At 33.5% G+C, this 57,671-nt stretch carries 51 protein-coding genes and 1 pseudogene (2 of these 52 cut by a window edge); 40 read left to right on the plus strand and 12 right to left on the minus strand.

Annotation, left to right across the window (positions count from 1 at the left end):
- Both AACZ49_RS06405 and tatA read right to left on the minus strand, forming a co-directional pair.
- Positions 1–1,398: the 5' portion of an OmpA family protein gene (locus AACZ49_RS06405; protein ID WP_339652763.1), read on the minus strand. 1,059 nt of this gene lie to the left of the window's left edge; only the first 1,398 of its 2,457 coding nucleotides appear in the window; the start codon lies at positions 1,396–1,398; its stop codon lies off the left edge, out of view.
- Between the two features lie 352 nt (positions 1,399–1,750).
- Positions 1,751–1,936, minus strand: coding sequence for a twin-arginine translocase TatA/TatE family subunit (gene tatA / locus AACZ49_RS06410; protein ID WP_091625105.1), 186 nt, complete (start codon positions 1,934–1,936; stop codon positions 1,751–1,753).
- Between the two features lie 663 nt (positions 1,937–2,599).
- Between tatA and AACZ49_RS06415 the strand changes: the two genes are divergently transcribed.
- The 26 genes from AACZ49_RS06415 (at position 2,600) to purD (ending at position 32,022) form a co-directional block, all read left to right on the plus strand.
- On the plus strand, positions 2,600–3,469 hold the full coding sequence (locus AACZ49_RS06415) for a M23 family metallopeptidase (protein ID WP_091625108.1): 870 nt from the start codon (positions 2,600–2,602) through the stop codon (positions 3,467–3,469).
- A gap of 7 nt (positions 3,470–3,476) precedes the next feature.
- Positions 3,477–4,982 (plus strand): GH3 auxin-responsive promoter family protein, encoded by a 1,506-nt coding sequence (locus AACZ49_RS06420; RefSeq protein WP_339652766.1) that lies wholly within the window; start codon positions 3,477–3,479, stop codon positions 4,980–4,982.
- A gap of 46 nt (positions 4,983–5,028) precedes the next feature.
- Entirely contained in the window at positions 5,029–6,711 is a 1,683-nt protein-coding gene (locus AACZ49_RS06425) for a hypothetical protein (protein WP_339652767.1), read from the plus strand.
- 1 nt (position 6,712) lies between these two features.
- Positions 6,713–7,708: a hypothetical protein gene (locus tag AACZ49_RS06430; RefSeq protein WP_339652769.1), complete on the plus strand. Its 996-nt coding sequence runs from the start codon at positions 6,713–6,715 to the stop codon at positions 7,706–7,708.
- 88 nt (positions 7,709–7,796) lie between these two features.
- Entirely contained in the window at positions 7,797–8,342 is a 546-nt protein-coding gene (gene rfbC, locus AACZ49_RS06435; protein ID WP_339652771.1) for a dTDP-4-dehydrorhamnose 3,5-epimerase, read from the plus strand.
- On the plus strand, positions 8,339–9,100 hold the full coding sequence (gene rfbD, locus AACZ49_RS06440; RefSeq protein ID WP_339652772.1) for a dTDP-4-dehydrorhamnose reductase: 762 nt from the start codon (positions 8,339–8,341) through the stop codon (positions 9,098–9,100). Before rfbC ends, rfbD begins: the two co-directional genes overlap by 4 nt.
- 28 nt (positions 9,101–9,128) lie before the next feature.
- On the plus strand, positions 9,129–10,172 hold the full coding sequence (gene rfbB, locus AACZ49_RS06445) for a dTDP-glucose 4,6-dehydratase (RefSeq protein WP_339652774.1): 1,044 nt from the start codon (positions 9,129–9,131) through the stop codon (positions 10,170–10,172).
- A 23-nt stretch (positions 10,173–10,195) separates the two neighbouring features.
- A complete protein-coding gene (gene rfbA, locus AACZ49_RS06450) occupies positions 10,196–11,074 on the plus strand; it encodes a glucose-1-phosphate thymidylyltransferase RfbA (protein WP_339652776.1) in 879 nt (292 codons plus the stop codon).
- Between the two features lie 38 nt (positions 11,075–11,112).
- Positions 11,113–12,519, plus strand: a complete 1,407-nt coding sequence (locus AACZ49_RS06455) for an NDP-hexose 2,3-dehydratase family protein (protein WP_339652778.1) — start codon at positions 11,113–11,115, stop codon at positions 12,517–12,519.
- Positions 12,519–13,487: a Gfo/Idh/MocA family oxidoreductase gene (locus tag AACZ49_RS06460; protein ID WP_339652780.1), complete on the plus strand. Its 969-nt coding sequence runs from the start codon at positions 12,519–12,521 to the stop codon at positions 13,485–13,487. The genes AACZ49_RS06455 and AACZ49_RS06460 overlap by 1 nt, the downstream gene beginning before the upstream one ends.
- The gene (locus AACZ49_RS06465) at positions 13,468–14,379 is read left to right on the plus strand and encodes a formyltransferase family protein (RefSeq protein ID WP_339652781.1); all 912 of its coding nucleotides are present in this window, start codon (positions 13,468–13,470) and stop codon (positions 14,377–14,379) included. The genes AACZ49_RS06460 and AACZ49_RS06465 overlap by 20 nt, the downstream gene beginning before the upstream one ends.
- Positions 14,376–15,515 (plus strand): dTDP-4-amino-4,6-dideoxygalactose transaminase, encoded by a 1,140-nt coding sequence (gene rffA, locus AACZ49_RS06470; RefSeq protein WP_339652782.1) that lies wholly within the window; start codon positions 14,376–14,378, stop codon positions 15,513–15,515. Before AACZ49_RS06465 ends, rffA begins: the two co-directional genes overlap by 4 nt.
- A gap of 13 nt (positions 15,516–15,528) precedes the next feature.
- A complete protein-coding gene (locus AACZ49_RS06475; protein ID WP_339652784.1) occupies positions 15,529–16,698 on the plus strand; it encodes a TDP-N-acetylfucosamine:lipid II N-acetylfucosaminyltransferase in 1,170 nt (389 codons plus the stop codon).
- A 3-nt stretch (positions 16,699–16,701) separates the two neighbouring features.
- The gene (locus tag AACZ49_RS06480; protein WP_339652786.1) at positions 16,702–18,003 is read left to right on the plus strand and encodes an MOP flippase family protein; all 1,302 of its coding nucleotides are present in this window, start codon (positions 16,702–16,704) and stop codon (positions 18,001–18,003) included.
- 116 nt (positions 18,004–18,119) lie between these two features.
- Positions 18,120–19,421, plus strand: a complete 1,302-nt coding sequence (locus tag AACZ49_RS06485; RefSeq protein WP_339652787.1) for an acyltransferase — start codon at positions 18,120–18,122, stop codon at positions 19,419–19,421.
- 12 nt (positions 19,422–19,433) lie between these two features.
- Complete coding sequence (locus AACZ49_RS06490; RefSeq protein WP_339652788.1) at positions 19,434–20,576, plus strand: SGNH hydrolase domain-containing protein; 1,143 nt, start codon at positions 19,434–19,436, stop codon at positions 20,574–20,576.
- 65 nt (positions 20,577–20,641) lie between these two features.
- Complete coding sequence (locus AACZ49_RS06495; protein ID WP_339652789.1) at positions 20,642–21,727, plus strand: glycosyltransferase; 1,086 nt, start codon at positions 20,642–20,644, stop codon at positions 21,725–21,727.
- A gap of 11 nt (positions 21,728–21,738) precedes the next feature.
- The gene (locus AACZ49_RS06500; protein ID WP_339652791.1) at positions 21,739–23,013 is read left to right on the plus strand and encodes an O-antigen ligase family protein; all 1,275 of its coding nucleotides are present in this window, start codon (positions 21,739–21,741) and stop codon (positions 23,011–23,013) included.
- Positions 23,014–23,027: 14 nt separating this feature from the next.
- On the plus strand, positions 23,028–24,239 hold the full coding sequence (locus tag AACZ49_RS06505) for an O-antigen ligase family protein (RefSeq protein ID WP_339652792.1): 1,212 nt from the start codon (positions 23,028–23,030) through the stop codon (positions 24,237–24,239).
- Complete coding sequence (locus AACZ49_RS06510; RefSeq protein ID WP_339652793.1) at positions 24,236–25,282, plus strand: glycosyltransferase family 1 protein; 1,047 nt, start codon at positions 24,236–24,238, stop codon at positions 25,280–25,282. The genes AACZ49_RS06505 and AACZ49_RS06510 overlap by 4 nt, the downstream gene beginning before the upstream one ends.
- Positions 25,279–26,427: a glycosyltransferase gene (locus AACZ49_RS06515; protein ID WP_339652794.1), complete on the plus strand. Its 1,149-nt coding sequence runs from the start codon at positions 25,279–25,281 to the stop codon at positions 26,425–26,427. The genes AACZ49_RS06510 and AACZ49_RS06515 overlap by 4 nt, the downstream gene beginning before the upstream one ends.
- Positions 26,428–26,432: 5 nt before the next feature.
- Positions 26,433–27,467, plus strand: coding sequence for a GDP-mannose 4,6-dehydratase (gene gmd / locus AACZ49_RS06520; RefSeq protein ID WP_339652795.1), 1,035 nt, complete (start codon positions 26,433–26,435; stop codon positions 27,465–27,467).
- Positions 27,451–28,347 (plus strand): GDP-mannose 4,6-dehydratase, encoded by an 897-nt coding sequence (locus AACZ49_RS06525; RefSeq protein ID WP_339652797.1) that lies wholly within the window; start codon positions 27,451–27,453, stop codon positions 28,345–28,347. The genes gmd and AACZ49_RS06525 overlap by 17 nt, the downstream gene beginning before the upstream one ends.
- Positions 28,348–28,371: 24 nt before the next feature.
- Positions 28,372–29,724, plus strand: a complete 1,353-nt coding sequence (locus AACZ49_RS06530) for an exopolysaccharide biosynthesis polyprenyl glycosylphosphotransferase (protein ID WP_339652798.1) — start codon at positions 28,372–28,374, stop codon at positions 29,722–29,724.
- 6 nt (positions 29,725–29,730) lie between these two features.
- Positions 29,731–30,708, plus strand: a complete 978-nt coding sequence (locus tag AACZ49_RS06535) for a UDP-glucuronic acid decarboxylase family protein (protein WP_339652799.1) — start codon at positions 29,731–29,733, stop codon at positions 30,706–30,708.
- Positions 30,709–30,750: 42 nt separating this feature from the next.
- Complete coding sequence (purD, locus tag AACZ49_RS06540) at positions 30,751–32,022, plus strand: phosphoribosylamine--glycine ligase (RefSeq protein WP_339652800.1); 1,272 nt, start codon at positions 30,751–30,753, stop codon at positions 32,020–32,022.
- 59 nt (positions 32,023–32,081) lie between these two features.
- Here purD and AACZ49_RS06545 read toward each other — a convergent pair whose 3' ends face one another.
- A complete protein-coding gene (locus tag AACZ49_RS06545) occupies positions 32,082–32,246 on the minus strand; it encodes a uracil phosphoribosyltransferase (protein WP_335643254.1) in 165 nt (54 codons plus the stop codon).
- A gap of 100 nt (positions 32,247–32,346) precedes the next feature.
- Between AACZ49_RS06545 and AACZ49_RS06550 the strand changes: the two genes are divergently transcribed.
- Genes AACZ49_RS06550 through AACZ49_RS06560 form a run of 3 tightly spaced genes read left to right on the plus strand, consistent with a single transcriptional unit; the run spans position 32,347 to position 34,955 of the window.
- Positions 32,347–33,276 (plus strand): DUF6427 family protein, encoded by a 930-nt coding sequence (locus AACZ49_RS06550; protein WP_339652803.1) that lies wholly within the window; start codon positions 32,347–32,349, stop codon positions 33,274–33,276.
- Between the two features lie 37 nt (positions 33,277–33,313).
- Complete coding sequence (locus AACZ49_RS06555; protein ID WP_339652804.1) at positions 33,314–33,913, plus strand: DUF4254 domain-containing protein; 600 nt, start codon at positions 33,314–33,316, stop codon at positions 33,911–33,913.
- Positions 33,903–34,955, plus strand: coding sequence for a glycosyltransferase family 9 protein (locus tag AACZ49_RS06560; RefSeq protein WP_339652806.1), 1,053 nt, complete (start codon positions 33,903–33,905; stop codon positions 34,953–34,955). Before AACZ49_RS06555 ends, AACZ49_RS06560 begins: the two co-directional genes overlap by 11 nt.
- An 11-nt stretch (positions 34,956–34,966) precedes the next feature.
- Here the strand turns inward: AACZ49_RS06560 and AACZ49_RS06565 are convergent, their stop codons facing one another.
- The 8 genes and pseudogenes from AACZ49_RS06565 to AACZ49_RS06600 form a co-directional block, all read right to left on the minus strand.
- On the minus strand, positions 34,967–35,584 hold the full coding sequence (locus AACZ49_RS06565; RefSeq protein ID WP_339652807.1) for a TetR/AcrR family transcriptional regulator: 618 nt from the start codon (positions 35,582–35,584) through the stop codon (positions 34,967–34,969).
- A 323-nt stretch (positions 35,585–35,907) separates the two neighbouring features.
- Positions 35,908–36,963 carry an arsenosugar biosynthesis radical SAM (seleno)protein ArsS gene (arsS, locus tag AACZ49_RS06570; RefSeq protein ID WP_339652808.1) on the minus strand — a complete coding sequence of 352 codons (1,056 nt, stop codon included), beginning with the start codon at positions 36,961–36,963 and terminating at the stop codon, positions 35,908–35,910.
- Positions 36,964–37,178: 215 nt separating this feature from the next.
- A complete protein-coding gene (locus AACZ49_RS06575) occupies positions 37,179–37,514 on the minus strand; it encodes an arsenosugar biosynthesis-associated peroxidase-like protein (RefSeq protein WP_081819435.1) in 336 nt (111 codons plus the stop codon).
- Between the two features lie 237 nt (positions 37,515–37,751).
- Positions 37,752–38,384, minus strand: a pseudogene (locus tag AACZ49_RS06580) (metallophosphoesterase family protein); the annotation flags it as partial.
- Positions 38,369–39,709: a sodium:solute symporter gene (locus tag AACZ49_RS06585; protein WP_339652809.1), complete on the minus strand. Its 1,341-nt coding sequence runs from the start codon at positions 39,707–39,709 to the stop codon at positions 38,369–38,371. The gene AACZ49_RS06585 and the pseudogene AACZ49_RS06580, both read right to left, overlap by 16 nt.
- Before the next feature lie 70 nt (positions 39,710–39,779).
- On the minus strand, positions 39,780–41,204 hold the full coding sequence (locus tag AACZ49_RS06590; protein WP_339652810.1) for a SusD/RagB family nutrient-binding outer membrane lipoprotein: 1,425 nt from the start codon (positions 41,202–41,204) through the stop codon (positions 39,780–39,782).
- A 10-nt stretch (positions 41,205–41,214) separates the two neighbouring features.
- Positions 41,215–44,418: a SusC/RagA family TonB-linked outer membrane protein gene (locus AACZ49_RS06595; RefSeq protein ID WP_339652812.1), complete on the minus strand. Its 3,204-nt coding sequence runs from the start codon at positions 44,416–44,418 to the stop codon at positions 41,215–41,217.
- A 53-nt stretch (positions 44,419–44,471) separates the two neighbouring features.
- Positions 44,472–45,161, minus strand: coding sequence for a DUF2064 domain-containing protein (locus AACZ49_RS06600; protein ID WP_339652813.1), 690 nt, complete (start codon positions 45,159–45,161; stop codon positions 44,472–44,474).
- A 375-nt stretch (positions 45,162–45,536) separates the two neighbouring features.
- On the opposite strand from AACZ49_RS06600, the gene AACZ49_RS06605 reads away from it, so the two are divergent.
- Complete coding sequence (locus AACZ49_RS06605; RefSeq protein WP_339652814.1) at positions 45,537–47,051, plus strand: Do family serine endopeptidase; 1,515 nt, start codon at positions 45,537–45,539, stop codon at positions 47,049–47,051.
- A gap of 78 nt (positions 47,052–47,129) precedes the next feature.
- On the plus strand, positions 47,130–47,897 hold the full coding sequence (locus tag AACZ49_RS06610) for a patatin-like phospholipase family protein (RefSeq protein WP_339652815.1): 768 nt from the start codon (positions 47,130–47,132) through the stop codon (positions 47,895–47,897).
- A 72-nt stretch (positions 47,898–47,969) separates the two neighbouring features.
- Here AACZ49_RS06610 and AACZ49_RS06615 read toward each other — a convergent pair whose 3' ends face one another.
- Positions 47,970–49,019, minus strand: a complete 1,050-nt coding sequence (locus AACZ49_RS06615; protein WP_339652817.1) for a ferredoxin--NADP reductase — start codon at positions 49,017–49,019, stop codon at positions 47,970–47,972.
- Between the two features lie 137 nt (positions 49,020–49,156).
- On the opposite strand from AACZ49_RS06615, the gene AACZ49_RS06620 reads away from it, so the two are divergent.
- The 9 genes from AACZ49_RS06620 to atpH form a co-directional block, all read left to right on the plus strand.
- A complete protein-coding gene (locus tag AACZ49_RS06620) occupies positions 49,157–50,626 on the plus strand; it encodes a DUF5687 family protein (protein ID WP_339652819.1) in 1,470 nt (489 codons plus the stop codon).
- 48 nt (positions 50,627–50,674) lie between these two features.
- On the plus strand, positions 50,675–51,370 hold the full coding sequence (locus tag AACZ49_RS06625; RefSeq protein WP_339652821.1) for an ABC transporter ATP-binding protein: 696 nt from the start codon (positions 50,675–50,677) through the stop codon (positions 51,368–51,370).
- Positions 51,371–51,692: 322 nt separating this feature from the next.
- Positions 51,693–54,251, plus strand: coding sequence for a hypothetical protein (locus AACZ49_RS06630; protein ID WP_339652823.1), 2,559 nt, complete (start codon positions 51,693–51,695; stop codon positions 54,249–54,251).
- Positions 54,251–54,676 (plus strand): polymer-forming cytoskeletal protein, encoded by a 426-nt coding sequence (locus AACZ49_RS06635; protein ID WP_339652825.1) that lies wholly within the window; start codon positions 54,251–54,253, stop codon positions 54,674–54,676. Before AACZ49_RS06630 ends, AACZ49_RS06635 begins: the two co-directional genes overlap by 1 nt.
- Complete coding sequence (locus AACZ49_RS06640; RefSeq protein ID WP_339652826.1) at positions 54,654–54,881, plus strand: AtpZ/AtpI family protein; 228 nt, start codon at positions 54,654–54,656, stop codon at positions 54,879–54,881. Before AACZ49_RS06635 ends, AACZ49_RS06640 begins: the two co-directional genes overlap by 23 nt.
- A gap of 484 nt (positions 54,882–55,365) precedes the next feature.
- Positions 55,366–56,541: a F0F1 ATP synthase subunit A gene (gene atpB / locus AACZ49_RS06645; RefSeq protein ID WP_339652828.1), complete on the plus strand. Its 1,176-nt coding sequence runs from the start codon at positions 55,366–55,368 to the stop codon at positions 56,539–56,541.
- 39 nt (positions 56,542–56,580) lie between these two features.
- A complete protein-coding gene (atpE, locus tag AACZ49_RS06650; RefSeq protein ID WP_013993139.1) occupies positions 56,581–56,769 on the plus strand; it encodes an ATP synthase F0 subunit C in 189 nt (62 codons plus the stop codon).
- Positions 56,770–56,857: 88 nt separating this feature from the next.
- On the plus strand, positions 56,858–57,358 hold the full coding sequence (locus tag AACZ49_RS06655) for a F0F1 ATP synthase subunit B (RefSeq protein ID WP_339652829.1): 501 nt from the start codon (positions 56,858–56,860) through the stop codon (positions 57,356–57,358).
- Between the two features lie 8 nt (positions 57,359–57,366).
- On the plus strand, positions 57,367–57,671 hold the 5' portion of the coding sequence (atpH, locus tag AACZ49_RS06660) for an ATP synthase F1 subunit delta (protein WP_339652831.1). It continues 235 nt past the right edge of the window; only the first 305 of its 540 coding nucleotides appear in the window; it begins with the start codon at positions 57,367–57,369; its stop codon lies off the right edge, out of view.

Below are 57,671 nucleotides of genomic sequence, written 5' to 3' on the forward strand. Positions count from 1 at the left end.
TTGCTTGCCGTCTTTGCTTAAAGCAGGGTGACCCGTTGAATATTCATCACTATTAAAAGATACTTCATCTGCCTTTGTCCATTCTCCATTTATTTTTTTAGAACGGTATATTTTAAGGTGGTTTATACCATTCTTATCTCTTTTTAACTTTTTTCCATAATTATTTCTCGTAAAATACATGGTTTCATTATCAGGCGAGAAGGCTACCGATGCTTCATGGTATTTAGTGTTAATTTCTTTCGAGAACTTTATAGCGTTTTTTAAATCTTGAGATTCTTCATTTATCTTGGCTACATACAAATCCAAGTAAGGTTGATTATTCCATTTATACCGCCTAGTATTAAATACAGAAGAATCTTTTGCTGAAGCGTAAACAATTTCGTCGCCATTGTAGAACATTGGTGAGAATTCAGAATATTTTGAATTAACATTAATATTTTTAACATCAAACCTGTCATCCATTCGTAAAAGACCATCTAATACAATTTCATTTAATTCACTATTTTGTTCTATCTTTTCTCCTGCTAACTTTCTATTATATAATTTCATAAGGCGTTTAGACCTTTTGTAATTTCCGGTTCCTTTAAGTGAATGTGCATACTTAAAAATATAATCTGAGCTCATTTCTGATTCATATTTTTCATACAAGATATTATACCATTTATAGGCTTTTTCCATATCAGTATTAAAATAGTGCGCATCCCCCGCCTTTTTTAAAACGTCAAAGGTGTAGGCGTCATCATTCTTGTTTAAGGCAAGTTCATAAAGTTTTGCAGCCTCTGCGTACCACATTTTATTAAAGTACTCATCTGCCCTCTGTACAAGTTTATTTTTTGATTCTTTTTCAACTGATGTAAGGGCAACATGTTTATTTGAAGTCAATGTGCTTTGTTCAGAATTTTCTAAATGTTCATAGGTAACATCTTCTAAAGAAATTAATTCGGAATCAGGTTCATTATTGGCTATTTTAAGCATCCAGAATTCTTTATCATAACGATTGTTGAATTTTGTACTACACTCTTCTAAAGCTGTCTCCCACGATTTATAGTGATTTAAATAAAGATAGAATAAATCGTTTTCGGGGTTTTGAAAATAACCTGAATCAAAGCCCTTTTTATTTAACTTTTTAACTTGAGATTTTAGATTTTTACTCTTACTAAAAATACCTGAGATTACATAATAACCATTCTGAACATCTTTAATATTTTCAAATGTTTTATGTGGAATAGCGTAGGATTCAGCAGTTCTCTCAAATGCTTCTGAGTCCGTTACCTCAATTTCAAGCACAGGTGTAGATTCGGAGATGAAAGATTGTTCAGAGGTTAAATTAGCTTGAAAATCTTGAGCATGAATAAAAGCGACAAAGATTAAAAAATACAGGTTTATAAAACTTCTCATATGCATAATTCTAATTTGAGCCGAAGGGATTGCAACGGTGTAAATCTGTAGTATTGAGGTTTTATAATGGTTTGGTTATACTACAACACTTACAAAATTAGTTTTAATGGTATGGTTCGTATAGTATTTGTTGTGAAAGAAGTGTTTTTTGTCGTGTAGTCTATGTTATCAGTAGCTTCGATAAACATTGGAATACATTTTAGCCGAAGTATTTAAGCATTTCAAGGGCAAAAAAGTACTGAGCTTAAAGCTAATTTAGCTAGGCTTAAGATAATGACCAGTTATTACTGGACACAAAAAAGCCCTGTACAACAGGGCCTGATAATGCTTTCTAAAAAAGAATTAAAATAAATTAATCTTTTTTCTTTTCTTCTAATTGATCGTCCTCTTTGGAGGCATCTTTGAATTCTTTTATTCCACTACCTAAACCTCTCATTAGTTCAGGAATCTTTTTTCCTCCGAATAATAGTAGAACAACCACTACCACTAGAATTATTTGCGGTGCACCTATAGCCAAAAAAGTAGATAAGATTGTCATAAGACTTTATTTTTAAATGGATTTCAAAGATACTAAAAACTTCTTAGTTTGCTGTTAATATTCACTTCAAGTGTTTATTTATTTAAAATAAAGTAAAATCTATAAACCAATTTGATAAACCCTCCCTAATAAACTTATTGGTTTATTTAATATATAACTTATAATTAAGATCTGTCTGGTAAAACATATTGATTCATTTCATTTTGGTAATCAATTCAATTAACGTAATCGAATTCTTTGTTTATTCTTATGAAGAATAACTCTTTGGTTAAAGATTATAATATGTTATTAGGCAAACAAACTATAGTATTGATACTTTATTAATAGTTATGGCTCAATACGTAATTCAAAACTATATATATTGAAAATTGACCATAATTGAATTTGTGAACAAGTCTGATATAGGGTTTAGAGTACGAAGTAAATGTTGTAGAAGGATATATAAAAACAAGGCACTAAAAAAAAAAGATAGTTAATCACCTATTATAAAAAAAAATGAAATTTGGAGATTTAATTAATTTTATTCTTTTTGAAGCGCAATTTAGGAGATTATGTAAACCAGATATCTATTAAAAACGTAAGTATTGTGCATTTAGACTTGTCTTGTAGAATTAATTATTTTAAAGATAGTCTTAATTAAATTCTAAGTTTATCTTTGTTAGGATGGCCAAGAAAGTTAAAAAAAGAAAAGAAATAAAACGAAAGTTGCTTCATAAGTACCGTTTGGTCATTTTGAATGAAAGTACTTTTGAGGAAAAAATATCTTTTAAACTTAGTAGGCTGAATGTTTTTGTTACAGGGTCTCTTTTTATGATTACCCTTATAGGACTAACTACTTTATTGATAGCCTTTACGCCTTTACGCGAGTATATACCTGGATATTCTTCGACACGGCTAAAAAAAGAAGCCACAGAACTTACGTATAGGACAGACTCCTTGGTCAGAACCTTAAATTATACCAATAAGTATTTAGATAATATTCGAATGGTGTTAAAGGGAGATATAGAAAATACAGTTGTTAATAGAGATTCTCTTTTTCAACAATTTAAATTAGATCCCGAATCTGTAGATTTAAATCCTATAAAGGAAGATTCATTGCTACGCGCTGAAGTGGCACTTGAGGATAAATACAATTTGTTTGAACGAACCATCGACAAAAAAAATCTGGTTTTATTTACCCCAGTATCAGGTTCAATATCGATGGGGTATAACCCGAATGAAAAGCATTATGCGGTAGATGTTACTGCTCCAACTGATAGTCCGGTAAAAGCTGTTGCCAATGGTACGGTCATTTTTTCCGAATGGACTGCCGATACGGGTTACGTGATTATTATCGAACATGAAGGCGGATTATTGAGTGTTTATAAACATAATGGCTCATTATCAAAGTTTCAAGGAAATATTGTAAGGGGCGGTGAGGTTATTGCATCTGTAGGCAATACAGGTGAATTTACTACGGGTCCACATTTGCATTTTGAACTGTGGGATAATGGAACACCTATAGACCCAGTTAATTATATTGATTTTAATTAAAAATTAGATGTCTTTAAAGACCATAGCCGCTAAAATATTTGCTCATCGAATTGCTAAAAGGACCAGCAACTGGGTAAACAAACCTATAGAAACGCAGCAAAAGGTTTTCGAAAGCCTAATACAAAGTGCTAGTCAAACCAAATTTGGAAAGGACCATAAGCTAAGCACCATTCGAACTCATGATGATTTTGTTCGAAATGTGCCTATCAGAGATTATGAGGAACTAAAAGAATATATAAACTTAGTCGTGTCTGGCGAGAGCGATGTTCTTTGGCCTGGAAAACCTATTTACTTTGCAAAGACTTCAGGCACTACATCAGGAGCAAAATATATTCCTATTACCGAGGTGTCTATTAAAGAGCAGGTAAAGGCATCTAGAAACGCAATTTTAAATTATATACATGAAACGGGTAAAGCTGATTTTGTATCTGGCAAAATGATTTTTTTACAAGGTAGCCCAGTTTTAGAAGAGAAAAACGGAGTTAAGTTGGGCAGACTTTCTGGTATTTCAGCACATTATGTCCCTAATTATCTACAGAAGAATAGAATGCCAAGCTGGGAGACGAATTGCATAGAAGATTGGGAAACCAAGGTCGCTGCTATTGTGGAAGAAACCAAAGGTGAGGATATGACCGTTATTGCGGGTATTCCTTCATGGGTGCAAATGTATTTTGAAAAACTTAAGAAAAATACCAATCAGAATATTGGTGATTTGTTCAAGAACTTTGAGCTGTTTATTTATGGAGGAGTCAATTTTGAACCTTATAGAAAGAAGTTTGAAAAGTTAATAGGTAGAAAGGTTGCTAGCATTGAACTTTTTCCTGCAAGTGAAGGGTTTTTTGCTTATCAAAATTCCCAAAAGGAAAATGGTATGCTTTTACTTTTAGATGCAGGTATATTTTATGAGTTCGTAAAATCAGATGAATTTTTCGAGGATAATCCACGACGACTTACATTAAAAGATGTGGAAATAGGTGTAGATTATGTAATGATCATAACTACAAATGCCGGTTTATGGGCATACAACTTAGGAGATACCATTCGGTTTGTTTCTGTTTATCCTTTTAAAATTGTGGTTTCAGGCAGAATAAAGCACTTTATTTCAGCTTTTGGGGAACACGTAATAGCTAAGGAAGTAGAAGAAGCCATGTTGGTAGCAACTAGCGCAACAGATGCCAGTGTAAGTGAATTTACAGTTGCACCACAGATTACACCGGAAAAAAATGAATTACCATATCATGAATGGTTCATTGAGTTTGAAAAGCCACCGAGCGATATGAATTTATTTGTTCAACAGTTAGATGCCGCTTTGCAAAAGCAGAATAGTTATTATTATGACCTTATAACTGGAAAGGTTCTGCAAACTTTAAAGATTACTCCGATTGAAAGTGGAGGTTTCTTTTCTTACATGAAATCAATAGGAAAACTAGGCGGACAAAATAAAGTTCAAAGATTATCAAACGACAGAAAGGTCGCCGATAGTTTGTCAAAATACAGCAAGACGAAAGTCTAGCATTTTATTAACAAATTTTATATTGTAATTTTGTTTGAAATCTTCCATGGGAAAAGCAATTACTACAACTAGAGCTCAAGAATCCACAAATGCTATTGAACGCATGTATATTACCATGCGTCATCTTTTTAATAGAGGATTTTATAAGCCTAATGGAGTTTCTGGTGAAGCATTAAAAAATGCACTATTACAATTAAGACCTGAAATATACGGCTCGGTTGGTGAAGAAAAGGCTGAATTAAATGGTCTTATTTATGTGTTAGAGCGTTTGCCAGAAGGTATTGAGCAATGTACGTTTATCAATTTAACATCTGATGAAGGTTACGGTATTTCCCACATCAACCCAATCATACCACCAAAGAGAAGGAGAAATTGTTATCGTATTGATGATGAGCAGATGAATATTGAGATTACACGAGGTCGTTCTGACATCTACGATATTTTAACGCACCTAACTTTTTTGTTTATTGAATCTGAAAAAATCTGTAATCGAATTTTAATACCTGAAACAGAAAAAACAATAAGAGATTGGGCAAAGCTTGAAAATGCTGTTAATAAAGAAGAATTAACTCAAGAAGAACGCGAAATAGCCTTAATCCATACAGCCAATATCTTAGGACGGTCTTTCGAGGAGATATTGGAGGTCTATAAAAAGTTCAGTACCAAAACGAATCCAGAACGATTTTTAAAAGTAATTTACTGGCTTGGAAAGCTAGCACTGGAAGAAGAAATATCTGGTGAAAAAAGAGCTATAACATTTAGCGCTTTATTGAGAGAGCGATTGGGGCATCATATTCATGGTGAAATTTGGGCAAATAATATTAAAAGTATTATAGTAAAAAATAATTTACAACATAGACCTATCCATATAATATCCGCAAATATGCATAGCGTTATGAACTCACTTTTTGCAAAGGCGGCTTTGACTAGCGAATTTTCAGATTCAGACTCATTAGATATATTCGAGGCATTAAGTAGCGATGGTAATGCTCAATTAAGGAAAAAAGTAACCGAGTTAGCAGAAATCAATGGGATGATTTCAATAGATGATACTTCGGGCACCAATATCGATGTTCAAATTTTTGATACGGCGAAGATAAAAGTTAACAATTGTTCATACGAATTTTCAACTAAAGAGATTGATAAAAAACCTGTTATATTTGTAATGGATTACGCCTTTGGTGAACAGGCCTATGAAACTATTGATGAGTTGTTAAAACCATATATCACCAAAAAGAACAATGGATCTTTAATTAATGTGGATTCAGTTTCAATAATGGGGAAAGCAGGTATACTTGAAGGCGGAAAAGGTGATTTGATGATTCCGTCGGCGCATATTTTTGAAGGAACTGCAGATAACTATCCATTTAAGAATGAGTTATGTGCCAAAGATTTTGAAGGGTATGGGCTTAAAGTTTTTGAAGGAACTATGGTAACAGTTTTGGGCACCTCGCTACAAAACAAGGATATTTTAAAGTTCTTTCATAAATCAACTTGGAATGTCATAGGACTGGAGATGGAAGGAGTGCACTATCAGAAAGCGATACAATCAGCATCTAAAATAAGAAAGAGTATCAGTGAAAATGTTAAGGTTAGATACGCATATTATGCATCAGATAATCCTTTGGAAACAGGCAGTACATTAGCCTCTGGAGGATTGGGTACAACAGGAGTTAAGCCCACGTATCTAATTACCGATAAAATTTTAAAACAAATATTTAATTCATAGAATGGCTGAAAATCAATCACCAAAAACTCAAAACAGTTCCGATGAAATAGATTTGGGACAATTGTTTCAATTGATAGGAAAGGGATTTAATGCCATATTTCGATTTTTTTTAAGAGTCTTCCTGTATTTAAAGAAGAATATTTTTATATTAATTGGTTTGGTAATATTAGGCTTGGTTATAGGTTATGGGCTTAATAAAATTATTTCTAAAAGACTAAAGATAGAGGTCATTGTTAAACCACAACTGGAAAGTAAAAATTATCTATATGATGTTATAGGTGAGATTCAATCTAATATTAATGCAAAAGATACGTTATTTTTTAAAACTATTGGTATACAAGAGATTGACTTTATAGGATTGGAAGTTACAATTAATCGAGTCATTGAAGAAGGTACTTCTGTAACAGATTTGCAATACTTAGAGCTTCTTCAAAGTTTCGAAAATACGGATGCTATTGACGATATTGTAAGAGCAGAACTACAAAATAAAAGCTCCTTTAATCAGAGGATCACTTTTTATTATAGAAAGGTGGAATTAGGTAAAATTTTTGCGAAAAAGGTTATGGAGTATATTAATACAAATCCATATTTTAATGGACTTATTGAAATTAGCAGGGCCAATGCGAATAGCCGTATTGAGGAAAATCAAATTTTATTGAAACAAGTCGATGAAATTATAAAAAACTATACCAGTAGTTTAGCCTCTAAAGGAAATAGTTTGGATGGCGATCGTATTGTCTTGGATAATCAGGAACAAGTGAATATTGCAGATTTGTTTGAATATAAAAATCAGTTGATTCGTGATACTGAGATAAAGAGATTAGAATTAGTAGAGCAAACAAGTCCAATTGGCATTATTAATTTTGGGAAACCTCAAGAGGTACAGAAGTCTTTTTTAAACAAGAACATTATTTTGATTCCAATAATGTTTATTTTGCTTTTCTTTATTGTATCAGCGATAATTTATCTAAATAAAAAGTCCAAAGAGTTACTTTAATAGAAGATTATAGCTAAATAGCTTCTTCCAAAATACTGTCTATAGTTCTTAAGACCTTAAATAACTACCTGAAGTAATCAGATAAACTATGAACATAATAGAGACTAAATTGAAAGATTGTTTTATATTGGAATTAAGGATGTTCGTAGATTATAGAGGTGTTTTTTTTGAGTCATTTCATAAGCAAAATTTGGAATCCATATTAGGGCGGACAATCAATTTTGTACAAGACAATCATTCTATTTCGAAAATGGGTGTTTTGCGCGGATTGCATTTTCAAAAAGGGGAAGCAGCTCAAGCCAAGTTGGTTCGGGTTATTAAAGGTAGGGTTTTAGATGTTGTAGTTGATATACGCCCAGAAAGCCCAACATTTGGCAAACATATTAAAGTTAATTTGACGGCAAAAAATAGGGATATGCTATATATTCCAAAAGGAATGGCTCATGGTTTTCTGGCATTGACAGAAGATGCAGAACTCTTATATAAGTGTGATAATTATTATAAGCCAGAAATGGAAGGTGGAATAATTTTTAATGATAGTGATATAGGTATTGACTGGAATTTTCCAATTGATCAAATGATTCTTTCTCAAAAAGATTTAAAATTACCAAAACTCAAAGACATAAAATTATGAAGCGTATCTTGGTAACAGGCGCTGATGGTCAGTTGGGTCTTTGTTTACAGAAAATCGCAAAAGAGTATACTGGTTTGGAATTTATATTTAAAGATTCCAAACAACTCGATATTACGGATAGAAGTAAAATTAATTTTATTTTTAATAATCAAGAGTTCGATTTTTGTATTAATTGCGCTGCATATACTGATGTTGAACAAACTGAACATACCCCCGAGATTGCATATGAAGTAAATGCAGAAGGGGTTAAAAATTTATCCAAAATCTGCAAGAGCAAAAAAGTAGTTTTAGTTCATATTTCAACTGATTATGTTTTTGATGGTTTAAAAGATTCACCTTACACAGTTTTTGATGTTCCGAATCCTATTAATGAATATGGAAAATCTAAATTGAAAGGAGAAAAGTATATTGAAGATTTACTTATGCAGTATTATATTATAAGGACTTCATGGTTGTATTCTGAGTTTGGAAAAAATTTTTATAATTCAATTCTTAAAAAAGCTAAGGAACAAAATATTCTATATGTTACTAATGAGCAAATAGGCTGCCCAACTAGCGCCTATAATCTTGCCAGATTTATTTTAAAAATCATTTGCGAGGAATTTGATTTTGGTTTGTATCATTTTACCGATAATGAGGAAATGACGTGGTTTGATTTTGCAACAAAAATAGTAGAAAGAGAAGGGTTGAGTGTCAAATTAGTGCCAAAAAATTATTCAAGCTTTGTTAATAGGCCTAAGTACTCAGTATTGAAATAATAAGACATTTATTTTAGATTTGAAAAAAATGAAAATACTAATAACAGGTGGAGCGGGCTTCATAGGTTCTCACGTAATAAGAAGGTTTGTGCAAAATTATCCAAACTATCATATCTATAATTTAGATGCACTAACTTATGCAGGTAATCTTGAAAATTTAAAGGACATTGAGAATTTTCCAAATTATCATTTCGTAAAGGGAAATATAGTTGATGAAGATTTTATTATTACTTTATTTGATGAGAATAATTTTGATGGTGTAATCCATTTAGCTGCTGAATCTCACGTAGATCGGTCTATAGAAGATCCGCTAGCTTTCGTACGAACAAATATTATTGGAACAGTCAACCTTTTAAATGCAGCTAAGAAAATTTGGAATGATGATTTTGTTGGAAAACGTTTTTATCATGTAAGCACCGATGAGGTCTATGGTTCTTTGGGCCAAGAAGGATTATTTACGGAAGAAACATCGTACAACCCTAATTCACCCTATTCTGCCTCGAAAGCAAGCTCAGACCACTTTGTAAGGGCATATGGCGAAACATATAAACTACCCTTTGTAATAACCAACTGTTCTAATAACTATGGGCCTTTTCATTTTCCCGAAAAGTTGATACCCTTATTTATAAATAACATCATCCATAATAAACCCCTACCGGTTTATGGAGATGGCAAATATACTAGGGATTGGCTTTTTGTTGAAGATCATGCTAGAGCTATAGACTTGGTTTTTCATAAAGGAGCTAATCACCAAACTTATAATGTAGGCGGATTTAATGAGTGGCAAAATATAGATTTGGTTAAATTACTCTGCAAGGTAATGGACAAAAAATTAGACAGGAAGGATGGCACATCAGAAAATCTAATTACCTATGTTAGGAATAGGCCAGGACATGATTTAAGGTATGCGATTGATGCCACAAAAATCAACAAAGAATTAGGCTGGGAACCTTCAGTTACATTCGAAGAGGGTCTTGAATTGACTGTAGATTGGTATCTTTCCAATTCAGATTGGTTAAATCATGTTACTTCAGGTGATTACAAAGAATATTATAAAAAAATGTATTCATAAATTATTACATAAAAGTAAATAATATGAAAGGAATAATTTTAGCAGGCGGTACTGGAACAAGATTACACCCCTTAACTTTGGCAGTGTCTAAGCAATTATTGCCCATCCACGATAAACCTTTAATTTATTATCCCTTGTCCATACTTATGTTATCTGGAATCAGGGAAATCTTAATAATATCAACACCACATGATTTACCAAATTTCAATAAACTTTTTGGTGACGGATCACAATTAGGAATTAGTATTTCCTATGCTGAACAACCATTTCCAGATGGGTTAGCACAAGCATTCATCATAGGAGAGGATTTCATTGGTAATGATGATGTTTGCTTGGTATTGGGGGATAATATATTCTACGGTGCAGGATTACAAAAATTGTTAGCAGAATCTGTTCAAGAGGTCAAACAGACTAAAAAAGCTATAGTTTTCGGATATTATGTAGAAGATCCAGAAAGATATGGTGTAGCTGAATTTGACAAAAATAAAAATGTTTTAAGCTTAGAAGAAAAGCCTAAAAACCCTAGGTCAAATTATGCTGTAATTGGTTTGTACTATTACCCCAATTCGGTTATTGAAATAGCCAAAAAAGTAAAACCTTCAGAAAGAGGAGAACTTGAAATCACATCTGTAAATCAACATTATTTAAAAAATGAAGGCTTAAAAATGCAGGTAATGAGCAGAGGTTATGCATGGCTTGATACCGGCACGCATGAGGCCTTAACAGAGGCTACAGAATTTGTTAAGGTTGTTGAAAAAAGAACAGGGCTAAAAATCGCTTGTATTGAAGAAATAGCATATAGAATGAAATATATTTCTAAGAAACAGCTTTTTGAGATTTCAAAATCTTATAAGAAAAGCAGTTATGGCAAATATTTAAAATCGTTGTACACAGTTGAGTAATGATTTTTTAAATTTAAGATATTAAGTAACTTTAATATATGGTAATCAAAAATGTAAACCTTGCTTTTTTAAAAAGTGCACTTGATAAAACAGAAGTTAATTCCGCTTTAGAATGGATAAACAATCAAAATAAAGCTGTAAATGTTTCTGTTAAGAAAGTCGACTTCGAAAAATTGGAAAAGTGGAAATTTGACCAAAAAAAAGGTTGTATTGGTCATGACACAGGCAGTTTTTTTTCCATAGACGGGATTAGAGTAAACACCACATTGGGAAAAGTGGGGCAGTGGGACCAACCTATTATTAATCAACCCGAGGTTGGATTTCTTGGATTTCTGGTTAAAGAAATAAATGGTGTTTTGCATTTTTTGGTACAGGCAAAAATAGAGCCAGGCAATGTTAATTTTGTACAGCTTTCTCCTACCCTTCAAGCAACTCGCAGTAATTTTCAGCAAGCTCATAATGGTAAACAGCCAAAATATTTAGAATATTTTAAAAACGCAACTGAAGAAACGGTACTAATAGATCAACTACAATCAGAGCAAGGGGCGAGATTTCTTAAAAAAAGAAATAGGAATATAATAATTAGTGCGAATGATAACATTGAGGTATACGAAAATTTTACATGGCTAACGTTGGGGCAGCTTAAGTCTTTAATGCAAGTTGACAATATAGTGAATATGGATACCAGAACGGTATTATCGGGTATTTTGTATGGCAATTATAACAAGAAAGCAATAAATTTTTCATCTGTTTTTACTCCTCAGGAAACCTACAAATCCATGCTCTTAAAATCAGCATTGTCTTCTGAAGGTTGCTTTAATTCACTTAATAGAATTTTTAGTTTTATTACAGATTTAAAGAGTAATAATGACTTGTTAGTTAAGAAAATACCGTTAAATGTATTAAAGGATTGGATAGTTACTAAAGATGAAATTTACCATAAGGATAATGATTACTTTAAGATTATTGGTGTTGAAGTTGAAATAAGTAACCGCGAGGTGTTAAATTGGTATCAACCAATGGTAGAACCTGCTCAGGAAGGTTTGTGCGCTTTTGTTTGTAAAAATATAAACGGACTTTTACATTTTGCGGTTCAAGCTAAATTGGAATGTGGCAATCATGATATTTTCGAATTTGCACCTACCGTTCAAACATTGACTGGGAGCTATAAGAAAACTCCAAAAGACTCTCTTCCTTTTTTAGAGTATGTCTTATCTGCCAAAAAAGAACAAATAGTTTATGATACTATTCAATCAGAAGAAGGCGGAAGGTTCTTTAAGGAGCAAAATAGAAATATTTTAATTATTGCAGATGATGATTTACCACAAGAACTCCCAGAAAATTTTATTTGGATGACTCTTAATCAAATTAATAATTTGACTCAATATAATAATTACATAAACATTCAAGCAAGAAATTTAATTGCATCAATTCCATTTGTGTAATGAACAAAAAGATAAACATAGGTGTGTTGGGTTGTGCTAATATTGCATACAATAAGGTGCTTCCTGCATTAAAAGAATCAGAAAAATTTAATGTGGTGGGTGTTGCCAGTAGAAATAGGGAAAAGGCCAATACATTTGCTGCCAAGTTTGAAACAAAAGCATATTACAGTTATCAAGACCTATTGGATGATTCAAAAGTTGAAGCGGTATATATTCCTTTGCCCAATAGCCTTCATTACGAATGGATTTTAAAAGCTATAGATAATAACTTGAACATATTAGTTGAGAAGTCCATGGCCTGCACCTATGGACAAGTGGTGGAATTAAATGAACTGGCGAAAGAGAGAAATGTTGTTCTCATGGAGAATTTTCAATTTAGATTTCATTCTCAATTAAGTTATATTAAGAACATTGTAGATGAAGGTGTAATAGGTGAATTGAGAAATGTAAGAAGCTGTTTTGGTTTCCCTCCTTTTCCTGAAAAAGATAATATACGATATAGTCAAAAATTAGGGGGAGGCGCTTTATTAGACGCAGGTGCCTATCCCATAAAAATAACTCAAATTTTTTTAGGGCAAGATGTTTATGTTGCTTCTTCAAGCTTGGCAATTCCTAAAAATCATGAGGTAGATATATGGGGAAGCGGGTTTATTAAACAAAAGAATGGACCCTTAACATCTCATATTGCTTTTGGTTTTGATAATTATTATCAAAATAGTTTAGAATTATGGGGAAGTAAAGGAAAACTATCTACAAATAGAATTTTCACAGCTCCTTCAACACTTAAACCTATTTTAAATATCGAAACATCAGAAGAGAAAAAATCTTTAGAGTTGCCTACTGATAATCATTTTATAAAAATGCTTCATCATTTTTATAAAATGATTATAACTAAAGAAAATTTAGAATTAGAATATTTTCAAAACATTAACCAATCAAGACTATTAAATGAGTTTAAAAGGGAATAAAAAAATAGGCTTTTTTTTAATGAATAAAAAAGGTTTCAATGTATTATCAAAACTAATAAATAATAACAGACACATAGACGTTGTAGTATCATCTAGAGATGATAATTTACAAAAGGATTATTATGATGATATAAAAAATTTATGTTTTAATAACAATATTCTTTTTTTTGACCGTAAGGATGATTTTTTAAATCTTATACACTCAGACTATCTCGTAACAATAGGCTGGAGATGGTTGATTCTAGGAAAACTAATGGATAGGCTCATTGTAACCCATGATTCAATTTTACCAAAATATCGAGGATTTGCACCTTTGGTCAATATGCTAATTAATGGCGAAATTTTTTTGGGAGTAACATTTTTATTTGCTTCAGAAAAATACGATTGCGGTAAAATTATTGTTCAAAAACAACAGCAAATTGAATATCCGATTAAAATTAATGAAGCAATAGAAATTGTTTCTAATCTTTTTTTCCAAGGTATAGAAGATATTTATAAAAAAATTGAATCAGAAGAGAATTTGATAGGACAAGCACAAGATGAAAATGGAGCATCTTATAGTTTGTGGAGAAATGAAGATGATTATTTAATAAACCTTAATTGTAGTTCTGAAGAAATAGTAAGATTTGTCAATGCGACAGGAGCCCCTTATTTAGGAGCAAGTTTATTTATTGAAAATCAAAAAGTTAGAATATTGGACGCTGAGATATTTAATGATGTTCAAATTGAAAATAGGGATATAGGCAAGATTATTTTTATTGATAATGGAAAACCGGTTATTATTTGCGGTAAAGGTCTTCTTAAAATTAACATATTATTGGACGATAAATCTCAAGAATCAATATTACCATTAAAAAAGTTTAGAATTAAATTCAAAGGTAAGGTTATATGAAAATACCATTTGTAAAGGCCCCTATAATGGGGAATGAAGAAAAATATTTATTAGAATCCTTTAGAAGCAACTATCATGGTGGCGGGGGTAAGTTTACAAAGCAATCCCAGAACTTTATAGAAAACGAATTTGGGGTCGGCAAAGCCCTAATGACGACGTCTTGCACGGATGCATTGGAGATGACCGCTTTTTTGCTAAATGCAGCTGTTGGGGATGAATTTATCGTACCGTCATATACATTTTCTAGTACAGCGAACGCATTTGCCTCTAAGGGTATGGTGCCAGTATTTTGCGATATAAGGGAAGATACTTTGAATATTGATGAAACAAAGATTGAAGCTCTAATAACAAATAAAACAAAAGCTATAGTTCCAATTCATTATGCAGGTATACCTGCTGAAATGGACAAAATTAATGAAATAGCGGAAAAACATAATATAGTTGTTATTGAAGATGCTGCCCAAGCAGTAAATTCTAAATACAAAAATAAATATGCTGGCGCACTTTCAAGTCTAGGAACCTACTCATTTCATGCAACAAAATCATACTCTTCAGGCGAAGGTGGAGCTCTGACAATGAATGATGAGAAATATTATGAAAGAAGTGAGTTTTTATGGGAAAAGGGAACAGACAGGAGCTTAGTTGTTCAAGGGCTAAAGAATAAATACTCATGGGTAGATTATGGTTCATCATTTTTACCATCAGACCTTTTGTCTGCTTTATTGTGCGCCCAATTTGAAAATTTGGCCCAAATGCAACAAAAGAGAAAAAAGTTGCATGATGCATATGTTAAAACATTTAGTAAACTGAAGGCAAAGGGATTAAAAATGTTATACATTCCAGATGAAATAGAGACAAATTATCATGCATTTTGGTTATTGTTTCAAAATGAAAAGCAAAGAGATGTGTTTTTAAAACTATCCCTTGAAAAGGCAATTAGCCCTTACATTGGGTATATTCCTTTACATACCTCTCCTATGGGCCTTAAACTAGGAGGAGGAAGTTTTAATTTGCCTATCACAGATTTTGTGGGATCTTCAATAGTAAGGTTACCATTCTATATAATGGATCATGAAGAAATTGAATATACTTGTAAAAATTTACTTATTTCTGCAGAAGTAGCCTTGTCATTTTAAACACCATGATTTCATGAAGACCAAAAGGGAATTAATTCATATTTCAGATGACGAAAAATTTGTAGATAATATCTATTGGCAATTTGAAAAGATTTATCCGGGTCAAAATAAGTATTACATATTAGTCGACAATGCTTCAAAGGCGTTGAAGTACGTCACCAAAAGAAATGGTTTTATAATTGTAGAAAAAAAAAATTACAGAACTATTTCCAAATTACTTAATCCAGATAACATTGTATTTATCCATAATTTGGAAGAGTATAAGTCAAGAATTGTATTAGAGACATCTGGGAAAGTGAATTTTGTATGGATGTTTTATGGAGTTGAATATTTTAGTTTTTTTGATGCAGGAGATTTGTTTGGACCTATTTCAAGAAAATATCAATATCAATGGCTTAAAACATTCTTAAAGAGAAAATTCGAGCCTCTTTTTTTAACGTATCATTTTATTAAAAACAAAAAGAAACACCCTCGACTTTTAATTAGGGAGGCTGTTAAGAAGGTCTCTTATTTTGCAATAGTCCATGAAGAGGATTTTTTATTAGTCAAAAACAAACTAAGAGTAGAGTTAAAGCATTTTTTGTTTTCTTATTACCCGTTAGAATTCATTGTTAGTGATTTAGGAAATGGAGGGGTTAATTCTAATAATATACTTTTAGGTAACTCTAGCTTTCTTTCGAATAATCATTTTGAGGCAATACAAATTTTATCTAAAATGAATATCCAAGGCAGGAAAATAATTACCCCCCTCAGTTACGGAGATGCTGATTATGCCGAAGAAGTAATGAATGTTGGAAAAATTAGATTTGGAGCTTCTTTTGTGCCAATCAATAATTTTATGCCTTTGAAGGAATATAATAAAATACTTAACAGTTGCAGTGTAGCTATTTTTAACAACTATAGGCAACAGGCAATAGGGAATACTATTACTTTGCTATGGATGGGTACAAAAGTATACTTGGACGAAAGAAACACCTTTTATCAATTTTTAAAACGACTAAAAATCCATATATTTTCAATAAATAAAGACTTGAACGAAAACAACCCTAAAGCTTTAGAATCATTAAACGAATCAGAAATTAAACACAATCGTAAAATACTTAGTCAAGAACTTGGTTCCAAGGTGTTATTGAACAAACTGCACGACCAAATTGAATTAATTTATAGCCAGGACTCAGAATAGGTTATGGATTTAAAGAAAGGGGCCACAAAAGGGTATAAATGGGCGTCGATTAATACTCTAATGCTTACCATTACGGCCGTACTAAAGATTTCTATTTTAACTAGGTATTTAAACAAAGAAGATTTTGGATTAATAGCCCTTGTTACCTTTTTTCTTGGGTTTATGAATTTATTCAATGATATGGGCCTAACCACTGCAATTCTGCATAAATTACACATCAGTAGAAAGGAATATGCTAGTCTTTATTGGCTAAACTTAGGGGTGAGTTTATTGCTTTATCTTATTTTAAGTTCTACATCTATATTAATTGCAGAATTTTATGATGAAATACTACTTAAAACACTTATTCCCTTAATGGGTGTAAGTGTTATATTTTCAGGAATAGGGCGACAATTTAGAACCATATTTCAAAAGGAATTAAAATTTAAAATCATTGCTTTAGTAGAAACTATTGCTGCAATTTTTTCATTATTAACAGCTACATTATTAGCAATTTCTGGATATGGTGTTTATTCCCTTGTATTTTCTGCCTTACTTCAACACCTCATATCCAATGTTATTTTTTTTATATACGGGTTGACTCAGAAAGGTTTATTATTTCATTTTCAATTTAAAGAAACTAAACCTTTTTTAAAGATAGGCAGCTATCAGGTTGGTAGTCAAATAATTAACTATTTTAATAAAGATTTAGATATAATTATTATAGGCAAAATTTTCGCTCCTGAAATTTTGGGAGGTTATAGCTTAGCAAAACAATTAGTATCTAGACCTGCACAAGTGTTAAATCAAATAATTTCAAATGTTGCATCGCCAACTTTAGCAAAGGTTCAGTTTGATTTAGCAAAGCTAAAAAATACTTTTTCGGAGATTTTCAACGGCTTTTTTTATGTAACATTATTTGCTTACATAGGTTTATTAGTCTTTGCTCCATTTGTGGTGTATATTTTTTACGGCAATGGTTATGAAAATATAGTATTATTGGTGCGAATATTAAGTGTTTATATGTTAGTACGATCCGTTGGGTCTCCTATTGGTAGTTTGATTATTGCAAAAGGAGAAACAAATTTGGAATTCAAATGGAACTTACTTACCCTACTAATATTACCGCTTTTTGTTATTATTGGCGCTCATTATAGTATCGAATGGGTATCAATCGCCATGACAATTGGTGTATTATTTCTTTTTATTCCTGGCTGGTGGTTTATGATTAACAAAATGTTGGGTATTTCTTTCAATGATTTTTTAGAAATGTATAGTTTTAGAAAATTTTATAGAAAAATATTGACTTTTATCAGAAAACAATAAATAACTAGATATTTTTGTAAATACCACAAGTATAGAAAATGGTTTTCAATTATTTTCTTAATAATTCACTTTTAATTTGTTAGTTAAAATCAATAAATAAGTTATTAATTTCGTCCATGTCAAAAAGACTAAAGTACATTCATCATATTGATTTTCTAAGAGCAATTGCCGTATTATTAGTAATTCTATTTCATCTTGATATTCAGTTATTCAAAGGGGGGTTTATTGGAGTTGATGTTTTTTTTGTAATAAGTGGGTTTTTAATCAGTAGAAATATAAAACATGAACTTCATACCTCAGGGGGGGTTGGTTTTAAGAATTTCTATATGGGAAGGGTCAGAAGGTTATTGCCAACACTTTTTCTGGTCATTTTTCTTACGTTTATATGTGGTTTCCTTTTATTACCGCCTTCCTTGTTCAGTGGCTTTGTAAAGTCAATGTTTTTTTCATCTTTTGCATCGTCGAATTTTTACTTTTTAAGCGAAACAAGCTACTTTGATGTTACTGCGAGCTTAAAACCACTATTGCATACATGGTCTCTTGGTATCGAAGAACAATTTTATTTGATTTTCCCCATGGCCTTTGTACTATTATTGAAGATTTTTAAGAAAAATTGGGCAATGCTGACCGTTTTAATTCTACTAATTATAGTGGGGCTAGTTTTGAATATCAGTGTATCCAGAGGATTTTTAAATGAGAGTTTAATTGCAAGCTTTATTTCAGGAAAGCAATTTTCTGAGAATATTTCGTCCATCCAATTCTTTTTATTGCCTTTTAGGGCTTTTGAATTTCTTTTAGGTGCCTTGATTATATTCCTTCCTTCGTTTGTCAATAAATTATCCGTTCTTAAAACATTGTTGAACCTATTGGGCCTGTTGCTAATTGTCCTTTCTGCAATTGTATTCGGAAAAGGAACATCTTACATGAGCACATTAAATATAATACCTTGTATAGGTGCTAGCCTATTTATCGCAAATGCCCCCAGTTTTAAGGTAGCTCACTTTTATGGGCTACCGGTATTTAAAATTTTAGGTAAAATAAGTTATACCCTGTACCTATTTCATTGGCCGATCATTGTCTTTTATAATTTTCTGAACGGAGACAAAACCAATATTTTGGAGAACTTATTATTAGTGGTTGTTATGGTTACAATATCCTATTTTGTGTACTATAAGTACGAAAATCCGTTGCGCATTAGAGACCCCAAACTACAGGTAATTTCAAATAACGGGCTAATCGGTATGCTATTACTTTGTTTAATCATTATATCGAACATAAAAGTAGATGTGGCCAATAATAATGGGTGGTTTTGGAGAGTGGACAAAAAAACGTTAAGCAACTTGAAAGCCTTTGAAAACCCTGTAGAATATAACACAAAGAACTGGGGTGCTGCCGGATATGGCGATTACGGACTTTAAAATACAGGTTCGGTGTCTAAGCCCGATATGATCTGGCTCGGTGACAGTCATGCAGGTCATTATAGTTATGGTCTTGATTCGGTAATGTCTAGAAAAAATAAGATAAATGTTTTTATGAGTTATGGAATTTCAACCTTGCACCTGCCGGGAACCTATCACAAAAAAATAGATTCTAACCTTACGAAAGACCATTTGAATAAAGTGCTCGGTCTGATCAAAAGAAATCCGCAGGCACTTGTTGTTTTAAGCCATTTTTGGAATGGTGAGATGTCTATGACCAAAGTAAAGAATGAAGAAACAAACACCTTAGAAGAATTGACTTTAGATGCAAAAGGCTATGAGAAAGTAGGTGATAAAATATTAAAATTTAGTAAAATGTTAGGTGATAGAAAGATACTAGTGGTCGGCGAATCTCCGTTTAAAAACAAAAATGACCTTAGTTATATAGATAATCTTTTAATTCCAAAATATATACCAGGACTTTCACCATCTTCAAGTTTTGAACCTTCTAGCCTTACGTTTAAGACCAATTCATCCTTCAAATCTTTTTTTTCCAGCCATAAGAATATTCAATTTATAGATCCTACTGAATCGTTATGTACAGATGGCCGCTGTTTAGAACAAGAAAATGGGGCAATATATTTTTCCGATAAAGATCATTTATCAAAATCGGGTTCCCTCAAAGTTGTTGAAAGTTTTGAGAATACCTTTTTGAAATCTATAAAAGAAGCCAAAGAGAGCAATTCAGTAGAAGAATTTTCTCAAATTTTTATTGAAATTGGCGAAACAGTTGATCATAAATCAGGAAAAATAGATTTTGAAGGATGGTACAATGCCGAACCAAGGCATAGATGGAGCTCTGGGGAAAGCACCTTGATTAAATTCTATTTCGACTCAACCAAGCCAATTAAGGGCGAATTACATTTCGATGTCGGTATTTGGAAAAATCAACAGGTTTCGTTTTATATGAACGATGTGCAAATAGGTAATGAGGAGCTGACCGGATGGAACAAAAAATTTATCGTGTTTTTCGACCCAAAACTATTAAATAAAGAAAAAAATAATCTTAAACTTGTGTTTTCAAATTCTGAATCGCCCAATGCGAAGGACCAAAGAATAATCGCCTTGGCATTTCGAAGCATGAGCATACAATAAGTATGGTTTCCCCTATTTTAATTTGAAATACGTCCACGGGCAATTTTATTAATTACATTTATTCCATGAAGAAATCTATTTTTTTTATAATGCCGAACTTAGGTGGCGGGGGTGGTGAAAGAATTATTTCTATTTTGTTGAATAATTTAGATAGAAGTGTATACCGACCACAACTTGTATTATTGAAAAAAAGTGATAGAAATTCTTTTTTAGAGGATTTAAAAAATGATGTCCCGATACATTATTTAGATGTCAAGACTAGAATAATGTTTTCTTTTCCTATTATCATCTATCGGCTTCTTAATCTTGTCAAAATTCATTCACCTGATATATTGTTTTTTGGCTCTGGGCAAATCAATGCTTTGCTTTCCCCTTTTCTTTTTTTATTTCCAAGGAATATTCGATTGGTGGCAAGGGAGTCTAATTTGCCCAGTATTTTTGAAAGATACTGGGTCATTAAGCTATTATATAGGTATTCATATTTAAATTACGATGTAATTATCGTTCAATCGAATGATATGCAGAATGATTTAAACCAACATTTTAAAATCCCTCTAAATAAACTAGTAAAAATTAATAACCCGGTCGACCACGCCTTTATTTCTAAACAATTGGAAGAGGGTACTGCCAATGCTATTTCTCCAAATAATATTCGCCTTTTAGCGGCAGGTAGGCTTACATCACAAAAAGGGTTTGATACCTTAATAGTTGAGTTGGCAAAACTAAAAGAGGTCCCTTTTAATTTGTATATCTTAGGTGACGGTGAAGATAAGGGTAAACTAGAAAAACTTTGTCAAGATAACCAGTTGGAAAATAAAGTACATTTTTTAGGTAATGTGGCTAATCCTTATGTATATATGAGAGATGTGGATGGATTAATATTAAGTTCTCGATATGAGGGTTTTCCGAATGTGCTTTTAGAATCAATAGCTTGTGGCACACCGGTTTTGGCCAATAATTGCCCAGGGGGAATAGACGAAATTGTGTTACCCTCCTTCAATGGTGAAATATTTTCCTTTGCAAAACATGATTTTACAGAAAAATTTCATCTTTTCATGAACACTGATTATAACAAAAATGAAATTAAACAGTATTCCAAAAAAAAATTTTCAATCCAGAAAAAAATAGTGGAATTTCAATCCATTTTATAATACTAGAACGGTTGAAATTAAAAACAGAACATATTTTTAAGTTGTTTCTATTGTTTTTGCCATTCACACAGGCATTGACGGTAAATATTTTTTTTCCGTTAAAAATTTCTGAAGTTTTGTTGGTACTCTTGATTTTTATTTTACTTCAGGCACGATTTAAGCGGGATTTTATAAACTCATTGAGTCGAATAAAGGTCTTATTCTTTTTCATGGCCTTGGTCACGATTTCATTTTTGGTAAACTTTTTTTGGAAGTATCCATATACCTTGAAAATTGTAGATTTTAGGGTAAGCCCCGAAATAGATAGCTTTCTTAGATTAGGGTATATTTATCTCAATATTTTAGGTTTTATCATTGGCTTGTATTACGTCGGTAAAAATCTTCAATTATTGAAATACTGGCTTTATGGAGCTATTGCTGCAGCTCTATATTCTTGGTATCTTGTTTTTTCTTCAGCCATTGGTATACCATACCTTAAATTATTCGGTATGGAAGAATACCCTCAAACCATAATGGGCATGGTGAGATCCGGAACCTTTAAAGAAGGAAATTTTTTTGGGCTTTACCTTATCTTATCTGGATCAATTGCATTTTATTTGAAAAGAAAAAAAATTGCTTGGTTCTTATTTTTAACTGTATTGACTACTTTTTCTACTATAAGCATCATTAGTGCAGTTGTTTTCATTTTAATTTATCTTAAAAATGTTTTTTTACGTCTTGCTAGCTTAAGAATTTTCATTATCAGTATTCCTTTTGTCATCATAGGAAGTATTTTATTAGTTAATAGTAAGTTCTACGAAAAGTACGTTGAACAAAAATTATTTACCCCAATGGCTACGCTGACCCCTGCCAATCTATCTAAAGTAGATCGCTATTTAACCGGCAAGATTGCTTTCGAAGCAGGATATGATAATCCTGTATTTGGGGTGGGACCTTTTAACTATGGTTTACATTATGACTATTATAATAATATCGATGATATTGTTGAAAATCAAACTGATTGGTCTCGCAATTATTTTAAAAGAAAAAACAAAAGAGCAATAACCAATAATGTATATCTAGAAGTTTGGGCCGAATATGGTGTCCTTGGGTTTATATTTTTTTGTTCGTTCTTGATAAGTACGCTTTGGCTTTCGATTAAAAACAGAAGTTTAGCGATTACCGCTGGCTTATTGGCTTTGTATATTTCGTTAAATGCATTTCCTTCATTTATTATGCTATTTTTATGGGTGTTTCTATGCGTACCTTACGCTCATTTTTACAATAAAAACGCACCTATTAAATAACCATATAATTGTTTGTGTCATTTATAAAACGAAATCTGATATTTGCTTTAGCGTTGCTGCCATTGCTTAACATAGCAATGACCAATGTTGCCTTGGCTCTTTTTGTTGTTGTAGGGATAGTATCTTTTGCAGAAAACAAAGAAAACCGAATAGGTTCTTTAAAGAACCTTTTTTTTGATTTATGTTGTTTGTCCATTCCAGTATTACTTGCAGTCATAGCCTTGATTTGGACTCAAGACCTTAAGACGGGTTGGTCATTTGTCGAAAGATCATTGCCATTTTTGGTGATACCCTTAGTTGTATTTTTAGGACGACCGATACAAAAGAAGCAACAGATTAACAAATTCCTTAAAATTTTCATCATTAGCGCTTTTGTTTTGGCCGTTATTGTATTAATAAATATTTTGGTGTGGTATGTTCTAGAAAGCCACATAATAGCCCATAAATCCTTTGAAGATTACGTTAGGGAAGGCGTGGGTAAAATACCTTTTTTTAATGAACATGCAATTTACCTGTCCCTATTATTGGGTTCTGCATTATTGTTCCTTTTTTATAACACTTTCGAAAAAATTTGGTTGAATGTTCTAGTTGTAATTGTATTAATAATGACCATGGTTCTTTTAAGTAGTAGAGGGCCTTTAATTGCTTTATTCATAGTGTTTATTGGTATGGTACTATTCAAAAAAAGAAATTTGAAATTTAAGGTCTTTACAATGGTTGGGTTTGTATTGTTTACGGTGATGATAATACTTTTTTCACCTTTAAAAAATCGAATGATTCAGTTAATTTCAACCAAACATCTATATCCTCAAGGTGAATATTTCAATTCGGTAAATCTTAGAGCGGCAATATTTACCTGTAGTTATAAAGTTGGACTAATCGAACCTATCTTCGGTCTAGGGCCAGGTGATGTTCAAAAGAATCTTAATGAATGTTATCAAAACAATTTCCGAACTACGGCATTCGATAAGGGAATATTCAACAGTCATAATCAATTGCTCTTTTATTGGGTCAGTTACGGTTTCGTCGGGCTTATTATATTTTTAGCGGTATATTTTTTATTTGTAAGAAAAGCGCTATCTCGTAAGCAACATTTATATTTGTCTTTTCTAATTTTTATGGCACTATGTTCATTGTCGGAAAATATATTAAATAGAAATACTGGAATAATGCTATTTAGCATTTTCAATTCCTTTTTCTATTTTTCAAACTATCTAAAGGAATGATTGTAATCAATGCTAGATTTTTAACTCAAACTATTACGGGTGTTCAGCGTTTTGCAATAGAAATATGTAGGTGCCTTCCTAATCATATAGCAGGCAATGACGTTATATTTGTTTGCCCTAAAGACAAGAAAATTAATCATCTTGCAAATAACAGAAAAGTAATAGAGGTAGGAAGTCTGTCAAACAACCTTTGGGAACAAATTGAATTACCACTTTTTCTGAAAAAAAATGGAAACCCCTTGTTAATTAATTTGGTAGGTATAGGGCCTATAGGATACAAAAATAAAATCATGGCGCTTTATGACCTTGCTTTTTATCATTATCCAGAATGGTTTTCGTTCACATTTCGTACTGCCTACAATTTTTTGGTTCCGATTAGTATTAAAAATGCAAAACTCATTATTACAGACAGTGAATATGTAAAAGCCGATATTCATCAAACGTATGGAGTCAACCAGAAAAATATAGACGTTATCTATGCCGCACCCTCCAAGAAGTTTAAAAATCTTCATTTGAAAAGGGAAAAAATTATTTTAACAGTTTCATCAATTGACCCTAGAAAAAATCTAGGTAGGGTTATTAAAGCCTTTCAATTGATAGAATCTGATTTTAAATTAGTAATCGTTGGTAAGAGTAATAATAGTTTTGCCAAAATGGATGTGGAGGGGAAATTAATTACATCCAAAGTGCAATTTACAGGTTATTTGACGGACGATGAGTTGATTCAACTTTATAATAAAGCTTCAATTTTTATATATGCCTCTTTGTTCGAAGGCTTTGGCATACCCCCTTTAGAGGCACAAGCGTGCGGTTGTAGTTGCATCGTATCGAATAGTACAAGTTTGCCTGAGGTTTATCAAAATTCTGTGACGTATTGTGATCCAAAGTCAATAGAATCAATAAAGGACGCTTTGAATCTTCTAGTTCATGATCAAGAAGAAAGGGAGAAAATACAAAAGTCAGGATTTGAAAACTTGAAAAGATTCAATTGGGAATCTTCAAGTAAGAAATTAGAACACATAATTACAAAAATGAGCAAATGAAAAAAGCATTAATACATGATTGGTATACGGTTTATGGAGGTGCAGAACGATGTGTTGAAAGCTTAACTAATATTTGGGGTGATTTTGATCATTTTTCCTTGATAGACGATTTGTCGATAGAAAATAGGAATATAATATTAAAAGGTAAGCAAACAACAAATTCATTTATTCAAAAATTACCTTTTGGGAAGAAAAAGTATAGAAGTTATCTACCACTTTTTCCTTTGGCCATTGAACAATTTGACCTAAGTGATTATGAAGTTGTAATTTCATCTTCTTCCTCAGTTGCAAAAGGTGTGTTAACGAGACCTGACCAGCTACATATTTCTTATGTGTATTCACCTGTACGATACGCTTGGGATCTTTATCATCAGTATTTAAGGGAATCAGGGCTTAATTCAGGTTTTAAAGGGGTGTTTGCGAAATATTTTTTACATAGGCTTCGACTATGGGATTATGCTACCGCAAATAGACCAAATCATTATATCGCTATTTCCAAATATGTAGCAGAACGTATTAAAAAAATATACAACAAAGAGTCTATAGTAATTTACCCTCCTGTTGATACTAAGTCTTTTACAATTACTGAAGACACGGGTGACTATTATATTACCTGTTCTAGAATGGTGCCCTATAAAAAAATAGATCTAATTGTAGAGGCATTTGCTATGACTAATAAAAAATTGATTGTTATAGGAGAAGGACCGGATTATAATAAGATAAAACAGCTTGCGACTGAAAATGTTCAATTGCTAGGTTTCCTAGAAAAGAATAGGGTTCTTAATTTAATTAAAAAGTCCAAAGCATTTATATTTGCAGCTGAAGAAGACTTTGGTATTGCCCCAATTGAAGCTCAAGCTGCTGGTGTACCTGTTATAGCTTTCGGTAAAGGTGGTATTTTAGAAACTGTAAAAGGTCAGTTTTCAAGCTCAGATAGTATTGATAAATCTTTCACAGGTGTTTTCTTTGAGCAGCAAACAACAAAATCTCTTTTGAAGGCAGTCGAATATTTTGAAAAAAATAATTCTATTTTCGACAAAGAAGTTATAAGGCAAAGTGCACAAAGATTTAGTGTTGAAAGATTTGAAAAAGAATTTCAACAAACTGTAGAAGAGCTATATAAAAACTGGAAAAGCAATAAGTAAAATATATGAAAAAAGCAATTATTACGGGAATTACGGGTCAAGATGCCGCTTACTTAGCAGAACTTTTATTAAATAAGGGCTATAAGGTATTTGGAACTTATAGAAGAACAAGTTCTACTAATTTTTGGAGAATTGAGGAGTTAGGTATTGAAAATAATGCTAATCTAATTTTATTAGAATACGATTTAATAGATTTATCAAGTGCTTATAGAATCATCTCAGAAGTTGAACCAGATGAAATTTATAACCTTGCGGCACAAAGTTTCGTAGGTGTCTCTTTTACACAGCCTATTGCAACTGCCCAAATTACGGGAATTGGAGCAATGAATCTACTGGAGGCCATTAGATCAATAAATCCAAAAATCAGATTTTATCAAGCTTCTACATCGGAAATGTTTGGAAAAGTACATGCGATTCCCCAAAATGAAGAAACTCCATTTCATCCAAGAAGTCCGTACGGTGTGGCTAAAGTATTTGCGCATTGGGCAACATTAAATTACCAAGAATCTTATGGTATTTTCGCAACTAGTGGAATTTTGTTTAATCATGAATCTCCATTGCGGGGCAAAGAATTCGTGACGCGAAAAATAACAGATACTGTTGCTAAAATCCATTTAGGAAAGCAAGATGTTTTAGAATTAGGAAACATGAACGCCAAGAGAGATTGGGGTTTTGCTAAGGAGTATGTTGACGGCATGTATAGAATGCTCCAGATTGATGAACCAGGTACATTTGTGCTTGCCACTAACAAAACCCAGACTGTAAGAGATTTCGTCTCCATGGCCTTTAAGGCTGTGGATATAGATATTAAGTGGAAAGGAAAAGAAGAGAGTGAATTAGGTGTAGATGACAAATCAGGTAAAACTCTTATACTGGTAAATCCAAAGTTTTACCGACCAGCAGAAGTTGATTTACTTATTGGAGATGCATCTAAAGCGAATGAAAAATTAAACTGGAAACCAAAGACTACATTGCAGGAGCTTTGCGAAATGATGGTAAGAAAGGACATTGAACGAAATGAAAATGGAGGAACATTCTAGAGGAAAGGTTTTAATTACGGGGATTAATGGTTTTACCGGTATACATTTAGAGTCACAGTTGATTCTATTAGGATATACTGTTTATGGCACCACGTTTTCCAAGACTATTCGTAAGAATCATTTTCAATGTGATATCCTAGACAAAAGGCAAATTAAGGATATTTTAGTTTCAACAAAACCAAATTATATTGTTCATTTAGCTGCCATATCCTATGTAGCAACCGAAAATGTAAGTTCTATATATGAAACAAATATTTTAGGCACGTTAAATCTACTGGAGAGTTTGGATGAGTTGGGTCTTGATGTAAAAAAGGTTTTATTGGCGAGTAGTGCAGCTGTATATGGCAATATTGAAGGTGAATTGTCTGAAGATATGTGCCCTAAACCAGTAAACCACTATGGAAATAGTAAGCTTTCAATGGAAAATATGGCTTCTAACTTTTTCGAAAAATTCAATATTATAATTGTTCGGCCGTTCAATTATACTGGAATAGGTCAGGATAAGAAATTTTTGATTCCGAAAATTGTAGATTATTTTAAAAGAAAATCAAAGGTTATACCTTTGGGGAATCTTCATACCTTTAGAGAATATAATGATGTTAATTCTTTTTGTTCCATTTATATTGAATTATTGAATTCAACATATTGTTCAGATGTTGTTAATGTATGTAGTGGGAGAAGTTATTCGATTGATAACATTATAAAGATGATGATCGATATATCAGGGCATTCTCTTAAAGTTGAGGTAAATCCTTTGTATGTAAGGAAAAATGAGATTAGTGAACTTAAAGGTTCAACTAGGAAGCTTTTTCAAATTTTAGGTCATCCAATAAATTATATAGACATGAAACAGACCCTTGCTAGCATGTTTAATAATTAGAAAGAATAATTCTATAACACAATCATGTTCTTTAAACAGGGTAGATATTCTGGCTTCATAACTCCCATATCATACGTACTTGATCTATTGGTAATTAACTTATTTACCAATTTTTTACCTATCAATTTTCAAAATCTATATTTATTTCATTTTTATATTTCAATAACATGGATTATCCTGTCATTCAAAAATGAATTTTATGTAATTCACCGGTATTCTAAGGCGGTAGTTCTACTTAGAAAACTGTTTACGCAATTCGTTTTCTTTTTTTTAATCTTATATGCTTACATCGGCTTTTTTAAACAACCATTAATGAGCAGATTGGCATTAGGTCAATATTTTATCCTTGTTTTTGTTGGAATCAGTTTTTTAAAGTTGTTAAACTTCTTTCTTCTCAACAAGTACAGAGAGCGTATAAAAGGGAATATTAGAAATGTTGTTGTAATAGGTAAAAGCAAGAAAGCAAATCAACTTATAGAAGTTTTTAATACAAGACGTGAATTTGGGTATCATTTTTCTTCTCAATTTTCACCTAGAGATAAGGATTTTGAGTTGTTAAATTGTTTCAGATACATTGTGAACAATAATATTGACGAAATATATTGTTCGGTTTCTGAATTGAAGAATGATGAGCTTTCAGCATTTATTAATTTTGCTGACAATAATTTAAAAACACTTAAATTCCTTCCGGACAATAAGAATATTTTTTCTAAAAAATTGAAATTTGAATATTATGATTACCTCCCAATCTTATCTTTACGAGATATACCATTGCATAATTCCCTTAATGCTATTTTAAAGCGATTGTTTGATATTGTTTTTTCACTTGTTGTAATTTTCGGAATATTAATTTGGCTAGTACCGTTATTGGCACTTTTAATCTCACTGGAATCTAAAGGGCCAGTTTTCTTTATTCAAAAAAGAACTGGATTTGATAATGATGAATTCCAGTGTTTTAAATTTCGTTCTATGGCAATGAACGATTCTTCTGATCATCAACAAGCAGGTAAAAATGATATGAGGGTTACCAAAATCGGCCGATTTATTCGTAAAACTAGCATAGATGAGTTACCCCAGTTTTACAATGTGCTGTTTGGTAATATGTCTGTGGTTGGGCCAAGACCACACATGTTAAAGCATACTGATGAATACGCAAATCGAGTGGACAAATACATGTTACGTCATTTCGTGAAACCAGGTATTACAGGATTGGCTCAAATAAGGGGATATAGAGGGGAAATAGAAAAAGATAGTGATATTCAAAATCGTATAAAGTTCGATATTTTTTATGTTGAAAATTGGTCTTTTTTCTTAGACTTAAAAATTATTGTTCAAACTGTTGTTAATGCCTTCAAGGGCGAGGAAAAGGCTTATTAAATTATTATGAAAAGAATATTAATAACAGGTGCAGCAGGATTTTTAGGCTCTCATTTATGTGATCGTTTTATTTCGGAAGGATTCTATGTAATTGGAATGGATAATTTAATTACTGGCGATTTAAATAATATTTCACATTTATTTCCTTTGTCGAATTTTGAATTTCATCATCATGATGTGACAAAATTTGTTCATGTTTCTGGCGAATTGGATTATATTCTTCATTTTGCTTCTCCTGCTAGTCCGATTGATTATTTAAAAATTCCTATTAAAACGCTCAAAGTGGGATCAGTTGGGACACTTAACTTATTAGGTTTGGCAAAAGAAAAAGGAGCAAGAATATTAGTGGCCTCTACGTCTGAAGTTTATGGCGACCCTTTAGTTCATCCGCAAAATGAAGAATATTTTGGTAATGTTAACCCAATAGGTCCTCGAGGTGTATATGATGAGGCTAAACGCTTCATGGAGTCGATTACAATGGCTTATCATAGGCATCATGGACTAGATACCCGGATCGTTCGTATTTTTAACACCTACGGATCTAGAATGCGTTTAAATGATGGGCGTGTGGTGCCTGCATTTATGGGTCAAGCCTTAAGAGGTGAAGATCTAACAGTTTTTGGTGATGGTTCTCAAAGTAGGTCATTCTGCTATATTGATGATCAAGTTGAAGGAATATACCGATTATTATTTAGTGATTATACAAACCCTGTAAATATTGGTAATCCTCATGAAACTACTATAAAAGAATTTGCTGAAGAGATTATTGCTCTTACAGGAACTAAACAGAAAGTTATTTATAAGCCTTTACCCCAAGATGACCCGACCCAACGTCAACCTGACATTACCAAAGCAAAAGAAATTTTAGGATGGGAGCCAAAAGTAAATCGTTCAGAGGGTTTAAAAATCGTATATGATTATTTTAAATCCTTGTCTAAAGAGGACCTTCAGAAAAAAGAACATAGAGACTTCTCCAGTAAATAGTTTAATTCTAATGCAAAGTTTATTTTTGCCAAAACCACAAGTATGAATATTTTAATCCTCGGATCAGGCGGTCGTGAACATACTTTTGCCTGGAAATTATCTCAAAGCAGTAAACTCTCTAAACTTTTCGTGGCTCCTGGTAATGCTGGAACGGCAGAAATAGCAATAAATGTACCAATAGGTGTAAATGATTTTGAGGCCATTAAAAAATTGGTATTAAAGGAGAATATTGAATTGGTTTTTGTTGGACCTGAAGATCCCTTGGTCAACGGTATTCATGATTTTTTCCTTAATGATAGTCAATTAAATAAAGTCGCAGTTATTGGTCCGGAAAAATTAGCCGCTACGCTCGAGGGTAGTAAGGAATTTGCAAAGGAATTTATGATGCGACATCAAATACCTACAGCACAGTATAAAAGTTTTACTTCAGATACCGTAAATCAAGGTTTTAAGTTTCTGGAAGAATTAAACCCGCCTTATGTTTTAAAGGCTGATGGACTTGCTGCAGGAAAAGGTGTGGTTATTCTAAATGATTTGAACGAAGCCAAGATAGAATTAAAAGCCATGCTTGTTGATAAGAAGTTTGGTTCGGCCAGTGCAACAGTGGTCATTGAAGAATTTTTAGACGGTATAGAATTAAGTGTTTTTGTTCTTACCGATGGCGATAGTTATAAAGTTTTGCCTACCGCTAAAGATTATAAAAGAATTGGCGAAGGAGATACCGGCCTTAATACTGGCGGCATGGGGGCCATTTCCCCTGTTCCATTCGCGAGTAAAGAGTTTATGGACAAGATAGAGAGCCGAATTGTAAAACCGACGGTAGAAGGGCTAAAAAGGGATAATATGCCGTATAAGGGTTTTATTTTTATAGGGTTGATTAAAGTTGGTGGAGATCCAAAGGTTATTGAATACAATGTTCGTATGGGTGATCCAGAAACTGAAGTTGTACTTCCTAGAATAAAAAATGATTTAGTAGAACTTTTACAAGCTGTGGCAAACGAAAAACTTTCCGAAGTGGAGTTGCAATTAGATGACCGTACTGCAACTACTGTAATGACAGTTTCTGGAGGATATCCTGGTGCTTATGAAAAAGAGAAAGAGATAAAAGGGATTGAATCTATCGAAGATTCATTGGTCTTTCATGCCGGTACAACTATAAAAAATGGTAAAGTAGTCACCAATGGAGGTAGAGTTTTGGCAATTACTTCTTTTGGATCAGATTTTAAATCGGCTCTTTCAAAATCTTACCACAATGTAGAGAAGCTTTCTTTTGAAGGAATGAATTATAGAAAAGACTTAGGCTTCGACTTATAAAGTTTTTAAAATACTTATCGGATTTCTTTTAGAAATCCGATAAGATTATAGTTTTGAATTTATAGGTAAGAGTGAGAAGTACTAGAAGTATCCTCTTCACCGCTATCATTATATTTCTTTAATTGAAGCATCCAATATATAAAAGCAGCTGAACCAATTAACATAAACATCCAGTTAAGAATATTGGAAATAGCCCAACTTTCTGCAAATCTAAATGGATCCATTGTGTATTTAAATATCACATTTACAAATAAATCCGCAATACCTTCAAAAAATGATTTCATCTTATTACTATATTTACTGACAAAAATATAAAAAGCTTAGATGATTTCAAGCATTTTTGAGAAAACAAAACCGATCAATTTCATTATTGTACTCGTTTTTTTGTTTCTTTTTTACTGGTCTGTCCAATTTTACCTTTTAGACTATACGTTTACTGACATTGAAATTGTACCATCGATTGTGGTACTAACCATTCTTTTGTTCAGTGTTTTTGTCGTGGATTTTGTGGTGAAAAGAAACAAATTAACAGGTTCAAACTCCTATGCAATCCTTTTTTTTACGCTGCTTTTTGTAGTTTTCCCAGAAACTTTGAGAGATAGTAATGCTGTTTTTACTAGTTTTTTTCTATTGCTTGCTATGAGACGATTATTGAGCATAAAGTCTCTTAAAAATATTAAACTTAAAATTTTTGATGCAGGTCTATGGATCTGTATTTCGAGTGTTTTTTATGAATGGGCTATTTTGTATCTTGTTTTGGTATTCGCTGCAATTTATATTTATGACCCTAAAAACATAAGAAATTGGTTGGTATTGCTATCAGTAGGTTTTTCTTTCTTCATGATTTTATATGGAATTTTAGTTTTAATAGATGAAACATCTTTTATGAAAACCCACTATGATTTTGCCATTAATTATGATGCGATTTTTCCTATTAAATGGTGGTCTAGCCTTAAGTTGTCACTGTATGCACTTTTAAATATGGTTCTTGCTTTTTCTACCTTCATATACTTAGGAAAAGCCGGTATGGGCAAAGTGATTATTATGCGCTTAATTGCACTGTCATTTATAATTGGTTTAGTCGTTAATTTTTTGGTTATATCTGATAATAAAAGTGCCATTTTAATCACCTTTTTTCCATCGGTAGTATTCATTGTCAATTATTTGGAATCTATTAAGAAACCCAAATTTTTAGAGCTAATATTGATAGCTAGTATTTTGGTTCCTGTTTTAGTTTTTGTAACTAAATTATAGTTAAAACTATAAACTATATCTTTGTAAAAAAGCTCATATGTTTAGCGAACTTGCATTTTCTATTTTCAATGAAAGTATTGAAAAATATCACCTTAAGGACGATGTATATCAGGTTTTTGAGAACCCATATTCTAAAGATGAAATTAAACATCTTCTTTATCGAAAAAACTGGATAGATACCGTTCAGTGGCATTATGAAGATATTATACGAAATCCTGAGATTGACCCACAAAAAGCTCTTGTTTTAAAACGTAAAATTGATGCGAGTAACCAAGACAGAACGGATTTGGTTGAATTTATAGACAGTTATTTTTTAAATAAATACCAATCGGTAGATGTTAAGCCTACAGCAACTATAAATACTGAAAGTCCAGCTTGGGCCATAGATCGTTTGTCAATTTTAGCATTAAAAATATATCATATGAACGAGGAAACTTATCGTTCTGATGCTTCTAATGACCATAAGCAAAAGTGTCAAACGAAGCTGAATATACTTTTAGAACAAAAGAAGGATCTTTCTTTGGCTATAGATCAATTATTGGCAGATATTGAAAATGGTAATAAGTATATGAAAGTATATAAGCAAATGAAAATGTATAATGATGAGGAACTAAACCCCATCTTACGTGGCAAATAATAACCCTGTACATATTTTGGTCATACGCCTTTCCGCTATGGGAGATGTTGCTATGACCGTCCCTGTTATTTTAGGTTTTTGTAAAAAATATCCATCGGTTAAGATTACGGTGTTGACCAAACCTTTTATGGCACCTATCTTTTCTGATATTGCAAATGTGTCTGTTTTTAATGCAGATGTAAAAGGAAAACATAAAGGAATAACGGGAATTTGGAGATTATACAAAGAGTTAGCACATCTTCAAATACATTTGGTTGCCGATTTACACCACGTTTTACGAAGTACGATATTAAAACAGTTTTTTAGGCTTAAGGCGATTCCATTTATTCAGATAGATAAAGGGAGGGCCGAAAAGAAAAAGCTAATAGATCCTAACAGAGTAAAATTAGAACCGTTAAAATCTACTTTCAAGCGTTATTTAGAGGTTTTTGAGAAGCTTGGGTATTCAATTTCTGTTGATGAAATGGTCGAAATGCCTAAAAAGTCATTTCCAAAGGACTTCATTCATTTAAAGGATAATAAAGAACAGGTACTTGTGGGGATTGCACCATTTGCAGCGTTTAAGGGGAAAATGTACCCATTGAACTTAATGAAAGAAGTTGTAAATGAGCTAAATAATACTAATAAGTATAAAATTGTATTATTTGGGGGTGGGCAGCAAGAAGTCGACATTCTTAATGCTTGGGATAGCCAGTTTAATAACGTATTTAATACAGCTGGTAAACTTTCGTTTTCGGCAGAACTAAGTTTAATTTCTAACCTTGAACTTATGTTAGCTATGGATAGCGGCAATGCTCATTTAGCTGCGATGTTTGGTGTGCCAACGGTTACATTATGGGGAGTAACCCATCCTTATGCCGGATTTTCCCCTTTCGGACAGTCTAAGGATAATGCGCTATTGGCGGATAGCGTGGAATATCCGTTGATTCCTACTTCTATCTACGGGAACAAATTCCCAGTGGGATATGAAAATGTAATGGGTACCATTAAGCCTAGCAAGGTTGTTCAAAAAATCATCAATATAATTAATAGTAATGTTTAACATACATTATTTTAAACTGTTACCGGTTTTGCCTCTATACTTTTGAAATATTGACGTAATTGTGTCATAAACCTATATTTTTTCGCACTTGGCGAAGATCCGGTCATTAAAGTTCGGACCCCAAAATAAGAACTCATTAAAAAAGTGGCAACAGCTTCACAATCTACATGGCGGTCTAAGTAACCATTAAACTTTCCTTTTTGTAATGCAGAAATCAGATTAACTTCCCAAACGGTAACAATGTTATTTAAGTGTTGCATGATCATGTCATTCTTACCATTGAATTCGGTAAGAAAATTACTTAGAATACAACCAAAATCCATTTCATTATGAACGGCAGTTTCCATGGCTTCATCAAAACAGTTAGTTATTAAATTAAGAGGGTTTTCATGACCTTCAATAGGCTCTATTAAACTACTATAGATCTTACGGGCAAGTAAGTTATGTATTATTTGCACAAAGAAATCTTCTTTAGAATCAAAATGATAATAGAAAGCTCCTTTAGACAATTCTAATTTTTTTAGAATATCATCTACACTCGTATTATAATATCCTTTAGCATAGAATAATTCTAATCCTGTTGTTTGCATTCGTTGCATGGTGGCCATGCGCTTTATACTCTTGTTCATAATATATAGATTTGGGTAAATCGGACCAATTGGTCTATATAAAGAACTTCCATATTGTAAAAAGCTTTAGTATTTATAGATGTAGATGTCCTAATTTTCGGTGAATGTACATTTTGTCGTTGAATGACAAGGATTGTAAACGGGGCTACAAACTAAGTGGTCGGTTTAAGTGTTCTTAAAAGAAGTTCTATTGCGAGGGAAATTATAGATAATTAATTATAAAACCGTTCTGTGTTCAGCACTGAACGGTTTTATTCTAATATCTCTTATAAACATAATAGCGGAAGAACTAGACAAGTAAAATATTGACCTAAAATTCATGCTTACGCTACAGTTCCTTGACAGCTACTACCTGCACCTGCCGTACAACCATAACAATGTTGTGAGATAATAATGTTTCTATCGTTTAATAATTCTTCGTTATAATCCTTAATATGTTTGACTTTGCTAGCAACTTTTAAATCTAACATTTGATTAAAGTCGCAATCATATAGCCATCCATCCCAACTGATTGAAATCGTATTGGTACACATTACATTTGCTACTGCTGTCGGATTGTAAGCTTCGACCAAAGCATACATGTAATCTTCATAATTTTCTGAGGCTATCAAATAATCTAAAAAACGTGCTATAGGTAAGTTTGTAATAGCGAACAAGCTATGAAATTGAATATCAAAATCTTCTTTAAGCGCTTTTTTGAAATCCTTTTCCATTGCTGCTTGATCTCCCGGTAAATAAGCTCCTGAAGGATTATACACCAAATCGAGTCTTAATTCGCTACCGGGCATACCGTAACCTCTTTCATTCAGTTCTTGTAACGCTCTAATCGATTTATCAAAAACACCGTCACCTCTTTGTTTGTCTGTTTTGCCTCTTGTATAATGAGGCATGGAAGATATTACGTGTACATTGTGTTTCTTGAAGAAATCTGGTAAGTCGTAATACTTTTTATTTGCACGGATGATGGTCAAATTAGAACGGACAATAAAATCTTTAATTCCTGCTTTGGCGGCCTCCTCAACAAACCATCTAAAATCTGGATTCATTTCTGGGGCACCACCCGTTAAATCTAAGGTATGGGCACCAGTATTTTTAATGACCTCTAAACATTGTTGCATGGTTTCTCTGGTCATAATTTCCTTACGATCAGGACCAGCATCTACATGGCAATGCTCACAAACCTGGTTACACATGTAACCTACATTTATTTGTAGGATTTCTAGCTTTTTAGGGCGTAAAGGAAAATGCCCTATTTGTGCAATCTTATCCTTGAAGTAAGGTAACTCGCCATCGGCAAAAATTCCGCCATTCAGTATTTCAAGCTGCTTGTTAGAAACTGCTAAATCGTTCCCTTTCGCTTTTAATGATTTTGTAGCCATTTTTTAGTTGTTCGTTCTTCGTTGTTCGTTGTTGGCATATTGTATAATGCTTCAAACGTTAATCTCACAACAATTAATTTCTCTTTCTTAATTACGGTTGTTTATGAAGAACATACTATTTGAATATTATTTATAAACAAGCTTTAATTTTAGTGTGTCGGTCGCTAAAGAGGGCTGCTACGAACAACCATCAACGAAACAACCAACAACAAAATTTACATTGACAATTTATTATACTTATTCATCATCTGTACGCCATGTACCAATGTGGCACCACTTTCAATAGCAGCACCAACATGAACAGCTTCCATCATTTCTTCTTTAGTTATTCCCTTCTGTAGTCCGTCTTTGGTATAGGCATCTATACAATATGGACATTTTACAACATGGGATACCGCTAAAGCTATTAATGACTTCTCTCTTGCACTTAGTGCACCTTCTTCGAAAACCTTACCATAATAATCGAAAAATTTGGTTCCAAGCTCTTCACTCCATTCTGTAATTTTGCCAAATTTTCTTAAATCTGCTGGGTCGTAATACGTATTTGCCATCTTTTTTTGAGTTTTAGGTTGTATTCTATTTTTTTGTTCATGGTTAAAATATATAGGGGTTCCCTGTCCCATTTTTTCAATTTCGGGGAGTATTTCCATATTGTCCCAAATACCTGAAATTAGTGTGTCACCGTATGCTTCAGGCAAATGGTTTTTGTACATCAATTTTTGTGCAGTTTCTACATCGTATTCAAAGGAATGATGAGTGTAGGATACTTGACCATCTACGATATCGAGAATCATATACCAAACCCTAGCCGTACCATCATTTGCCGGCATACCTATAACACCTGGGTTTAACCAAAGCTTATCATTGAAGGTCTGATGAAAGGGCAAACCACAATGACCTGCAATTATGATATCACTTTTAGTTTCTATAAAGCTGTGTTCTTTACTTTCTGTCGCGTTTGATGCAAATATGAATTCTGAGGTATTCCCATAATTTCCATGGACAACTGTAACTTTTTTGCCACCATAATCAAAACTGATGTACTCCGGAATTTCCTTCATCCAATCTAATGATTGCTGCGACAAATGACCTTTAGTGTACGGAAACCACATTTTGGAAAAATCGTCACATCTACTACCACTTTTAAAATCGCAGCCACAGTCTTCACTATCATTTGCCAGTTGTAGCTCAACATTACCGGCAATACTTAGCGCACCCCATTTTTGGAAAAGTTGAACCGTTTCTTCTGGTTGTGCACAATAGCCTGTAATATCGCCTGTACAAATACAATTCTCTGGTTTAATATCTTCTTCATTGGCAATAGAAATCAATTTTTCTAACGCCTGTAGATTGCTATATACACCGCCAAAAAGCAACAGCTTTCCACTTTTTGTGCCAATATGTTTTATTTCTTTATCCATGTTGGTATTATATATACAAGTAGGCAACAAACAATGCCCCAAAAATTAATCCAAAGTAAATCGGCATACTTTCCTGTCGTAAAAATGAGTGCTTGTGGAAACCAATTGAAAATCAAAAGGAAACCAAAGAATAATCCACTAAACACACTTAAATGAAAACTTATTTTGGGAGCCTTCCCTCTCCAAAAAAGAAAAACAGGGGTCAAGCCAATAACCATAGTACCACTAATAGTTGTCGCCGAAAGTATTTCTGCATTTAAGAACACGGGAATTGTACCTAAAATTGCAATTATGACCATTGACCATCTGCCAAATTTAAGGGACTTTCCAAATTTTAAATCCATCGCCACTAATTTTGAAAAGGATGAAAATGTAGAATCTAATGTAGATGCAGCAGAAGTTATCATTATGAAATTAATGACCAACAAGATAATAATACCAAAAGCTTTGCCCACTTCTACAGCAGCCTGCCCTTGCATACCTTGTGATAGTGCATAAACACCAATGACACTAAACAGGACTATGCATATTGCACCTAAAATACTAGCCCATAGAAAACTTTTTAATGTGATTTTAGGACTACTAATAAATCCGCGATCTGTTAAAACAGGATCATGAAAAGGATAACTGAAGGATTGTAATAATGCCGCAAATAGTAAATTCAATCCCGTTTCGAAAGACCATATTCCAGAATTTACTACCTCTTTAACAGTTGTTGATGTTGTATTCCCAAAAATAGTGAACAATATTACCGCTAAAAGAATAGAAAAGAGTCCCATTTGGATAACATCGGTAACTATAGAACTACTCATGCCTCCTTTTAAGACATAAGCCAATGTCAACCCTGTAAATACTAAAATGGACCAATAATACGAAGATGTGCCTGCAGGTCCAAAATAGGAACCAATGACCATGGTATTACTCCATACCTCGTTAAATAAACGAATGGCAATCAATATAGAAAATATTGTAACAGCAGATTTTCCGAATTTACTCGATAAAAAATGGTGAATGCTTCTATATTTCCCATGTAATCGCATTCTGTATATAACCAAACCAGCTACGGCAAAAGAAAGATAATATCCGGCATACGCAACGCCACCAACAATCCCAAAGTCCAAACCTAAATTTGCGGCGTTCGTAATACTCTTGGCAAATATCCATGAGATGATCAAACTGCCCATTAGCATAAATGTGTTGGGCGCTTTCTTTTTTTGAACTGCCTTATAAAACTGATTTGTGTCTTTTGCCCATGGCGAAAGTATGAACAGCACCAAACTTGATGCTATAATTAAACTCCATTGCCAAATTTTTACTTCAGTCATTTAATTTATTAATTACTATAATTCAAGGTATCCTGCCGTGCTCGACCGTACCGAAGAAATAATTTCCTAACTATTTATCCCACCAAACTGGAACATTTATGCTATTGCCATCTGTTTTACTTGCGGCAGCTACATAATTGACACTATTCAAAGCTTCTTCTTCAGAAGGATAGGGCATACGAATAGGAATTAAATTGTTGTTTAAGCTCGCAGAAATTGTTTTCAATTGTGGAAAACCGGTTCTTCTGTATTCTACCCAACCTTCATATCCATTTATCATATTGGAAATCCATTTTTGGGTAATGATATTTTCTAATGCATTACCATTACTTAAAGCACCTTCTGCGCTTAAATAAGTTTCGGGTATTTCTACTTGCCAATACGCAAATGCTTGTGTTACCCCTGTATTGTATAGTGTTTCGGTATCACCAGTTATCAAGCCTTTTTGAGCTGCTTCAGCCAATAAGAAATGAGTTTCCATACTGGTCATGAAATTAGCGTCTAAAAGCCCTGTATTTTCTCTAAAAATGGCACCTAATAATGAATAATCTGCCACGGAAACACCTGTTGAGGCATCAATACCGTTTAAGAGTCCGTTGAATTCATTAGTGGTGGTATTGCCTAACGGTCGATATAATCGTTCAATTCGCGGATCATTTAGATCGGTCAATATTTCATCCATCGTTTCAGATAATACGTAATTATTAAAATCTCCTATTCGAAGTCTGGCCAGTCTAAAATTATTAGGTTCACCATCCGTAAAATTGAAAATAGCATTTTCCGTATTTTCATCTATAAAATTACCATCGGTTACAATGGTCTGTAATTGTGTAGCAACATCAACTTTCGCTGAAATACGCATTAGATATTTTATTTTTAGGGAATTGGCAAAACGTATCCATCCCGCTAAATCACCATTAAATAAAATATCGCCTTCTAGCGAAATAGTGCCCATGTAACTTTCTATTGCGGCTATGCCTTTATCAAGATTATCAAGTATGCCACCAGCATCCATATAAATAGATTCTTGTGTGTCATAAATTGGCGTTACTGTTGTCGCATCTCCTTTAAAGGCTTCTGAATAGGGTACATCTCCGAATAAATCTGTTAAACCTGCCGCCATATAAGCTTTCATAATTCTTGCAGGACCTTCATACACCGTAAAAGCCGGGTTCTCTTGTGAGAGATTCAATATAATTTCATTGTCCCGAAGGTTTTTATAGAAAATTGGCCATGGATTACCCCCTAATTGTGGAGATTTGAGGTTGTGCCTATCGAACAGGTTAAAATCGAGCGCGGTACTATATTGCCCTAATAAATTCCCTGCGGTAAAACCCTCGTATGACATTTGCTCGCCATAATCATAAATGACTTGTCTTAGCAATAGGCTTGGTTGCACGGTTACTGGTGCATTTGAATTTGTATTTATTTCCTCAAAATCATTTGTACAGCTAAGGACAAACAATACGGTTAGAATGCTATATATATGTTTCATTGTGTTCTTCTTAAAAATTAAACCCGGCTTTAAACCCGATACTTCTTGTTGTAGCATACGACATGTCTTCAACCCCGCTGATAAAGCCTTTACCTTGAACTGCTAATTGTTCTGGGTCGAAATGCGGATTTTCAGTGATTGCAAATAGGTTTTTACCTATTAGGGATAATTTCAAAGTAGCATCTTGATTGAAAATGCTGAGGTTGTTGAACGTATAGCCAATTGATAATTGTCGCAGTTTTAGAAAAGAAGCATCATACGTGTTGTTCTCTTCATGGTTTCGGTCATAAAATTGGCGGTAATAACTTTCTACCGTAACAGCTACGGTATTTGGGGTATACACTGGAATTGCTTCTGTACCGGTATTTACGACACCTTCAGGTACTATACCAGATTCTGGTCTAAACGCTGTTTCTGCCAATTGGCCACCAACATTACCTAATGCCTTTGTTCTAGAAACAATAATACCGCCTTGTCGCCAATCGAAAAGGAAACCTAAATTCCAATTTTTGTAGTTAAACTCGTTGTTGAAACCCAACATAAAATCTGGATTGTAATTCCCTAATTTTTGAAGGTCATTATTAGGGATATATCGCCCTTCTTCGGTTAAGATAAAATCACCATTTTCGTTTTTAAGGTATCCGGTACCATAGATATCACCAACGCGTCCACCTTCTTCAACCTGAAAAAATACCGTTTGGTTTTGACTATCGTAAATTCTGGAATATGCCAATGTTAATCGACCATCTTCTTGTGGTAAGCTTTCTACGGTAGACCTGTTTGTGCTAAAATTTAAGGTACTGTTCCATTTTAAGTTTTGACTTAGTACAGGTGAAATACCCAAAATAACTTCTAATCCTTTTGAGCGAACTTCCCCGCCATTAACTACTTGTTGTGTATAACCAGAAGATATACCTATCGGTAATGAAATTATCTGGTCTTTGGTCAAGGCATTATAATACGATACATCAAACCGTAATTGATCTCCGAACAATCGAATATCAGCGCCTACTTCAATAGATGAGGTACGTTCTGGTTGTAAATCAGGATTAGCAATAATATCTGAATTACTAAAAGTAGGTTGACCATTATAAGGTGTTTGTGCTACAAAAGCACCGGTGGTCTGATACGGATTGGTGTCATTACCAACTTGTGCCCAACTGGCTCTTAGTTTTGCAAATGATATAGCTTTTGGTAAATCAATAACTTCAGATAATATAAAACTACTTGATACCGATGGATAAAAGAATGAGGTATTACCAACAGAAAATGGTGTTGCCAATGCGCTAGACCAATCGTTGCGTCCTGTGATATCCAAGAAGAGAAAATCTTTATACCCGAATTTCGCTAAACCGTAAAAACTATTAATGCGTTTGTTCGATTCAAATTCAAATACTTCAATTGGTGACGCTGCGTTCGATAATCTGAAAATACCCGGTTGTGCTAAACTTGTAGTTTGTGACTGCGAGGTAAATGCTTTTTGGTCCAATCTATTTCCACCAAGGGAAACATTAACCTTAATATTATTGAACTGATTGGTATAATTTAATAGAAAGTCGGTATTTATTTCCCTAAAGAAAACATCATGTTCCGCGTAACCACCATTTTTAAAACGATTAGAACTGTATGCCCTGCGTAATTGGCGTAGCTCGCTAGAATAATCCATACCGGTTCTAACAGATGCTGTTATATGGTCATTAATGTTATAAGTAGCAGAGATATTTCCAAATACCCTATCCCTATTAAAATGGTTTCGGTTTTCATAAAGAATGAAATATGGATTATCAAAATAAGTGTAGTTAAAGGAGTATTGTTGCACACCTTCTAAACCTGGTTGCCAATAGTTTTTAAGATTATTGATATTTAAGGAACGAGGCCCCCACGCTACCAATGAATAATTGACATTTTCAGAACCATATCCGTTAGATGGACGATTATCACTTTTTGAATTTATATAACTGATGGATGAATTTATCTGTAGTTTATCAATGGGCTTAAAATTTAGGCGAGTTCCAATGGTTTGTCGGTCTAAATTCACACCAGGAATTATAGATTCGCTACGTAAATTGGTAAATGAAAGGCGAAAGTTTCCTTTATTAAACCCTGATGCTATTGAAATGTTATTGATTAAGGTTGTTCCGGTTTCATAAAAATTTTTCAGGTTATCAGGGTTTGACCTAAACTCTGTTGGAGTAATGGGAATACCACTATATAGTGCCGTATCTCCCCCACGTACAACAGTTTCATCCGATAATGAAACCGGACTATCATACTGTGGAACTAAGTTGCCAACATCTAAACGAGGACCCCAACTATACGTGATTAAATCATTTGTTCCTCCGCCTAATCCGTCAACAAAGGCAAAAGCGCCGGCATTACCCTGTCCGTATTCATTTTGAAATTCAGGTAGTTTAAAAGCTGAATCCAAAAAAAAGCTGGTGTTATAGCTAATTCCTAATCCTTTGGTGTCTTTTCCACTTTTCGTTTCTATAATAATAACGCCATTAGAAGCTCTTGCACCATATAATGCAGCGGCACTTGGTCCTTTTAATACGGATACTTCTGCAATATCATCAGGATTAACTTCCATAGCTCCGTTTCCAAAATCAATCTCCTGAAAACCTGCTGCGGCCTCATTGGTAAAATTGAAAACTGAATTATTATTGATGGGTACACCATCAACTACGAATAAAGGGTTGTTGTTAGAAAACGATGCCTCGCCTCTAATAGTAATTTTAGAAGAAGAACCTACTCCTGTAGCACCTTGATTAATAGTAACTCCCGCTAATTTACCAGATAAATTATCTAAAAAATTTACTGACTTTACCTCGGTAATCCCTTTAGTATCTAAGCTTTGTACGACATACCCCAATTCTTTAGTTTCTCTTTTAAGTCCTAACGCGGTTAATACGACTTCATCAAGTACCTCTGTCGATTCTTCAAGGGTAATGTTTATACTTCGATTATTATTTATAGGAACTATAATGGTTTGATATCCTAAAACTGAAAATTCTAGTGAGCCGAATAGGTTAGGGATGTTTAAAGAATAAACTCCTGCATCATTGGTTATAGTTCCGGTTGAGGTACCCGAAAGTATAATATTAACGTACGGAATAGTATTTCCTTCGGTATCTGTAACAATACCAGTGATTTTTTCTTGAGCATTGACTATAGTTATCATAAACATAGTCAACACCATAAAAATGTGTTTCATAAATAGCTTTTGAACTGAGTTTTACATTTACCCAACATTGGGTAGGGTGGGCACTAGACAAATGAAATCTCAGGAGAGCCTTTATTATAAAAGCATTTGTTAGAAAACAGATTTGCGGAGTTATTCCTTTTATGAAAAAGCCTAATTTTTACTCTTAAAAGGCCTATGATCAAAAGTAGTATGGAAGTAGAAAGCGTTTTTGAAAAAAGCAATAAAGACCGTAAATCTTTTTCATTATCTACATCTTGTAGAACGGGTAGTTTTATTAATTCAGAAGATTCAGATTGTAGCCATGTAGAAATTTGACTATATAAACTATAACGCTGCCATGGTAACTTTTTGAAATTTGAAACATCAAAATTATTTTTTTGTAAACCAAGCAAATAAAATCCGCCATCAACAGAAGGGCCAATTATGGTTTTACCTAATGCCAATTGTTTCGCGGTATTTTTAAGATGTTGTGTCTTTAAATGGGGAGTATCATTACCAATAGTGATGATATTGTTAAACCCTCGGTCAAATACTGCAGCTATAGCGTTGGTAAATCGCTCACCAAAATTTGAACCAACTTGGTCTTTATCTGAAATATGAAATGTAGGTAATCCTGTATCCTTTGCTTTTCGAAGAGTGCTTTGAGTCAGCTTATCGAATAATTGTTCACTATTGGGAATAGACTTATGTACCAACTCTTCCTTAGCGGAATTGGCAAATACCAAAATTGCTGTTTTATGCAGTGAATTCAATTAAAATTTTCTTTCTCGTTAATAAACTTACGTAAAAATATAGTAAAGGTTTTCTTAGTGTAAATAAATATCAAAATTTAAGTATCCGAAACTTCTTACTTTAAGTCAAAATGTCAGTTTTAGACTAATCAGTCGGTTTTTAAGGTTCAAAATGTGATATTAAACAGAAGTTTAAGGTTTAAACTAACACATATATCTGTCCATAAGTACCTTTTTAGCTAATTTTCCGTCGAAATTCTTAGGTTACAGACTGGTTAGTCTAAAAAAATCCTTAAAATTTCACCCAATTTTAAAAAATTATTAGCATTTGCATATCTAGCAGTGGCATAGCTATTGCGATTAGGCCTCTAGAAGAATTTAAAAAATATATTAATTATGAAATCATACACAAATACCAAAAGCGCTTGGAAGGTTTATCTCTTCTCAGCGATTATAGCCCTATTAGTGAGTTTTGGGGTTATTGAATTTAACAAACAAACGACAAAAGAGGATGTTGGAGTTACGGTTGTTGATTCGGTTCGTGGTAGTCATGTTCTCTATACTGCCGACAATGAAGGAAATATAAAGCCATTAGATTTTACTGAAACATCTGAAAAAGTTTTAGATGCGGTTGTACATATTAAATCAACGCAAACAGGTTCGTCTTACGGAGACCATGGTACTCGTGAATTACCAGACCCTTTTAAAGAATTTTTTGGAGATATGTTTAAAGGGCAGGCTCCAGAAGGAATGCAATCACGGCCTAGAGTTGGCACAGGTTCAGGTGTCATTATTAATGATAAAGGGTATATCGTGACCAATAATCATGTTATAGCAAATGCAGATGAAGTTGAAGTAACGCTTTATAATAACCAGTCTTATAAAGCAACGGTTATAGGTACAGATCCAACAACAGATTTAGCCTTATTACAGATCAATGCAGATAATCTAAAAACGATGGCATTGGTAAATTCGGATGACGTTGAGGTAGGTGAGTGGGTATTGGCAGTGGGTAATCCTCTAGGTTTAAACTCTACGGTTACGGCTGGTATCGTTAGTGCAAAGGCAAGAAGTATTCGCATTAATACCGATAAGTTTGCTGTTGAAAGTTTTATACAGACCGATGCTGCCATCAATCCTGGTAATAGCGGCGGTGCTTTAGTAAATCTTGATGGTAATTTGGTAGGAATAAATACTGCTATTGCCAGTACAACGGGTACATATACGGGTTATGGTTTTGCCGTACCTAGTAATATCGTCACTAAGGTGGTCGAAGACCTTTTGAAATATGGGAATGTACAACGTGGTATGTTGGGAGTTACGATTAGAACAATGGACGGGAACTTGGCCAAAGAGAAAGATGTGTCATTTACCCAAGGCGTTTGGGTTGAACATGTGGGCGAAGATAGTGGTGCAGATATGGCAGGAATTGAATCTGGTGACATTATTGTCAGCGTAAACGGGAAAGAAACAGGTACTTCACCAAGACTTCAAGAAATCATTGCAGGAAAAAGACCTGGTGACAAAGTTGCCATCGTTATTAATAGGAACGGTAAGGAAAAAGAGCTAGAGGTTGAACTTAAAAATTCTGAGGGTGGTACCAGTATCATTAAAAAGGAAGAGAAAGAAGTTTTTAACCTTTTAGGTGCTGATTTTGAAAATTTGAACAAAGAGGTAGCTAAGAAATTCCGGTTAGAAGGCGGTGTTCAAGTGACAAAACTATATCCTGGGAAAATAAAAAAGGAAACCCAAATGCGTGAAGGTTTTATCATTACACATATAGATGGTGAACGCGTTAAAAATATTGATGATCTAGCTGATATTCTTGAGGGAAAAAATGGTGGAGTTATGTTAGAAGGTATCTATGAAGATGGTAGTAAACATTATTATGCCTTCGGGTTGGCTTCATAGTCCACTATAATACCTAATTTTATGCCAAGCGGATAATAGTATTCGCTAGGCATTTTTTTTGAAATCAATTCTAGATAGATGCATACACGTTCAAAATCCATAGGTTTAGTGCTTTCAGGTGGTGGAGTACGTGGCATGGCGCATATAGGGGTTATAAAAGCCATGCAAGAGTTTGGTCTTGAAGCAACCGTTGTCGCAGGTAGTAGTGTGGGTGCTTTAGTAGGGGCATTGTATTCAGCCGATAAGCCAGTTGAAGACATGCTTCATTTCTTTAAGGATACACCCTTGTTCAAATATAATTATTTTGCTGTAGCTAAACCAGGCCTTATTAATACCGAACGTTTTATTGGAGCATTTCAAGAATATTTTCCTGAGGACAATTTTTCCGCTTTAAAGAAAGACTTACATGTTGTGGCTACGAATTTAGAAGAAGGTGAAGAAATTTTTATAAATAAAGGGGAACTTATACTTCCACTTCTAGCCTCTGCAGCATTGCCTCCAGTTTTTAGTCCAGTAGAATATAATGGAGCATTACATGCAGATGGGGGAATAATGAACAATTTTCCATCAGAACCAATTTTAAGTAGGGTCGAGTATGTAATTGGTAGTAACGTTTCCTTAGTTTCTAAATTACAGAAAAAACACCTTAATAATTCCTTTCAATTAACCGGCAGAGTAACGGGACTAATGATTTATGCCATCAATAGAGAAAAAATCAATAATTGTAACTTGATTATTGAGCCCCAAGAATTGGAAAACATAGGTATTTTGGACCGCAGAGGCATAGAAAAGGCCTATGCCATTGGGTACGAAACAGCAGTTAGAACATTTGAAAAAGTTCCATAAAATTAATAAGGCACTATTTAAGTTCTAAAACAGACAAATTACCAAAACTATTAATCTTCTATATGTGTCAATTTATACATCGTCATAATCAACCTTAATGGTAGGTGTGGTTGGGTGTGCTTGACAAGTTAGAATAAATCCTTCTGCAATTTCCTTATCCGTCAGAATCTGGTTCATGACCATTTCTGCTTTTCCTTCGGTTACTTTGGCAATACAACTGCTACATACACCACCTTGGCAAGAATAGGGAGCATCAATATTTTCTTTTAAAACAGCATCTAATACCAAGGTCTTTTTGTCCATGGTAAATTGAAATTCCTCATCATCTAGAACCACGGTAATGGCAGTTGACCCTTCCGCTTGAATAGGCAATTCTTCTTTGATTTCGGTTGTGGTGAACAATTCAAAGAGAATCTTATCCTTATCGATACCATTGTCTAATAGAGTGTCTTGCACTGTGTTAATCATAGCTTCTGGACCACAGAGATAGTAGGTGTCAAAATCAACGTCTTTATGTTTATTCTTTAAAGCATAATTAACGGTTGAGGTATCGATACGACCAAATAACGCCTTGTCTTCTCGGGTTTGACTATTGGTAAAATAAACAAAAAACCGATTGGAATATTCTAGTTCCAGTTTCACTAAATCGGTATAGAACATAGTCTCTTCATATGACTTATTACCGTAAACAAGTACGAATTGATTTTTAGGATTACTATCTAAAGCAGATTTTACGATACTCATTATTGGAGTAATACCACTACCAGCAACAAAGGCAGCAATGTTTTGGACATCTTTCGAGGGTTTGAAAACGAAACGCCCTTCGGGCTCCATTACTTCAAGTATATCACCTACTTGTAATTTATTATTTGCGTAGTTCGAAAATCCTCCGTTATCCACTTTTTTAATACCAATGGTAATACCATCTTTTTCAGGTGAGGAACTAATAGAATATGCTCTCCTTAATTCTTTACCCTTTATTTCTTTTTTGATGGTAATATATTGACCGGCCGTAAATGCAAAGCTCTGTGCCAAATCTTTTGGGATAGCGAAAGTTACCGCTACAGAAGTTGGCGTTAATTTTTTAATATTCTTTACCGTTAGTGGGTGAAAATGCGACATATGATCGTTTCTTTAAATCGAATTGCAAAATTAAGCATGCTTTTGCGATATCATATGACATTTGTCAAAAAAGTCTAACTTTTTGTAACAAATTCAAGATATTTCTTACCAATACCCTGAAGATAAAAATCAACCAAATGTTCAAACAGTTTACTTCATTACAATGGAAATCATTCTTTAGGTCTTCCAATCTTGGCAAAAGCTTGGGCATAAAAATTTTGATGGGATTTTTCGGAGTTTATATGTTGCTTTCACTTGCGGTAACTGGTGGCGGAATGTACTTTATATTAAAGAAGATATTTCCAGATCAGAGCCCTATGTGGAGTATTAGTCAATATTTCATCTACTGGATTTTAATTGAATTATTCCTTCGTTATTTTATGCAGAAACTACCGGTTATGGATATAAAACCATTCTTGACCACACCAGTTAAGAAAAGTACCATTGCCCATTATATTTTGGGTAGATCAGCTGCTTCAATTTATAATTTACTGACGTTATTTTTTGTCGTTCCTTTCGCAATAGTACTCTTGTTTAATGATTACCCTGTACTTAATGTATTATTATGGGTGGTTGCAGTCATGGCCATTGTTCTTTGTATTAACTATGTTAATCTATTGATCAATAAAAATGAAAAGCTTCTGATTGGTATCGCCAGTATTCTTGTAATAGGATATGGTCTAGATTACTTTGATGTTTTTTCGGTAAAAGAATTGTTCGCTCCTGTCTTTCATGCACTGTATGTTTATCCGCTAACAGTTTTGATTCCAATTGCTTTGGCAGTAGGTATCTATTATGTGAATTATCAGTTTTTAAAAGACAAAATTTATTTGGATGCCACCTTAAAGGCGAAAAGTGTAGCGGCCAATACCTCAGATTTGGCCTGGACAAAGCGGTTTGGAGAAATGGGCTCGTTCTTACAGCTGGATCTAAAAATGATTTGGCGTAACAAAAGAACAAAGTCACAAGTCTTTATTTCGCTTCTGTTTGTTTTTTATGGTTTGGTATTTTATACGGTTGAGGTTTATAGTAGCATGATGCCTATGAAAGCCTTTGTCGGCATTTTTATGACAGGTATTTTCTTAAGTAATTTCGGTCAGTTTATTCCTGCCTGGGATAGTAGCTACTACAGTATGATGATGTCTCAGAATATTCCCATGCGTAAGTACCTCGAGTCAAAAGTAATCTTGATAACGGTTAGTATAGTATTTATGTTTCTGTTGACTATACCCTACGTATACTTTGGTTGGGAGGCATTGGCCATTAATTTTGGGTGTGCACTGTATAATTTGGGAGTAAATATACCGGTCATTTTATATTTCGGGTCTTTCAATAAAAAACGAATCGAATTAGATCAGAGTCCGTTTGGGAATATGCAAGGAACGAGCGCTACACAATTTCTAATTATGCTGCCTGTTTTGGTAGTTCCGATTGTACTATTCTCCATATTTTATTACGTGTTTAACTTACAAGTAGCGGTAATTGTACTTTCTGTCTTAGGGGCTTTAGGTTTTGCGATGAAGAATTACTTGTTGAACTTAATTACAGAACAATACAAAAGAAAAAAATACGGAATGATTGCCGGCTTCAAAGAAAAAGCAAGTTAATAGTGCAGTACGAGTTCTTTTTATAATTACAAATTCGAATATTCAGATATGATCACAATAGAAAATTTATCAAAAAAATACGGTTCACAAATAGTTTTAAATATTGGAGAATTATCAATCCCTACGGGGCAAAGTTTTGGTTTAGTAGGTAATAATGGTGCGGGCAAGACAACTCTTTTTAGTTTGTTGCTAGATTTAATTCAGCCTACAACGGGTCATATCGTTAATAATGATGTTCAAGTGAACACTAGTGAAGAGTGGAAACCGTTTACTTCCTCTTTTATTGACGAAACTTTTTTAATAGGGTATTTGACCCCCGAAGAGTATTTCTACTTTATCGGTGACTTACGCGGTCAGAACAAAGCAGATGTGGATGCTTTATTGGCTTCTTATCAAGATTTTTTTCATGGTGAGATTTTAGGGCAGAAAAAGTACCTAAGAGATTTATCCAAAGGAAATCAGAAAAAGGCAGGTATTGTAGCTTCTTTTATTGGTAATCCGAAAGTGGTTATTTTAGATGAACCTTTCGCCAATTTAGATCCAACTACCCAGATACGTTTAAAGCAAATCATCAAAGAACTAGCAGAAAAGAAAGATGTTACGGTATTGGTTTCTAGCCACGACCTAATTCATGTTACCGAAGTATGTGAACGTATTGTAGTTTTAAATAAGGGTGAAGTAGTGAAGGACATTCAAACATCGACCGAAACATTAAAAGAATTAGAGGTCTTCTTTGCTGGATAGCGACATTGAATGGTAAAATTTCAGTGTAGTTCATCAACAAATCACTTTTTTGTTCAAAAAATCAAGAAACCGACCCTATGGTCGGTTTTTTAGTAAAGTAAAGAATTTAAAAGACGATGAACTAATAATCGTATCGATTATCGGATAAAATTTGAATAAACCACGTTGGTTTTGAATTGAAATAAACTACCTAGTCGGTTTTTGTGTAATGTTAAAGCCAGCTCAAGTGCATAATACTTAAAAATAAATTCACGTTTTACCGATGAACCGTATAATAATATGGCTGTTTTTAAGTTAAACATACATACGTAGATCATCTATTTTGAACCTTAGAAAAAAACTTATTTTATCCGGTGTTTTGGCAACCATGCTCTTTAATGCATGTTCAACCAAAAAAGATGCCTTAATAAATCGCAAATGGCACGCATTAAATACCAAATACAACACCTTGTACAATGGTAATATCGCATTTGAAGAAGGCCGCAACACTTTAAATGATACCTACCAAGATGACTACTTTGAAGTTTTGCCAGTAGAACGTTTAGAAGTAAGTGGTGAAATAAAACTTGATTCAGAAGACAACAATCCTAATTTTCTTATTGCTGAAGAGAAAGCGACAAAAGCAATTCAGAGGCATAGTATGGATATTAAGGATGAAGAGCGAAACCCTGAAATTGATGAGGCTTTTCTTCTTTTGGGTAAAGCACGTTATTTTGACGAGCGTTACATTCCTGCATTAGAATCTTTTAACTACATACTTAATAAGTACTCTGAAAGCGATAAACTTAACGAAGCCAATATTTGGCGAGAAAAAGTGAACATTCGTTTAGAAAATGAAGATTTAGCGATTAAGAATCTTAAGCGCTTAATGAAGTTAGAGCAATTAAAGGATCAGGAATATGCAGATGCCCGTGCAATGATGGCCCAAGCATATATTAACCTCAATGCTCCGGATACCGCGGTTCAAAATTTAAAAATCGCATCGCACTACACTAAAAAGAATCCTGAAAAGGGAAGGTATTATTATATCATAGGTCAGCTTTATAACCAATTAGGCTATAAAGACAGTGCTAATTATGCTTTTGATAAGGTCATATATTTGAATAGGAAATCGCCAAGGGTTTATATGATTAATGCTGAGATTCAAAAATTAAGGAATACCAAAATTACAATCGATAATAAGGAAGAGGTTCTAGAGTACTTGACTGAAATGGAATTAAATAGGGAGAACAGACCTTTTTTAGATAATATTTTCAGACAGCTGGCAGAGTTTCATTTAGAACAAGAATCTGATAGTTTGGCACTGCTATATTTTAATAAATCGCTTAGGGCTACACAGAATAAACCAAAATTGAACGCCCTTAATTATGAAAATTTGGCCGAGTATAATTTTGATAAAAGTATTTATAAGGCTGCAGGAGGATATTATGATAGCGTGCTTACCAACCTAGTTGAAAACACAAAGAAATATAGGTCTATCAAAAGAAAGCTCGACAATTTAGAAGATGTAATTAAATACGAAGATATTGTTCAGTTTGCCGATAGTGTCATAACACTATATAATATGCCTAAAGATGAGCAATTGGCTTATTTTGGAAAGCATATTGAAAACTTACAAAAAGAGAAAGAAGCAGCCGAGAAGAAAGAGAAAGATAGAATTACTGATGGTTTCGCAGCTTTTAGTAAAAGTAAGGGTGGAAAGGAAAATAAAGGAAAGTTCTACTTTTATAATATAACCAGTTTAGGCTACGGACAAAACGATTTTAAGAACAAGTGGGGTAATCGAGAACTGACAGATGATTGGCGTTGGTCAGATAAATCTAGGGTGAATGTTATAAATGATATTGCTGAAAATACCACAGGTGTAACTGATAGTCTAAGTACGATCGGTGACGATGAAAAATTTTCGCTCGAATATTATATGAATCGGTTACCAACTGATGTAACAGTGATCGATAGCTTAAAGACAGAACGTAATTTCGCTAATTATCAGTTAGGATTGATTTATAAAGAGAAGTTCAACGAAAATTTATTGGCAGCAGGTAAGCTAGAAGATGTATTAGCTTCCAATGCAGAAGAACGATTGATTCTACCCTCTAAATACAATCTGTATAAAATTTATGAAGAGGTCGACAGTCCGTTAAAGAATGCGATGAAGAATGATATCATTACAAAACATTCAGATTCTAGATATGCTGAGATTTTATTGAATCCACAAGCTGTATTGGCCGATAATTCGGATAGTCCTGAAAAGCGATATGAAAATTTATTCAAAAAATTTAAGGATCAGGAATTTTTACAAGTAATTACAGGCGCTGAGGAGAACATCAATAAATTTACTGGGGATCCAATAGTGCCTAAGTTTGAAATGTTAAAAGCGAATGCCATTGGTAGGCTGCAAGGTTTCGAACTGTTTAAAGAGGCTCTTAACTATGTTGCGCTTACGTATCCTAATAATCCCGAAGGTAAAAAGGCAGAACAAATGGTAGCAGAGCAGTTACCAAAATTAGAACCTAAAGAATTTTCGCCAGAGACCGATTCTAAAGGAACCTCTAATTGGAAGGTAGTTTTCCCGTTTAAAAGAAGTAATAATGAAAAGGCTTTAAAATTAATGGAATTATTAGTGAAGTCCATCGAAGATCTTCGTTATAAAAATATCGTATCAAAAGATATTTACAATCTTGAAGATCAATTTGTGGTTGTGCACGGATTTAAATCTAAAGACTTTGCACTTGGTTATGCCGAGCTTCTAAAAAACAATAAGGATTACCGAGTTGCTGATGAGAATTTTGTAGTTTTATCCGAGAACTATAAGATTATACAGGTACATAAAAATATAATCGATTATAGAAATACGCTTTTAACCCAAAACCGTGAATAATGTTTTCAGACAGACAAAAACCTAAGGCTATGAATGAAATAGGTGGACAACCCAACAGAATTGAAAAGAATACCAATATAAAAGGAGATATCATTTCTGAAGCAGATTTTCGTATCGACGGTAAGCTAGATGGTAATGTAAAAACGTCTGGTAAAGTTGTTATCGGTAAAGATGGCTACATACATGGTAAAGTAGAATGTGTAAATGCCGATATTGAAGGTAGCTTCAAAGGTGAGCTTTTGGTATCTGATTTATTGTCTTTAAAAGCATCTGCAGTTATAGAAGGTACAGTAACCGTAAGTAAGTTGGCGGTTGAGCCAGGTGCTACTTTTAATGCTTCTTGTACAATGGGAGGTAAGAAAGGCTCAGGAAACAACACTGGTTTTAAATCATCAAACAACAATGAAACCGCAAAAGCCTCGTGATGACAAGTCCGAACTTTTAAGAACAGCAGCCAGTTTATCAGGTATTGCCATTCAAATGGGTGCTACGATTTTCTTGGGAAATCTTTTAGGAGAATGGTTAGATGTTAAGTTCAAAAAAACATATTTAGAGGATACAGTTACTTTACTTGCCGTATTTTTGTCCATATACTTGGTCATTAAAAAAGTAATGGCCTTAAACAAATAAGGACAATTGCTAAAAAAAATAATTACATATATAGTCGTGTTCCTTTTAATGGGCACGACTTCTTATTTTCTACAGGTTTTTCTAATTGAGGAAAACCAAAATTTTTCTCCGTTACTACAGAAAGCTTATATCTTTCACTGCTGTTTTTCCCTTGTTTTACTTATTGTATTTCAGTTTTTTTCTAAAAGCAATAAACTTTTCGAGCAGTTGGGTTTTATATATATGGGTGTACTAGTTTTTAAGATTATCGTTTTTGCGGGTGTTTTTTATCCACAACTTTTAGGGGAAAATATGTTATCCCGCTATTATAGGGCTTCGCTGTTAATTCCTGTTATCGTATTTTTGCCGCTTGAAGTGATTTTCATTTCAAAAATAATGCAAGGTAAAAAAGCTTAAATTTTAAAGAGCTAAAGTTGCGTAGATTAGGTTAATATTAACTACTTTTGCGCAAAATTTCAAGAGCTTAATTTTTGAAAAAGATATAATGAAGAAAGTTTTAGAAACATTGAAAACGGCAGCACTACTTTTTGTTTTATGTTTTTCCATACAAGGATTTGCATTTTCTGACGAGGACCAAAATCTATCGGTAGATACTAAAGATGAGGTAGGTGCATATATTTTGCATCACATTAAAGATGCTCACGACTTTCATTTGTTTTCGTATACCTCTAATGGTGAGCGTAAACATGTTGGTTTTCCTTTGCCTGTAATCGTATGGTCTAAAAATGGCCTTACAACTTTTATGTCTTCTGCTTTTCATCATGATGATGATGGTAAGGTGGTGGTTGAGGGTAATGGTTCAAGTTTTGTAAAACTTCATAGCAAAATTTACGAATTAGAGTCAGGTGCTTCTCAAGTTGAATTCGATGAAACACATCACGCTACCAATGCACATAGGGTTTTAGATTTCTCTATCACAAAAAGTGTAATGGGTATTTTGCTGGTTGGTTTATTCATGTTAATAGTTTTTGGTTCTTTGGCAAGACAGTATGCTAGTAAAAAAGTACCAACTGGTTTTGGTCGAGTTTTAGAGCCATTAGTACTATATGTTAGAGATGAAATTGCTTTGCCTAACATTGGTGAGAAAAAGTATAGAAAATTCACTGGCTATCTTTTAACAGTGTTCTTTTTTATCTGGATATTGAATTTGTTGGGACTAACACCTTTCGGGTTTAATGTTACGGGTCAGTTAGCGGTAACGGCTGCTTTGGCAATCTTTACTTTAATTATATATACTGTAAGCGGTAACAAAGATTATTGGATGCACATGTTGTGGATGCCAGGTGTACCTGTTCTAATTAGACCGGTATTGGCAGTTATAGAATTGGCAGGGGCATTTGTTATTAAACCGTTTTCATTGTTGGTGCGTTTGTTTGCGAACATATCCGCAGGGCATATTGTGGTAATGAGTTTAATTGCTATTATGTTCACCTTGAAGAATAGTTTAGGTGTTGTTGGTGCAACTGGTCTTTCTTTAGTGTTGTCATTTTTCATCACTTTAATAGAGGTGTTGGTTGCATTCTTACAAGCGTACATATTTACAATGTTATCGGCATTATTTATAGGTATGGCGGTTGCAGAACATGATCACGAACATGAGCATGATGCTCAAGGTCATGATGTGTCAGATGCAGAAGATGTAAGAGGAGATTTTATTTAACGAGAGTTTTTTTAATTTAATTATATAAATCAGTTTATTATGTACAATTTAATCGGAGCAGGTTTAATCGTAATCGGAGCAGGTATTGGACTTGGTCAAATCGGTGGTAAGGCAATGGAAGGTATTGCTCGTCAGCCAGAAGCGACAGGTAAAATTCAAACTGCGATGATTATTATCGCTGCACTTTTGGAAGGTTTGGCATTCGGTGCCTTGTTCTTAGGAAAATAAGAACATAAAAACCAAAGAACATTTTCCTGTAACGGTTGGTTGCAGGAAGTGTTTTTAATTATTGATTTAGTATTATAAAGAAAAAAGTATGGAAACTTTATTGAACGATTTTTCACCAGGTTTGTTTGTTGTACAAACAATTCTATTGCTAGGTTTAATTTTCTTATTAGTAAAATTTGCTTGGAAACCGATTCTAACTTCTTTAAATGAAAGAGAAGCTGGTATAAATGATGCATTGGCCGCTGCTGATAAAGCACGTGCAGACATGCAGAATTTACAAGCAGATAATGAAAAGATGCTTCAAGAAGCTCGTGCTGAACGCGAAACAATGTTGAAGGAAGCACGTGAAATCAAAGAAAAAATGATTTCAGATTCTAAAGAACAAGCGAAAATTGAAGGTGATAAAATGTTGAAGCAGGCGCAAGTTGCTATAGAAAGCGAAAAGAAAGCGGCTGTTGCTGATATTAAAAATCAAGTAGCACAACTATCTGTTGCTATCGCTGAGAAAGTTGTAAAAGAAGAGCTATCTAGCAACGAAAAGCAATTGAAGTTGGTCGATACATTGTTGAGCGATATAAAACTTAACTAAAAAATACAATGAGCGAATCAAGAGCAGCATTACGTTACGCAAAGGCAATATTGGATATGGCCAAGGAAAAGAAAGCCTTGACTGCTGTTGAGAAAGATATGCGTTCGATCGCAGCTACTATTTCCGATAGTAAAGAGTTGAGAGATGTTCTTGCTAGTCCTGTAGTATCTGGTGTATCAAAAAAGAATGCCTTAACAGAAATCTTTAAGGGTAGCGATGCTATTACAGAGGGTTCAATTAGCATGTTGGTTGATAACAAGAGAATTGGAATGCTTAATGAGGTAGCATTAAAATATATCATTCTTAATGAGCA

It is taken from the genome of uncultured Maribacter sp., assembly GCF_963975365.1.
Taxonomy (GTDB): domain Bacteria; phylum Bacteroidota; class Bacteroidia; order Flavobacteriales; family Flavobacteriaceae; genus Maribacter.

Coding starts and splice junctions, on each gene's coding strand:
- tatA (WP_091625105.1), bottom strand. CDS start 1,936: ATGACAATCTTATCTACTTTTTTGGCTATAGGTGCACCGCAAATAATT.
- AACZ49_RS06415 (WP_091625108.1), top strand. CDS start 2,600: ATGGCCAAGAAAGTTAAAAAAAGAAAAGAAATAAAACGAAAGTTGCTT.
- AACZ49_RS06420 (WP_339652766.1), top strand. CDS start 3,477: ATGTCTTTAAAGACCATAGCCGCTAAAATATTTGCTCATCGAATTGCT.
- AACZ49_RS06425 (WP_339652767.1), top strand. CDS start 5,029: ATGGGAAAAGCAATTACTACAACTAGAGCTCAAGAATCCACAAATGCT.
- AACZ49_RS06430 (WP_339652769.1), top strand. CDS start 6,713: ATGGCTGAAAATCAATCACCAAAAACTCAAAACAGTTCCGATGAAATA.
- rfbC (WP_339652771.1), top strand. CDS start 7,797: ATGAACATAATAGAGACTAAATTGAAAGATTGTTTTATATTGGAATTA.
- rfbD (WP_339652772.1), top strand. CDS start 8,339: ATGAAGCGTATCTTGGTAACAGGCGCTGATGGTCAGTTGGGTCTTTGT.
- rfbB (WP_339652774.1), top strand. CDS start 9,129: ATGAAAATACTAATAACAGGTGGAGCGGGCTTCATAGGTTCTCACGTA.
- rfbA (WP_339652776.1), top strand. CDS start 10,196: ATGAAAGGAATAATTTTAGCAGGCGGTACTGGAACAAGATTACACCCC.
- AACZ49_RS06455 (WP_339652778.1), top strand. CDS start 11,113: ATGGTAATCAAAAATGTAAACCTTGCTTTTTTAAAAAGTGCACTTGAT.
- AACZ49_RS06460 (WP_339652780.1), top strand. CDS start 12,519: ATGAACAAAAAGATAAACATAGGTGTGTTGGGTTGTGCTAATATTGCA.
- AACZ49_RS06465 (WP_339652781.1), top strand. CDS start 13,468: ATGAGTTTAAAAGGGAATAAAAAAATAGGCTTTTTTTTAATGAATAAA.
- rffA (WP_339652782.1), top strand. CDS start 14,376: ATGAAAATACCATTTGTAAAGGCCCCTATAATGGGGAATGAAGAAAAA.
- AACZ49_RS06475 (WP_339652784.1), top strand. CDS start 15,529: ATGAAGACCAAAAGGGAATTAATTCATATTTCAGATGACGAAAAATTT.
- AACZ49_RS06480 (WP_339652786.1), top strand. CDS start 16,702: ATGGATTTAAAGAAAGGGGCCACAAAAGGGTATAAATGGGCGTCGATT.
- AACZ49_RS06485 (WP_339652787.1), top strand. CDS start 18,120: ATGTCAAAAAGACTAAAGTACATTCATCATATTGATTTTCTAAGAGCA.
- AACZ49_RS06495 (WP_339652789.1), top strand. CDS start 20,642: ATGAAGAAATCTATTTTTTTTATAATGCCGAACTTAGGTGGCGGGGGT.
- AACZ49_RS06510 (WP_339652793.1), top strand. CDS start 24,236: ATGATTGTAATCAATGCTAGATTTTTAACTCAAACTATTACGGGTGTT.
- AACZ49_RS06515 (WP_339652794.1), top strand. CDS start 25,279: ATGAAAAAAGCATTAATACATGATTGGTATACGGTTTATGGAGGTGCA.
- gmd (WP_339652795.1), top strand. CDS start 26,433: ATGAAAAAAGCAATTATTACGGGAATTACGGGTCAAGATGCCGCTTAC.
- AACZ49_RS06525 (WP_339652797.1), top strand. CDS start 27,451: ATGGAGGAACATTCTAGAGGAAAGGTTTTAATTACGGGGATTAATGGT.
- AACZ49_RS06530 (WP_339652798.1), top strand. CDS start 28,372: ATGTTCTTTAAACAGGGTAGATATTCTGGCTTCATAACTCCCATATCA.
- AACZ49_RS06535 (WP_339652799.1), top strand. CDS start 29,731: ATGAAAAGAATATTAATAACAGGTGCAGCAGGATTTTTAGGCTCTCAT.
- purD (WP_339652800.1), top strand. CDS start 30,751: ATGAATATTTTAATCCTCGGATCAGGCGGTCGTGAACATACTTTTGCC.
- AACZ49_RS06545 (WP_335643254.1), bottom strand. CDS start 32,246: ATGGATCCATTTAGATTTGCAGAAAGTTGGGCTATTTCCAATATTCTT.
- AACZ49_RS06550 (WP_339652803.1), top strand. CDS start 32,347: ATGATTTCAAGCATTTTTGAGAAAACAAAACCGATCAATTTCATTATT.
- AACZ49_RS06555 (WP_339652804.1), top strand. CDS start 33,314: ATGTTTAGCGAACTTGCATTTTCTATTTTCAATGAAAGTATTGAAAAA.
- AACZ49_RS06565 (WP_339652807.1), bottom strand. CDS start 35,584: ATGAACAAGAGTATAAAGCGCATGGCCACCATGCAACGAATGCAAACA.
- arsS (WP_339652808.1), bottom strand. CDS start 36,963: ATGGCTACAAAATCATTAAAAGCGAAAGGGAACGATTTAGCAGTTTCT.
- AACZ49_RS06575 (WP_081819435.1), bottom strand. CDS start 37,514: ATGGCAAATACGTATTACGACCCAGCAGATTTAAGAAAATTTGGCAAA.
- AACZ49_RS06585 (WP_339652809.1), bottom strand. CDS start 39,709: ATGACTGAAGTAAAAATTTGGCAATGGAGTTTAATTATAGCATCAAGT.
- AACZ49_RS06590 (WP_339652810.1), bottom strand. CDS start 41,204: ATGAAACATATATATAGCATTCTAACCGTATTGTTTGTCCTTAGCTGT.
- AACZ49_RS06595 (WP_339652812.1), bottom strand. CDS start 44,418: ATGAAACACATTTTTATGGTGTTGACTATGTTTATGATAACTATAGTC.
- AACZ49_RS06605 (WP_339652814.1), top strand. CDS start 45,537: ATGAAATCATACACAAATACCAAAAGCGCTTGGAAGGTTTATCTCTTC.
- AACZ49_RS06610 (WP_339652815.1), top strand. CDS start 47,130: ATGCATACACGTTCAAAATCCATAGGTTTAGTGCTTTCAGGTGGTGGA.
- AACZ49_RS06615 (WP_339652817.1), bottom strand. CDS start 49,019: ATGTCGCATTTTCACCCACTAACGGTAAAGAATATTAAAAAATTAACG.
- AACZ49_RS06620 (WP_339652819.1), top strand. CDS start 49,157: ATGTTCAAACAGTTTACTTCATTACAATGGAAATCATTCTTTAGGTCT.
- AACZ49_RS06625 (WP_339652821.1), top strand. CDS start 50,675: ATGATCACAATAGAAAATTTATCAAAAAAATACGGTTCACAAATAGTT.
- AACZ49_RS06635 (WP_339652825.1), top strand. CDS start 54,251: ATGTTTTCAGACAGACAAAAACCTAAGGCTATGAATGAAATAGGTGGA.
- AACZ49_RS06640 (WP_339652826.1), top strand. CDS start 54,654: ATGAAACCGCAAAAGCCTCGTGATGACAAGTCCGAACTTTTAAGAACA.
- atpB (WP_339652828.1), top strand. CDS start 55,366: ATGAAGAAAGTTTTAGAAACATTGAAAACGGCAGCACTACTTTTTGTT.
- atpE (WP_013993139.1), top strand. CDS start 56,581: ATGTACAATTTAATCGGAGCAGGTTTAATCGTAATCGGAGCAGGTATT.
- AACZ49_RS06655 (WP_339652829.1), top strand. CDS start 56,858: ATGGAAACTTTATTGAACGATTTTTCACCAGGTTTGTTTGTTGTACAA.